The sequence below is a fragment of the Caulobacter sp. GW821-FHT09B11 genome, assembly GCF_059418205.1.
Window position 1 is genome coordinate 1 of record NZ_JBWKPK010000014.1, and the last position, 56,365, is coordinate 56,365.

Here is a 56,365-nt window from a genome sequence, read left to right on the forward strand (position 1 = left end):
CCCGTGGCGCCCGCGCCCAAACCGGCGGTCCAGCAGGCGACGCCGGCCAACGCCGCGCCGCCGCCCGAGCCTTCGCCGCCGGCCGCCCAGCCCATTCCCGCAAAGCCCGTCGCCACCGCGCCGGCCAAGCCCGCCGAACCCGCCAAGCGCGGCCGTTACGGCGTCGCCATCATCCAGGCGCTGGACAAGGTCACGACCGAGACCATGCGCTTCGAGGTCCCGGTGGGGCAGCCGATCCGCTACAAGACCCTGGTCTTCACCGTGCGGGCCTGTGAGGCCACGGCCAGCGACGAGGTCGCGCCGGACCAGATCGCCTATCTGACCATCGATACTCAGCCGAAAGCCCTGCCGGGACGCGCCGCGCCGGCCGGGCGGCAGGTGTTCAAGGGCTGGATGTACGCCAGCTCCCCGGGCCTGAACCCGCTGGAGCACCCGGTCTATGACGCCTGGCTGATCGCCTGCAAGACGTCGACGCCGGTCGCCGAAGGCCCTAGCAAGTAGAAATCCGCCTGCGCCGAAAGCGCCTTGGACAGTCGCCGCTTGTAGTCGGCGCGCGAGATCTCCTGCGTGCCGAACTGCGCCAGGTGATCGGTGATGAACTGGGTGTCGAGCAGCGTGTAGCCGCCGACCAGCAGCCGGCCGACCAGATGCACCAGCGCCACCTTGCTGGCGTCGCGGGCGGTCGAGAACATGCTTTCGCCGAAGAAGGCCGCGCCCAGCGAGACGCCGTAGAGCCCGCCGACCAGCTGTCCGTCCTGCCAGCACTCGACGCTGTGGGCGCGGCCGGCGGCGTAGAGCATGCCGTACATCTTCTGGATCGGGGCGTTGATCCAGGTCTCCAGTCGGCCAGGACGCGAGGAGGCGCAGGCCTCGACCACGGCGTCGAAGGCGGTGTCGACGCGGACCTCGAACGGCTCGCCGCGCACGGTGCGGGCCAGACGCCGGGGCACGTGCATGGCCTCGAGGGGCAGCACGCCGCGCCATTGCGGGTCGATGAGGAAGAGGCGCTCGTCATGGCGCGCGTCGGCCATGGGGAAGACGCCGCGTTCGTAGCAGGCGACGAGGTCGTCGAGGCCGAAGGCGTCGTCCATGGGCGGTCAGTCGATCCTTGAGCCTTTAGAGCGTGACGGCCGCCGAAACCGGCATCCGAGCTCTGAGCGTCATCCGCCGGCTCCCGGTGCGCGGGAGCCGGCGAAGACATTAAGGCCTCAGCCCTGCGACTTGATCCAGCGTTCCAGCCAGTGGATGTCGTAGTCGCCGGCCAGGATGTCGGGCTGCACCAGCAGGTCCTGGAACAGCGGGATCGTGGTCTCGATGCCGCCGACGACCATCTCGCCCAGGCAGCGCTTGAGGCGCGCGATGCACTCCTCGCGATCGCGGCCATGGACGATCAGCTTGCCGATCAGGCTGTCGTAGTAGGGCGGGATCGAATAGCCGGTGTAGATCGCCGAATCGAGGCGAACACCCAGGCCGCCCGGCGCGTGGAAGTCCGTCACCGTGCCCGGCGAGGGCGTGAAGGTGCGGGCGTTCTCGGCGTTGATGCGGCACTCGATGGCGTGGCCTTCGAAGACCACGTCTTCCTGAGTGAACGACAGCGGCAGGCCCGCGGCGATGCGGATCTGCTCGCGCACCAGGTCGATGCCGGTGATGGCTTCGGTGACCGGGTGTTCGACCTGCAGGCGGGTGTTCATCTCGATGAAGAAGAACTCGTCGTTCTCCCACAGGAACTCGATCGTGCCGACGCCGAGGTAGCCGATGGCCTTGACCGCATCGACGACGACCTTGCCGATCTTGGCGCGACCTTCGGCCGACAGGGCGGGCGAGGGGGCTTCTTCCAGGACCTTCTGGTGGCGGCGCTGCAGCGAGCAGTCGCGTTCGCCCAGGTGCACCACGTTGCCGTGGCTGTCGGCGATGACCTGCAGCTCGATGTGGCGCGGCTTCTGGAGGTAGCGCTCCATGTAGACCGTGTCGTCGCCGAAGGCGGCGCGGGCTTCGGCGCGGGCCGTCGAGACGGCTTCGGCGAGGTCCTCACGGGTCTGGGCGACCTTCATGCCGCGACCGCCGCCGCCGGCGGCGGCCTTGATCAGCACCGGGAAGCCGATCTTGTCGGCGGCCTCGAAGGCCTCTTCCTCTGTCGAGACGCCGCCGTCCGAGCCGGGAACGACCGGGATGCCGGCGTCCTTCACGGCCTGCTTGGCGGTGATCTTGTCGCCCATCATCCGGATGTGCTCTGGCTTCGGGCCGATGAAGGTGAAGCCGTGCGCGCCGACGATCTCGGCGAAGCGGGCGTTCTCCGACAGGAAGCCGTAGCCCGGGTGGATGCCCTGGGCGCCGGTGATCTCAGCCGCGGCGATGATCGACGGGATGTTGAGATAGCTCTTGGCGGCGGGCGCGGGGCCGATGCAGACGCTTTCGTCGGCCAGGCGCACCCACATCGAGTTGGAGTCGGCCTCGGAGTGGACCGCCACGGTGGCGATGCCCATTTCCTTGCAGGCGCGGTGAACCCGAAGCGCGATCTCGCCTCGGTTCGCGATGAGGATCTTGTCGAACATCGCGCTTACTCGATGATGACCAGCGGCTCGCCGAACTCGACCGGCTGGGCGTCGCTGATCAGGATCTCGACGACCTTGCCGCCCTTGGGCGCGGCGATCGGGTTCATGGTCTTCATGGCTTCGACGATCAGCAGGGTCTGACCGGCGTTGACGGTGTCGCCGACCTTGATGAAGGCGTCGGCGCCCGGCTGCGGCGAGAGGTAGGCGGTGCCGACCATCGGCGACTTCACGGCGTCGCCACGGGCGGCGGCCGGAGCGGCGGGGGCCTCGGCGGCGGGCGCGGCGACCGGAGCCGGGGCGGCCACCGGCGCGGCGGCGGCCGGAGCGGCCTGGACATAGGCGGCGACAGGGGCGGCGGTCAGTTCACGGGCGACGCGGATCTTCAGGCCGCCATGCTCGACCTCGATCTCGGTCAGGCCGGTGTCCTTCAGGATGTCGGCCAGCTTGCGAACCAGACGGGCGTCGATCGACGGGGTTTCGACCGTCTCGGGGGCCTTCGGATTGGACATTGAAATCGTACCTTATGGTTCTGGGCCGGGAGCGCGGACGTCAGTCGGCGCTGATCAGTCCGGCGGCGGCCTCGATGGCCAGTTCATAGCTTGCAGCGCCGAAGCCCGAGACCAGGCCCGTCGCGGCAAGCGAAACGAAGGTGTGGCGACGGAACTCTTCCCGCGCCGCAGGGTTCGACAGGTGACACTCGATGACCGGGATATTCAAGGTCTTCAGGGCGTCGAGGAGGGCGATGGAGGTGTGTCCATAACCCGCCGGATTGATCACGAGCGCGCTGGCCTCGGTGCGAGCTTCCTGCACCCAGTCGATCAGCACGCCTTCGTGATTGCTCTGCCGGAAAACGACGGAAAGCCCCTTGGCCGCCGCCCGCGCTTCGCAGCGCTTGCGCACGTCATCCAGGGTGTCCTTGCCGTATATCTCGGGCTCCCGCGTTCCCAACAGGTTGAGATTGGGCCCGCTCAGCACATGGATCGGTTTGACCATTCGGCTCCGCCGTCGATTCCGGAGGTCTTGTATAGCCGGTTCCCTCGCGTCACAAGCATGCCTCGCTTCGGAGGTGAGATGAGACTTCTACTGAACGGCGAAGACCGCCAATTCGACGGCGTCGCCAGCATCGCGGACCTGGTGGCCGCCCTCGGCCTGGACGCGCGCAAGGTGGCGGTCGAGCGCAACCTCGAGATCGCCCCGCGCTCGCTCTATGCCGACACGGCGCTGGCCGATGGGGACCGGATCGAGATCGTGACCTTCATCGGCGGGGGGTGAGTTTCCTTCTCCCCTTGCGGGAGAAGGGGGCGGCTGGTCGCGAGGAACCTCCCCCTGTGGGGGAGGCGATCGCGTAGCGATCGGAGGGGGGAGTTCGTGCGGGATCTGCCGACGCCTCGAAAGCTGAAAACGTCCCCCCACCGGCCTTCGGCCGCCTCCCCCAGAGGGGGAGGTTCCGCTGCGCGGACCCCCTCAGTCGCGGAGTTTATCCTCGGGCCGGCCTTTGGCCGGACCCGGGGGCGACAGCTCCCCCAGAGGGGGAGCATCTTTCTGGCGATGCGTCGGCCAAGATCCTCCCCCTCTGGGGGAGGTGGCCCGGAGGGCCGGAGGGGGTAGGCACGGCGGTTCGTCCTCGCGCTTTCGCTACGAGTTGATCGGAGAGGGCGCGGGGCGTCCGGGCCTCGCCCGGAGTTGATTGTGTAATACCGTTTCGACGAAGCTGGACGCCCCGCGCGATCGTTTGACCTCAGGCCGGGGCGCGCGGGCCTTTTCCGCCCTTCACCCCCTTCGGCATATGCCTTCCCCGGAACCGGGCTGTGAGCTTCGCTAGCCATCGCGTGCAGACAGAAGGCGCCGGAGCGGACCCTCGGACGGGCGGGAGCCTATTGCAGGCAAGCTCCCGATGGATGGGTTTACGTCCCCCATCCTCATTCAAGCCGTTCGGCCCTGCTCACGCAGCTCCGGCGGCCCCGCTCGATCGCATCGCCGTCGCACGCTTCGGGCCGGATCCTTGCGCCCTCTCCCTGCGACGGGACAGCTCTGATTATGCAGCGGGTTTCAGCGCGTCTGATCCAGAGCGGTGAGAAAGTTGCAGGGCGTTGATTTTGCTCGTGTCCGCAAGCGCGACACCGTGGATCGACGGCGCTCTATCCCCGTCAGCCCAACCCCAAATCGCCTTCCTGGGCCTTGTGCCCAGGATCCATCGTTCAGCTGCTCAGACCTTTGCAGGACGGCCTGGGTCTGAGCGGTCGCCGGCATGGGCCCTCGCCACAGGGGCGAGGGAGGCGGAGTGGGGCGGTGAAAAGCCTGGGTCTTCGCTCTCGTGGGGATTTTACGGAGGAGGGGAGGCTGAAGCTGGCGGAAGGCGAGGGCGATCCCGACAGCCGATCACCCGCGGGTCTCTACGGATTTGAATCCCAGGCTGCCCAGGCGTAAACCGGCCGGATGAACGCGCACGTCTCCCCCGAATCCGCCGTCCAGACCGTCGACGCCGACGAGACCTGGACCGTCGCCGGCCGCACCTTCCGCTCGCGCCTGATCGTGGGCACGGGCAAGTACAAGGACTATGCGACCAACGCCGCCGCCGCCCGCGCGGCCGGGGCCGAGATCGTCACCGTGGCCGTGCGCCGCGTGAACCTGACCGATCCGAACCAGCCGCTGCTGGTCGACTACGTCAAGCCGACCGAGTTCACCTATCTCCCCAACACGGCGGGCTGCTTCACCGGCGAGGACGCCGTGCGCACCCTGCGCCTGGCCCGCGAGGCCGGCGGCTGGGACCTGGTGAAGCTGGAGGTCCTGTCCGACCCCAAGACCCTGTTCCCCGACATGGAAGAGACCCTGCGCTCGCTGAAGCTGCTGGTCGCCGACGGTTTCCAGGTGATGGTCTACTGCTCGGACGACCCGGTCTACGCCCGGAAGCTGGAAGAGGCCGGCGCGGTGGCGATCATGCCGCTGGGCGCGCCGATCGGCTCGGGCCTGGGCATCCAGAACCGCGTCAACCTGCGGATCATCATCGAGAACGCCAAGGTGCCGGTGCTGGTCGACGCCGGCGTCGGCACGGCTTCGGACGCCGCGATCGGCATGGAGCTGGGCTGCGACGCGATCCTGATGAACACCGCCATCGCCGAGGCCAAGGACCCGATCCGCATGGCCAAGGCCATGAAGCACGCGGTGATCGCGGGGCGGGAAGCCTATCTGGCCGGGCGGATGCAGAAGCGGCTCTACGCCGATCCGAGCTCGCCGTTGGCGGGGCTGATCTAGGCTCTACGCTCGTCATCCCGGAAACGGCGAAGCCGTTATCCGGGACCCAGGGGACTGGGCGCCGCGGTCGGGTTCGCCGCCCAAGCTGTTGCTGGCGCACTGCGCCGGCCCCTGGGTCCCGGCTCTCCGCTTCGCTGCGGCCGGGATGACGATGAGTTGTTCAGCGGAAGCTGAAAACGCCCCCCCTCCGTCCGCTTCGCGGCCACCTCCCCCAGAGGGGGAGGATCTTGACGTCTAGGCCTTGAAGTCGACCAGCACGCCTTTCTTCTCCTCGGCCTGCTGGGTGACCTCGTCCTTGATCATCTGCTTGATCTGGTCCTCGACCTTCTGGCGCTCCTTGGGGTCCATCGCGGCGACGTCCTCCTCGGTGAGGCCGAGCTTGCCGAGGATGGCGGCGCGCATCTTCTCGGCCGGCGACTTGGCGGCGTAGTCGTAGAGCTCCTGCTTGGCCGAGGCGCCGCCCAGGCCCGACGGGGCGGAGGCGAACTGGGCGGTCGCGCCGTTGACGCGATCGGCGGCCGCGGTCGACAGGATCGACCAGGAACTGGAACCGGAAACAAGCATGGTGACTCCCGCCGAGGATCTGGCGGGAGAGGCAAAGCAAACGCCGTGCAAGCGGGGCTCGCACGGCGGTTTCCAAAGATTTCAAAAGGTTGCGGCGACGTGTCGCGGCGGGCCCCGGCGGGCGCGGCAAAGCTTGCCGCGCCGTTTCGACCGCCGGGCGACTCCTGCCGCCCCGTTCGCCCTGCGCGTCAGCCCTTCTTCTGGGCCAGGCGGGCTTCCTCGATGGCCAGCTTCAGGGCGTTCATGTCGGCGCCCGGGATCATCTTGTCGCCGACGACGAAGGCCGGGGTGCCTTCGATATGCAGGGCCTGGGCCAGGGCCTGCACGTCCTGCAGCTGCTGGGTGACGGTCTGGGCCTTGCCGGCGGCCTGGGCCTTCTCGACGTCGACGCCGGCGGCCTTGGCGATGCGGACCACGGCCGCCTCGTCGAGGCTCTTCTCGGCCATCATGCCCTTGTAGACGGCCAGGGTCTTGCCCTGTTCCTGCGCGCCGATGGCCATGCGGGCGGCGATCTCGGAGTCGCGGCCGAAGATCACGAACTCCTTGAAGACAAAGCGGACATCGGGGTTCTTCTGGATGATCTCGACGATCTGCGGGGCGGCCAGTTTGCAGTAGCCGCACTTGTAGTCGAAGAACTCGGTGACGGTGATCGTCCCGTTCGGATTGGCCACGAAGTCGCGCGGGTCGCGCTCGATCGCCTGGCGATGCTGGGCGATGGCGTTCTGCGACTTGGCCGAGGCCTCGGCCAGCTCCTTCTCCTGCAGCTTGGCGCTGACCTCCAGCAGGACTTCGGGATGCTCCAGCAGATAGGCGCGGACCTTCTGGCCGAAGGCTTCATCGACCTTGGGCGGGGTCTTCTGGGCGCCTTGGGGCTGGCTGCAGGCGGCCATGCCGATCGACAGGACGAGGCCGGCGGCGGCGAAGGCGAGGGGACGGCGAAGGGGCATTCAGGTCTCTATCCGGAAGTCTTGAAGCAGACGTCTTGATGCAACGTCTTGGAGGGATCAGTGGCCGGTCAGGCCCTCTTTGGCGAGCGCCTTGAGGTCCTGGTCGCTGGGTTTGGAGGCCAGCACGATGTCGGTGGCGCGCCGCCATTCGGGCGTGTCCTTCTTGAGCAGCTCGCGGGCGCGCATGGCGAACACCCGGGCCTCGCGGACGGCGCCCAGGTTGAAGTACTGCTCGGCGGTGGCCAGGCGCGCGTCGCCGTCCTTGCCCTGCTTGTCGTAGGCCTGGGCCAGCAGGCGCCAGGCCACGGCGTTGTCGCCCTCGTTGACCAGGGCGCGCTTCAGCTCGCCGACGCCTTCCTCGATCTTCTTGGGATCGTCGAGGCCGATCAGGGTCTGGCCCAGATTGATGCGCAGCAGGGCCGCGTCGGGCTTCAGCGCCACCGAGCGGCGCTGCGGCTCCTCGGCCTGGGGCACGCGGTTGAACTCGAACAGGATCTGGCCCTTGAGCTCCCAGAGATAGGGGTTCTTCTCGTTCTCCGAGATCAGGTCGTCGAGGATCTTCAGGGCCCGGTCGGGCTCCTTCATCTGATAGTAGGCGATGGCGCGGGCGTAGCGGGCCGGGAAGCTGCGGTCGCCTTCGCGGTACTTGATCAGGGCCGTCTGCGGGTTGAGGAACCCCTCCAGCTTGGCCTTCATGATCTCGTGCTCGGCCAGCTCGTCGGGGCTGTCGACGGCGTCGTAGTGCGACAGGCGCTCGACCTTGGCCCGCAGGGCCTCGATGCGGTCGGACGACAGCGGATGGCTGCGGAAGTACGCAAAGCGCCGCGACTGGTCGAAGACCTCCTGGTAGCGGAAGTTGTCGAAGAACTCGACGAGGCCGCGGCCCGACTGGCCGGTGGCTTCCAGGAAGTTGGCGCCGGCCTGGTCGGCGCGGGATTCCTGCTCGCGGCTGTAGCCCAGGGCGCCCAGGGTGCCGAAGTAGCTGGCGTTGCCGAACAGCACCGCGCCGGCGTCGGGCGCGCCGGCCAGGGCGGCCAGGACCCCAAGGCCCATCGTCAGGATCATCGGCTTGAGGCCGGCCTTCATCATCTCGCCGGAGCGCAGCGGGTGGGCGCCGGCCAGGTGTCCGGTTTCGTGGGCGATGACGCCCTTCAGCTGGTTTGGGGTCTCGGTCTGCAGGATCAGGCCGGTGTTGAGGCCCATCATCAGGCCCTGGGTGGCGAAGGCGTTCAGTTCCTTGTCGCCGACCAGCAGGATGCGGACGGTCTTCGGATCCAGGCCCGCCGCCGCGTAGATCGGGTCGGAATCGCGGTGCAGGATCTCTTCGATCTCGGTGTCGCGGATCAGCGACAGGCCGTCCTGGGCGTGGGCCGCGCTGATCGGGGCCATGACGGCGGTCAGGAGCGCCAGGGCTGAAAGGCCGGCCCCGAAGGTCTTGCCGACCGCCCTCTTGCGGGACGTCATCGATGGTCTCCTGGTCGCGCCCCCGCGCCGTCCGGCAGTCTAGCCTGCTTCAAGCGTGACTGGAAACCGCAAGGGCGGCCGAAGGGCGAGGCTTGTCTAGGAGGGGATATAGGCGCGAACCGCGGCGACGCCATGGCGCCGCCGCGGTCCTTTGCCGGTCGATCAGCCGCGGCGCCACCAACCGCGCTTGGGCGCGACGGGAGGAGCGGTGATCTCGTTCGGATCCGGCTCGGCCGGGGCCGCCGCGGGTTCCGGTTCGGCGACGACGGGCGCCGCATCGACGACGGGTTCGGCGACGGCTTCGACCACCGGTTCCGGCGCGGCCGGAGCGGCCGGTTCGGGGGCGATCTCGACATCGGCGGCGACGATCGGCGCGGTCTCGGCGACGACTTCGGCCAGGGCCTCGGCCTGAGGCTCGGACGCGGCTTCGGCGATCACGTCTTCGACGGTTTCGGTCGCTTCGACGCCTTCAGCGGCGCCCTTGCGGCCGCGGCTGCGCGAGCGGCGCGGCTTCTTGGCCGGAGCGGCTTCGGCGGCCTCGGGCAGCTCGACCCAGACGTCGGCGGGCGGACCCAGGATCACCGGCGGCTCGAGCACCAGCGGGGCGACGTCCTCGACCGCGACCGGAGCGATCGGGGTCTCGGCGGCCGGCTGGCGGTCGCGGCCGCGGCGGCGGTCACGACGCTCCGAACGCTCGGGGCGTTCAGCGCGCTCGGGGCGCTCGGCGGTTTCGGTGCGCTCCGGGCGCTCGGCGCGTTCGGGACGCTCCGCACGTTCAGGACGCTCGGCGCGCTCCGGACGGTCGCGACGGCCTTCGCCGCCACGGGCTTCCAGGGCTTCCGGATCGTGCCAGACGTACGGGTTGTCGCCGAACGGGACGCGCGGACGGGTCCAGACATAGGCGTCGGCGGCGCGATCGCCGTCCTCGCGACCACCGCGACGGCCGCCGCGGCGACCGCGACGACGGCGGCGGCGGCGCGATTCCTCGTCGTCGCCATCGACGTCGCCTTCAGCGTCGAACTCGGCCTCGGCGTCCTCGACCGGAGCGTCCTCGGCGGTCTCTTCCTCGTCGCGACGGCCGCGACGGCGGCGCTTGTTGCGGCGACCGCCGCGCTCTTCGTCCGAGCGGGCCTTGCGGGGCGATTCGTCCTCGTTTTCGTCCTCTTCGGACTCGTCGGAGACGATTTCCTCTTCGTCCTCGTCCTCGTCGTCGAACACCTCGTCGAACACCGGATCGGGCTCGTAGGCGATCGCCGGCGGCGTGATGCGCTCGCCCAGCTCGGTGCGCTCGATCTCGTGCTCGGCCTGACGCAGGCCGTCGTCGACCAGCACGGTGACGAACAGGCCGTGGTTCTGCTGCAGGCGCAGCAGGTAGGCGCGCTTTTCGTTGAGGATGTAGATGCCGACGGCGCGGCTGACCTTCAGCACCACCGAGCCGCTGCCCTTCAGGGCCTCGATCTCGACGGCGCGCAGGGCGGCCAGGGCGCTCGATTCGACCGAGCGGACGCGGCCGGTGCCTTCGCAGTGCTCGCAGACGTGGGTGGTGCCTTCCAGCACGCCGGTGCGGCGGCGCTGGCGGCTGATCTCCATCAGGCCGAAGCCCGAGATCTTGCCCATCTGGATGCGGGCGCGGTCGTCCTTGAGAGCGTCCTTGAGGACCTTCTCGACCGTGCGGTTGTTCTTGCCTTCATCCATGTCGATGAAGTCGATGACGATCAGGCCGGCCAGGTCGCGCAGGCGCAGCTGGCGGGCGGCTTCCTCGGCCGCTTCGATATTGGTCTTGAGGGCCGTGGCCTCGATGTTGCGCTCGCGCGTGGCCTTGCCCGAGTTGACGTCGATGGCGACCAGGGCCTCGGTCTGGTTGATCACCAGGTAGCCGCCCGAACGCAGCGGCACGACCGGCGAGTAGATCTGGGCCAGGTGGTCTTCGATCTTGTGCTTGACGAACAGCGGGGCTGCTTCCCGGTACGGGAACACCTTCTTGGCCTGGCTGGGCATCAGCATGCGCATGAAGTCGCGCGCTTCCTTGTAGCCGGCCTCGCCCTCGACCCAGATGCCGTCGAGGTCCTTGTCGTACATGTCGCGGATGGCGCGCTTGACGAGGTCTTCCTCCTCGTAGATCAGCGCCGGCGCGACCGAGTGCAGCGTGTTGTCGCGGATGTTCTCCCACAGACGCAGCAGGTATTCGTAGTCGCGCTTGACCTCGGCCTTGGTGCGCTTAGCGCCGGCCGTGCGGACGATCAGGCCCATGCCCTGCGGCACGTCCAGGCTCTGCACCACGCTCTTGAGGCGCTTGCGGTCGGTCACGGCCGTGATCTTGCGGCTGATGCCGCCGCCGCGGGCGGTGTTGGGCATCAGGACGCCGTAGCGGCCGGCGAGCGACAGGTAGGTGGTCAGGGCCGCGCCCTTGTTGCCGCGCTCTTCCTTGACGACCTGGACCAGCATGATCTGCCGACGGCGGATCACTTCCTGGATCTTGTACTTGCGCATCAGGCGGCGCTTGCGGCGCGCCAGTTCTTCTTCGACGTCGTCTTCCTCGTCGTCGATGGCGTGATCGTGGTCGTCCTCGTCGTCGCCGCCCGAGGCGCGACGCGACACCGGCGCGTCATCCTCGTCGTCGTGCGAGTCGTCGCGCATCAGCGCTTCGCGGTCGGCGACCGGGATCTGGTAGTAGTCCGGATGGATCTCGTTGAAGGCGAGGAAACCGTGACGGTTGCCGCCGTACTCGATGAACGCAGCCTGGAGGCTGGGTTCAACGCGGGTCACCTTGGCGAGATAGATATTTCCACGAAGTTGTTTGCGGGTCTGGCTCTCGAAATCGAATTCTTCAACCCGCGAACCGTCCACGACCACCACACGCGTCTCTTCGGCGTGGGCGGCGTCGATCAACATCTTCTTCGACATACAGGGAATCTCCACGGCGCGCGGCGGGCGCGAGGCCCGGGCGCCGATATGAATGAGGGGCGCGCGCATCGCAGACCGCGACTTCGCCGGAGCGAAGTTCGAAGGGCGGTTGCCAGAGGCGATCGGGTGCGGCGCAGCCCATGGGGTTTCGTTTGTTTCCTTTGACGCGCCGGAGTGGCGCGGTTCGGATGACGCGTCGTCGCCGGGAGCGGCGAAAGGCCCGACGCGGGCCCTTGTTGGGCTCAGGCAGCCGAGACATCGCGCCCCAGGCCGGCCGTCGCCCGCAAACTCAAAAGTCCGGCGGCTCCGGCGTGGGGGACGCGAAGGCGCGCCCGACATTTGGGAACCGCTCACGCAAGGCGCCACGTCTTGCGACGTCGCTCTGCGTACGGCGCTACTCTAGCAAGAACGCGACGCAAATGAAAAGCGCCGTGGAGCAAGCAGCGAAATTGATGAAGGCATCGGTTTCCTTAACGGTTTTGCTACCCGTCCGTGCGGATATCCCTCATTGGTTTTCTGTAAGCGCCAGCAGGCTGGGCGGTAATGCGTAACGTCGTCATCGGAGCTGCGAGAACGGGTTGGGCGAAGGCGGCGCTGATCGTCGGCGCGCTGGCGCTCGCCGGCGTGGCCGTGGCGACCGTTCAAGGCCCGGCGCCGGCCGCCGGCGTGCAGAAGGTCCGCTTCGGCGGCGACCGCGCCGAGACCCGAGTCGTCATCGACCTGGACCGCGCGGCCGTCGGCAAGCTGATCGGCGACGGCGCGGCCGCCAGCCGAGTCATCGTGGGCCTGCCCAACGTGACCGTTTCCGGCGACCTGCAGGGCGCGGGCCACGGCCTGGTCGACCGCTGGGTCATCGACGAGGCCGCCGGCGGCGCGCGCCTTTCCCTGGATCTTTCGTCCAAGGCCGTGGTCAAGCGGCGCTTCCTGCTGCCGCCGGCCGACGGCGCCACCGCCTATCGCTATGTCATCGATCTGGCCGCCAGCGATCCCGCGACGGCCAATGCCTCGGTCATGCGTCCGACCACCGTCTCGACCCCGGCCAAGCCCTCGGGCCTGAAGCTGAAGAAGACGATCGTCATCGACGCCGGCCACGGCGGCAAGGACCCTGGCTCGGCCGGCGCCAACACCAACGAGAAGGACGTCACCCTGGCCGCGGCCAAGGCGCTGAAGGCCAAGCTGGAAAAGACCGGCCGCTTCAACGTCGTCCTGACCCGCGACACCGACACCTTCATCCCGCTGGAATCGCGCGTGCAGATCGCCCGTCGCGCCGACGCGGACCTGTTCATCTCGCTGCACGCCGACTCGGGTCCCGACGTCGGCACCCGCGGCGCCAGCGTCTACACCCTGTCGGAAAAGGGCGCCGAGCGCGCCGCCCGAGTGCTGGAGAAGGACGACTGGCTGATGAAGGCCAGCCTGCCGGGCCGCGACCGCGCGGTCGGCCAGATCCTGCTGGACCTGTCGCAGCGCGCCACCAAGAACCGTTCGGCCGCCTTCGCCGAGACTCTGCTGGAGAAGGTGGGCGACGAGACCGTGCTGCTTCGCCGCAGCCACCGCGACGCCGGCTTCATCGTGCTGCTGGCCCCCGACGTTCCGGCCGTGCTGCTGGAAATGGGCTTCATGACCAATCTCGAGGACGAGAAGCTGCTGAAGAGCGCTTCGGGCCGCGAACGCCTGATGGGCGCGGTCGCCACCTCGATCGAGACCTATTTCGCCGCCCAGACCCGGATGGCGGCGCGCTGAGGCTGCTTCCTGCGAAGGGGCTATGCGCTTCTCGGGAAGTCAGCATTATCAACACCATAAAATCTTCCGTCATCCCGGAAGCCTCGTAGAGGCTATCCGTGACCCAGGGGGCTGGGCGCCGTGTTCGATCCATCCGCCGTCGCGGTCGCCAACGCAATGCGGCGGCCCCTGGGTCCCGGCTCTGCGCTTCGCTCCGGCCGGGATGACGATGTTTGGTGTCGGTCGTCAGGCGCCGACCGGGGCGTTGGGACAAGCCGGGCGATGACCTCGGGAAGAGTGGCAGGCGGGCAGGGGCGTTGGCGCCTCGCCCGATGCGGGTTACAGCCATCGCTTGAGATGATTTGAGCGCGCGACCCCCGCGCCGCTCGACGGAGGCCGCGTGGACTTGAAGCCCGCCGAAAGATGGATCGCCATAGCCGGCGTCGCGGTTCTGTCGACGATCGCGGTGGCGGGGTTCGCCATCGCCATCTACGCCGCGTGGCTTTTCCACGACATGCCCGACGCCGGCGAGCTGCAGGACTATCGTCCGCCGACGGCCACGCGCGTCTACGCCTGGGACGGCACCCTGATCGGCGAATACTCCAAGGAACGCCGGATCTTCGTGCCCTACGACCAGATCCCGCCGCAGCTGGCCCAGGCCTTCATGGCCGCCGAGGACCGCAACTTCTTCAAGCACGGCGGCGTCGACGTCGGCGGCTTCTCGCGCGCCATGCTCAAGAACGTCGGCAACGCCATGCGCGGCCGGCGCCTGGAGGGCGGCTCGACCATCACCCAGCAGGTGGCCAAGAACGTGCTGCTGACCAGCGACGCCACGGTCGGCCGCAAGTTCAAGGAAGCGATCCTGGCCCGGCGCCTGGAGCAGTCGCTCGACAAGCAGCAGATCCTCGAGCTGTACCTCAACGAAATCTGGCTGGGCTATCGCTCGTTCGGCGTCGGGGCTGCCGCCTACAACTATTTCGGCAAGTCGCTGCCCGAGCTGTCCCTGGCCGAAAGCGCCTATCTGGCCGCCCTGCCCAAGGGGCCGGACAACTACCACCCGATCCGCAACAAGGCCAAGGCGAAGGCCCGTCGCGACTGGATCCTGGGGCAGATGGCCGAGCTGGGCTGGGTCAGCCGGGCCGACGCCGAGAAGGCGATGGCCGAGGACCTAGTCGTGCAGCCGGCCCCCAAGCGCGCGGCCTATCGCGACGCCGACTACTTCGTCGAGGAAGTGCGCCAGCGCGGCATGGCCACCCTGGGCGACCGCCTGAACGAGGGCGGCTACTACATGCGCACCACGCTGGACCCGAAGCTGCAGACCGCGGCGCGGGCCTCGCTGATGGACGGGCTGGAGCACTATGACCGCCGCCACGGCTGGCGCGGGGCCTGGGGCCATGTCGAGAGCCTGGACGAGGGCTGGGAGAAGGCCGCCCAGGCCAAGCGTCCGCCGGCCGAGCGCCGGGGCTGGCGCGCGGCCGTGGTCACTTCGGCCGGCGGCGGCGTGCGCCTGATCAAGGGCGAAGGGCAGGGGACCCTGGCCGGCGAGGACATCGTCTGGGCCAAGGCCGGCAAGGGCCTGAAGACCGGCGACCTGGTGTTCGTCGAGCAGGTCGAAGGCACGTCCACCTATCGCCTGCGGCAGGTTCCGGCCGTCAACGGCGCCCTGGTGGCCATCGAGCCCTATACCGGCCGCGTTGTGGCCCTGGTGGGCGGCTATTCGTTCTCGCTGTCGAACTTCAACCGGGCCACCCAGGCGATGCGCCAGCCCGGCTCGTCGTTCAAGCCGTTCGTCTACGCCACGGCCCTGGAGAACGGCTACACGCCGGCCAGCGTCATCCTGGACAGCGCCATCACCTTCAAGGGCGCCAACGGGCAGGACTGGAGCCCGGAGAACTACGAGAAGAAGTTCTACGGCGCCCTGCCGCTGCGCAAGGGCCTGGAGCGGTCGATCAACGCCATGACCGTGCGCCTGGCCCAGGGCGTGGGCATGAAGAAGATCATCGAGATGGCCAAGAAGACCGGCGTCACGCGCGACATGTCGCCGGTGCTGGCCATGGCCCTGGGGGCGGGCGAGACCACGCCGTTCAAGATCACCTCGGCCTATGCGCCGTTCGCCAACGGCGGCCGCCGCATCGAGCCGCACCTCATCGAGCTGGTGCAGGACCGCGAGGGCAAGGTGATCTTCCGCGCCGACAAGCGCGACTGCCCGCGCTGCACCGCCGGCTTCAACGGCGACGAGAGCCCGCGCGTCACCGCGCCGGGCGATCAGGTGATGGACCCGGTCACGGCCTACCAGATCACCTCGATGCTGCAGGGCGTGGTCCAGCGCGGCACGGCCGCCTCGGTCAGCCAGCTGGGCTATCCGCTGGCCGGCAAGACCGGCACGACCAACGAGTACCGCAGCGCCTGGTTCATCGGCTATTCGCCGAACCTGATCGTCGGCGTGTTCGTGGGCTTCGACGACAACCGATCGCTGGGCGAGGGCGAGACGGGCTCGCAGGACGCCGTGCCGGTGTTCATCGACTTCATGAAGGTGGCCCTGAAGGACCAGCCCAAGACCGACTTCAAGCCGCCCAAGACCGCCAAGTTCGCCGTGGTGCGCGGCGTGCGCGAGGCTTTCCGTCCGGGCACCGAGCCCAAGGTCGCGGCGCCGACCCCGACCGGCGGCCCGATCTCCTACGGCGACGCCTGGCCCAACGGCGTGCCGACCGGCCAGCCTTCGCCCTCTGAGCCGCAGCCCAGGCAGCAGCCTAAGCAGCCGGACATCAGCGGGCTTTATTAGAGCGTCGAACCCCGGCGCGGTTGCGCCGACTCCGGGCGCGGGCTATGTCCCGCGCCCTTACTTTGTGTCACGGAGCTACGTGATGAGACCGGATGTCGAGGCCGCCGCGGCCGACATCGAGCAGTCCGTTGGACTGCTCAGGAGGCGTCTTTGACTGGGATGTCGCCCTTAGAAAACTCGATGAACTGAACGCGCGGGTCGAAGACCCGACGCTGTGGGACCGTCCGTCCGAAGCCCAGGCCGTGTCGCGCGAGCGCGCCAACCTGGCCGCCAAGGTCGAGGCCGTCCAGAGCATCGAACGCGACGTCAAGGACGCGCTCGAATATGCCGAGCTGGCCGAGATGGAGTCCGACGAGGACACCCTCAACGACGCCCGCGCCCAGCTGAAGGCCATCAAGGAACGCGCCGCCCGCGCCGAACTCGAGGCCCTGCTGTCGGGCGAGGCCGACGGCAACGACGCCTATATCGAAATCAACTCCGGGGCCGGCGGCACCGAGTCGTGCGACTGGGCGGGCATCCTGCTGCGGATGTACACCCGCTGGGCCAACGCCCACGGCATGACCACCGAGCTGGTCGAAGAGACCGACGGTGATCAGGCCGGCATCAAGTCGGCCACGCTGCTGGTCAAGGGCGCCAACGCCTACGGCTGGCTGAAGACCGAGGCCGGCGTGCACCGCTTGGTGCGCATCAGCCCCTATGACAGCAGCGCCCGGCGTCACACCTCGTTCGCCTCGGCCTGGGTCTATCCGGTCATCGACGACACGATCGAGATCGACATCAACCCGTCGGACGTGCGCACCGACACCTACCGCGCCTCCGGGGCCGGCGGGCAGCACATCAACAAGACCGACTCGGCCGTGCGCCTGACGCACATCCCGACCGGGATCGTGGTGGCCTGCCAGGCCGGCCGTTCGCAGCACCAGAACCGCGACGAGGCCTGGAAGATGCTGCGCGCCCGGATGTACGAGGCCGAACTGCAGAAGCGTGAAGCCGCCCAGCAGGCGCTGCACGACCAGAAGACCGACATCGGCTGGGGTCACCAGATCCGATCCTACGTCCTGCAGCCGTACCAGATGGTCAAGGACCTGCGGACCAACGTCGAGACCTCCGACACCGCCGGCGTGCTCGACGGCGACCTGGACGCCTTCATGGGCGCCTCGCTGGCCCAACGGGTCGGCGCGACGCGGGACGCCGAGGGCTGAGGCTCGCGGGGTTTGCCTGAAACGACGAACGCCCTGGAGTGATCCGGGGCGTTTTTTCTTTGGGGCTGGAACCGTCGCTGCCCCCTTACTCCCGTCATTCCCGCCCTTGTGGCGGGAACCCCTGGTTCCGCCCGCAGGTGAAGTGCAAGCGGCGTGCTGAGCACGCCGCCCCATCCGCATCTGCGGCTGACAGAGGGTTTCCCGCCACAAGGGCGGGAATGACGGGAGGAGAGGGAGTTGGCTTCAGCCCACCGGCCGCGCCGTCAGGGTCAGGTCCGCGACGGGCGCCGGAGCTACGGCTACCGGGGCGGCCTGCGGCGGGGCCTGGCGCTGGAACTTCAGGCTGCGGCCCTGGAAGAAGGCGCCGGTTTCCATGGCCAGCTGTTCGTGGGTGATGTCGCCGTCGACATAGGCCGTGCCGTAGAGGCGCACCTGCTTGGCGGTGACGGCGCCGACCACGCGGCCGCGGACCTCGACCACCTCGGCGTAGACGCCGCCCTCGACATGGCCGGTCTCGCCGACGGTCAGGCGGCCGACGCGGACGTCGCCGCGCACCACGCCGTCGATCTGCAGTTCGCCGTCGCCGCTGACGCCGCCCTCGATGGTGATGTCGGACGAGATCAGCGAGGCCACGCGCGGCGGGGCCTTGCGGGCCGGCTCGGCGGCGGGCGCGGCCGGGGTGAGCGGAAGGGGTTCGATCTGGGTCGGGGTCTTGGACCCCTTAGCCGGCTTGCTGAACATACTCGCCTGCCTTCAGGAAACGGTTGGGGTTCTGGGCGCGGCCGTTGACCCAGACCTCGTAGTGGAGGTGCGGGCCGGTGGAGCGGCCGGTGGAGCCCATGGCGCCGACGCGCTGGCCGATCGAGACGCGCTGGCCGACCCGGACCGCAATGGCCTGCAGGTGGGCGTAGCGGGTCTTGAAGCCGCCGCCGTGGTCGATCTCGACGGTGTTGCCGTAGCCCGAGCGCACGCCGGTGAACGAGATGACGCCGGGCGCGGTGGCCATGATCGGCGTGTAGAACGCGCCGGGGAAGTCGAGGCCCGAATGGAAGGCCGGGCGATGGGTGAACGGGTCGAAGCGGACGCCGTAGCTGCTCGACAGGGCCGGGTTCGAGGTCGGGCGGTAGAAGGGCAGGCGCTGGGCGGCGCTGGACAGCGAGCGCATGTCCGACATGTCGCTGGCGGCGCGGTGGATGCGGCTGGCGAACTCTTCGTCGACGTCGAGGACGGCGGCCAGCGCGCGGGGATCCTTGGCCTCGATCAGCGGACCGCCGAGGCCCGAGCCGCGGCCGGTGAAGCTGCCGGCGTCGAGGCCGGCCATGCGCATGGCCAGGCGCAGGCGCTCGGCCCGGCTCTTGGCGAAGCCCTCGGCGGCGTCGATCAGGCGTTCCTGGTCGATGCGGGTGGCCTGGATGCGCTCGACCGGCGAAGCGTCGGCCAGGGTGGGCTTATTGACGGCCAGGGCCTGGGCGGCGCCGGGCGCGCCCTTGAAGTCGCTGACCAGCAGGGCGAGCGCGGCGTGGCGCTTCTCGACCGAGGCCGCCAGTTCGTCGAGCGAGCCGCTGGTGGCCGACAGCTGGGCGACGGCGCTGTTGAGGCGCGCCTGGCGGTCGGCGTTGAGGCGCTCGTAATAGGCTTTCTGCTTGAGGACGACCTGGTCGGTCTGGCTGACGGCCAGGGCGTTGACCATCATCGCTGCGGTGCACACGCCCATCCACAGGGCCGCTGCGCCGACGCCGGCGGCGCAGGCCAGTTGCTTACCCGTCGACAGCACGTAGCCGCGCATCTCTCCGCCCGAGCGAACATACAGATGTCGTTCGGGAAACAGACTTTCGAGGGTCTTGAATAGGCGTTGGAAACGCGCGATCGCCATGGCCCAGGAAACCCCCCGTTTTCAAGGTCCTGGCGATATGCAACGAGAAAGCGGAAAGGCGCAAGACTCTTCGCACCTGCGAAGGCGCGGAAGGTCAAGTTTCGACCATGCGTCAGCGTCGATTAACGCCGCATGAACGACTTGGCTACACGCGACACGGGAGTCGTTGCCGAAATGCGAGGCCTTGCGGCCTCGGCGCCACACTTTAGTGGTCGGGCTTAGGAGGCCTTGAGCGCCTGGGCGGCCTTGAGCACCGCCTTGACGTGGTTGGGCACCTTCACCTTGCGCCAGACTTCGCGGACCACGCCGTCGCGGTCGATCAGGAAGGTCGAGCGGTCGATGCCCATGTACTTGCGGCCGTACATGTTTTTCTCGACCCACGAGCCGTAGGCCTCGACGGTTTCGCCCAGGGTGTCGGCGGCCAACTCGACGGTCAGGTCGTGCTTCTTGCGGAACTTGCCGTGGCTGGCGGCGCTGTCCTTGGATACGCCGATGATCACCGCGCCGGCCTTGGCGAACTCCTCGACCTCGGCCGAGAACTGCAGGGCCTGCGAGGTGCAGCCGGTCGTGTCGTCCTTCGGATAGAAGTAGAGCACGACGGCCTTGCCCTTCAGGCCGGCCAGGCTGACGCGGCCGGTGTCGGTGGGCAGGTCGAAGTCGGGGGCCTTGTCGCCGGGGCTCAGCATCGCACTCTCTCCAAGATCTTATTTCTTAAAGCACGTCATCCCGGCCCCCCGATACGCGCCAGTGCGCGTTCGAGGGTAAACTCCGCGAAGCGGAGAGCCGGGACCCAGGGGCCGTGCGCACCGCCCCTGGGTCCCGGATAAGCCCTTGGGGGCTTTCCGGGATGACGAAGCTTCTTAGCTTCGCAGCTTGGATCAGACCGGCTTGACCAGCACGATCTTCTTCTTGCCCTGACCCAGCTTGACCACGCCGTCCACCAGGTCGGCATTGGTCACCAGGCGATCGCCGTCCTTCTCCTGCGCGTCGTTCAGGCGCAGGCCGCCGCCCTGGGCGAGGCGACGGGCCTCGCCGCGCGAGGCGGTGAGGCCGATGTCGGTCGCCAGCACCGCCAGCGGCACGCCTTCGGCCAGGATCGCCGCGGCGATCTCGACCGTCGGCAGGTCGGCCGACAGCTGGCCCTGCTCGAAGGCCTTTTCGGCGGCGTCGCGGGCGGCCTTGGCGGCCTCCTCGCCGTGGGCCATGCGGGTGGCCTGGTCGGCCAGCACCTTCTTGGCGTCGTTGATCTGGGCGCCCGGCAGGGCTTCCAGCTCGGCGATCTTCTCCAGCGGCAGGTCGGTGAACAGCTTCAGGAAGCGGCCCACGTCGGCGTCCTCGGTGTTGCGCCAGAACTGCCAGTAGTCGTACGGGCTCAGCTGCTCGGCGTTCAGCCACACGGCGCCCGACATGGTCTTGCCCATCTTGGCGCCGGAGGCCGTGGCCAGCAGCGGCGTCGTCAGGCCGAAGGCGGCCTTCTGGTCGACCCGGCGGGTCAGCTCGACGCCGTTGAGGATGTTGCCCCACTGGTCCGAGCCGCCCATCTGCAGCACGCAGCCGTACTTGCGGTTCAGCTCCAGGAAGTCGGTGGCCTGCATCAGCATGTAGTTGAACTCGAGGAAGGTCATCGGCTGCTCGCGCTCGAGCCGCAGCTTCACCGAGTCGAAGGCCAGCATGCGGTTGACCGTGAAGTGCACGCCGTAGTCGCGCAGGAACTGCACGTAGCCGAACTTCGAGAGCCACTCGTCGTTGTCGACCATGATGGCGTCGGTCGGACCGTCGCCGAAGGTCAGGAACCGGGCGAAGACCTGCTTGATGCCGGCGATGTTGGCCTGGATGTCGGCGTCGCTGAGCAGCTTGCGGCTTTCGTCCTTGCCCGTCGGATCGCCGACCTTGGTCGTGCCGCCGCCCATCAGGACGATCGGCTTGTGGCCGGCCTGCTGCAGGCGGCGCAGCATCATGATCTGGATCAAGGATCCGACGTGCAGGGACGGGGCCGTCGCGTCGAAGCCGATGTAGGCGGTGACGACGCCCGAGGCGGCCGCCGTATCCAGCTCTTCCGGATGGGTGATCTGGTGGATGTAGCCGCGCGCCTGCAGGGTCTTGAGGAAATCGGACTTGAAGCTCTGCGGCGCGGACATGGCTCGACTCTCTGTATCGCTGGTCCGCGCGTCTAGCACGGGCGGGGCGGTCTGTGGCGAGGGTTTCATCGATAGTCTCCTTGAAGGCTGTGCGCCGGAGACGTCGTCGGTAGGGGGAGGGACGCATCGCCGGCCAGGTGGCGGTGCGTCGACATGACCGGTCGTTCGCCCGCTAGATCAGCGGGCGATAATAGGCGCGGGTACGGAGGGCCTTGGCGGTCATGGGGCCTAGCTACCCGACGCGGGCCGTGGCAGTCAACGGACCCATGCGCATTCTGGGATTCATGACCGGCACCTCGCTCGACGCGGTCGACATGGCGGTGCTCGAGACCGACGGCGAGACGATCCAGGCCTTCGGGCCTTCGGGCGAACGCAAGCTGCGCGAGGAGACGCGCGATCTGCTGCTGGTGGCGACCGAGATCGCCCGCGGCTGGCCGCGCGACCGGCCCGCGCCCGAGATCTTCGCCGAGGCCGCCCAGGTCGTGGCCGACGAGCATTTCCACGCCGCCGAAAGCTTCCTGGCCGAACATGGCCTTTCCTGGAGCGACTTCGACCTCCTGGGCGTGCACGGCCAGACGGTGCTGCACGAGCGGCCGACGCCCGAGCGGATCGGGCGGACGGTGCAATTGCTCGACGCAGAGCGGCTGGCGCGCCTGACCGGGCGGCCGGTGGCCTTCGACTTCCGCACAGCCGACGTGGCGGCGGGCGGGCAGGGCGCGCCGCTGGCCCCGATCTATCACGACGCCCGCGCCCGGGCCTCGGGCCTGGCCGCGCCGGTGGCGGCCCTGAACATCGGCGGGGTGGCCAACATCACCCTGGTCGATGAGGACGGCACGCTGCTGGCCTTTGACACCGGTCCCGGCAACGGCATGATCGACCTGATGCTGCAGGAGCGGGGCTTGGGCCGGTTCGACGAGAACGGCCGGCTGGCCGCGGCGGGCAGGGTGGACGAGGCGATCCTGGAGCGGTTCCTGGCCAGCGCCTATTTCGCCGGCCCGGCGCCCAAGTCGCTGGATCGCTACGACTTCCCGCTCGACCTGGTGGAGCCGCTGTCGGCCGAGGACGCGGCCGCCACCTTGGTGGCCTTCACCGCCGAGGCCGTGGTCAAGGCCTTCGAACACGGCGCCCGGCCCAGCGCCCTGATCGTCTGCGGCGGCGGGCGGCATAATCCGCAGATCATGAAGGTGCTGACCGAGCGCTGCCCCGTGCCGGTGAAGACGGCCGAGGACTACGGCTGGCGCGGCGACGCGATCGAGGCCGAGGCGTTCGCGTATCTCGCGGCCCGGACGGCGCGGGGGCTGCCGATCAGTTTCCCGGGGACTACGGGAGTGGCGCGGGCGATGACCGGGGGGCGGATCGTTCGGCCGTAGCCCGCTGCGCGGGCCCCCTCCGGCCCTTCGGGCCACCTCCCCCAGAGGGGGAGGATCTTTGCGGCGATAGATGCTCCCCCTCTGGGGGAGCTGTCGCGGAGCGACTGAGGGGGCCGCCGCAGGCGGTCAGTGCAGCTTCAGCCGCCCCGCCACGCGCTGCTGCAGCAGTCGCGCCAGGGCCAGCAGCGCCGTCTTGGTCACGCCCAGGATAGCTTTGTGGTGGGCCAGGTGGAGCGAGACGTAGAACCACTTGGCCACCAGCCCCTCGATGAAGAAGTTGGGGCCGCCGAGGCCGCCCATCAGGGCGCCGACGCCCTTGTTCTCGCCCAGCGACACCAGCGAGCCGAAGTCCTTGTAGATGTAGGGCTCTTCCACCCGCGCCTGGCGCAGGCGGGCCAGCAGGGCCTTGGCGAGATAGCTGGCCTGCTGGTGGGCGGCCTGGGCGCGGGCGGGCACCAGCTTGCCGTCCTTCCACGGGCAGGCGGCGCAGTCGCCCATGGCCCATATGTCGGGCGCGGAGCTTTCCAGCCGCTCGTTGACCACGAACTGGTTGAGGCGGTTGGTCTCCAGGCCCAAGGCCGCATTGCTGTCGGCGGCCTTCACGCCGGCGGCCCAGACGATCAGGTCGGCGGGGATGTCGCCGTGGCTGGTCTCCAGGCGGTCGGGGTGAACCGCCAGCACCTTGGCGCCGGTGCGCACCCGCACGCCCTTGCGCTCAAGGGCGACGGTGGCCTGGGCCGAGGTCTTGTCGGGCAGGCCGCCGAGGATGCGCGGCGCGGCCTCGACGATGGTGATGTCCAGGCGGAAGCGCTGCTCGGCGCCGAGGGCGTCCAGGAGGGCGCGATGGGCTTCCAGCAGTTCGGCCGACAGCTCGACCCCCGTGGCGCCGCCGCCGACGATGGCCACGCCCATGGTCCGCTCCGGCGCGAACGAGGCCTTCATGAAGGTGGCCAGCAGGCGGGTGTGGAAGGCCTCGGCGTCTTCGGTCCGCTCCAGCAGGTGGGCGGTCTCGGCGCCCGGCGTGCCGAACAGGTTGGAGCCGCTGCCGATGGCCAGCACGCCCCAGGTGAAGGTGATCGAGCGCTCGGGCACCAGCACGCCGCCGTCTGGGGAAGCGATCGGCTTCAGGGTCAGGCGCTTGGCGGTCGGATCGAGCGCGGCCAGGTCGCCCAGCAGGAAGCTGAAATGGTTGGCGCGGCCCAGGATCGAATAGGACAGGCCCTCCTGGTGCACGTCGAGCGTGCCGGCCGCCACTTCGTGCAGGGTCGGCTTCCAGATGTGGAAGCTGGAGCGGTCGATCAGCAGGATCCGTTCCTTGCCGGCCCGGCGTCCCAGCTTGCGGCCCAGCTGCGCGGCCAGTTCCAGCCCGCCCGCCCCGCCGCCGACGATCACGATGTCATAGTGCATGGGCCGGCCGCTCCGATGATAGCGATAACGACGGTTTTAGAGGGCGGTGGCGAGTCTGTCTCGCGGTTGCGAGAGGAGGGGCGGTCGGGGTGAGGATTTCTTTCCTCCGCCCCAGTTCGCCTCCCTCGCCCCTGTGGCGAGGGTCCATGTCGGCGACGGCTCAAACCTTGGCCGCATATGCAGAGGTCTGAGCGGCTGAACGATGGGTCCTCGGCGCAAGGCGAGGAAAGCGGAGTTTTGGCGTGATTGGGTGATCGGCAAACAAAAAGCCCGCCCTCGTCACCGAGAGCGGGCTTCAAATTCCAGACTTCTAAAGCTCCCAACCCCTACGGGATCGGGTTGGCTTCCAGGCGCTTGTCGAGATAGCCGCCGACGGCCTGCTCGACGCTGGACAGGTGCTCGGCCCAGAAGTGGGTGGCCTTGTCGACGACTTCATAGTCGATGACGATGCCCTTCTGGGTGCGCAGCTTGGAGACCACGCGCTCGACCTCGACGGGCGGCACGACGGTGTCGGCGCCGCCGGTCAGGATCAGGCCCGAGGCCGGGCAGGGGGCCAGGAAGCTGAAGTCGTACATGTTGGTCGGCGGCGACACCGAGATGAAGCCGTCCGTTTCGGGGCGACGCATCAGCAGTTGCATGCCGATATAGGCGCCGAAGCTGTAGCCGGCGACCCAGGTCTGGGCGGCGGCGGGGTTGTTGGACTGCAGCCAGTCCAGCGCCGTGGCCGCGTCGGCCAGTTCGCCGATGCCGCTGTCGAATTCGCCCTGGCTGCGGCCGACGCCGCGGAAGTTGAAGCGCAGGGTCGCGAAACCGCGCTTCATGAACAGGTGGTACAGCTGCACCGACACCGGGTGGTTCATGTGACCGCCGGCCTTGGGGTGCGGGTGCAGGATCAGCGCGATGGGCGCATTGTCCGTCTTGCCCGGCGAATAGCGGCCTTCGATACGGCCCGCGGCGCCGGTCAAAATCACGTCAGGCATACAGGTCCCCGTCACGAGTTGGGGCGTCGGGGCCTGTTCCATTCGCCGTTAAAGGCGCATGGAATACTTGACCGCCGCGCTTGGTCTTCCTAAATCCGCATCGCGCGCACCGCCCAGCCGGGCGCGGCGCGAAGTCGCGGCTTGTAGCATACGCAAATGCGGTTGCGCGGGGAATCTGCAAGGGAGAGCGCCTGATGCGCCTGAGCACGAAGGGACGTTACGCCGTGATGGCCATGACCGACCTCGCCCGCAAGCAGGACGAGGCAGAAGGCCGCGCGGTGGCCCTGGCCGAGATCGCCGCCCGCCAGCAGATTTCACTTTCCTATCTCGAACAGCTTTTCGCCCGCCTGCGCCGCAAGGGGCTGGTGGTCAGCGCCCGTGGGCCGGGCGGCGGCTATCGCCTTGCGGCCGACGCCCGTTCGACCCGAATCTCCGACATCGTCATGGCCGTCGACGAGCCCCTTCGCGCCACGCGCTGCGGCGTGGGCAAGAGCGGCCACAAGGGCTGCATGGCCGGCGGCGCCAAGTGCCTGACCCACGACCTGTGGGAAGAGATGGGCCGCCAGATCCACTCGTACCTCGCCTCGGTGACCGTCGCCGACGTGCTGGAAGGCCGCTTGCGGCCGGAGGCGAAGGTCGCGGCGTGACCAGCAAGCCCGCCACCTATCTGGACTACAACGCCACCGCCCCGATCCGCCCCGAGGCGAAGGAAGCGGTGCTGCGCGCCTTCGAGCTGGCCGGCAATCCAAGCTCGGTGCACGCGGCCGGCCGCGCCGCCCGCGACGTCGTCGAGACCGCCCGCAAGGCCGTGGGCGAGCTGGTCGGCGTGGTCGCAGGATCCGTCACCTTCGTCAGCGGCGGCACCGAAGCCAACGCCCTAGCCATCGACAGCGCCGTCGCCTCCGGCGTCAAGCGCATCGTGGTCAGCGCCATCGAGCATGACGCCGTGGTCGAAACCGCCGCCGCCAGCGGCGTTTCAGTCTCCGTGCTGCCGGTTGACGCGGACGGCGTCGCCGACCTTTCCAAGCTTTCCGACCTGCTGGCGGGCGAGGGCCGGACCTTGGTCTGCCTGATGCTGGCCAACAACGAGACGGGCGTCATCCAGCCCGTCGCGGAGGCTTCGGCGATCGTCCGCGCGGCCGACGGCCTGCTGCATGTCGACGCCGTGCAGGCGGCCGGCAAGATCGCCATCGACTTTTCCGCCCTGGGCGCCGACACCCTGGCGCTGTCGGCCCACAAGATCGGCGGCCCGCAAGGCGTCGGCGCGCTGGTCGCCGGCACGCGGGCCAATGTGGTGCGTCGCCAGCACGGCGGCGGCCAGGAGCGTGGTCGCCGGGCGGGCACCGAAAACGTCGCCGGGATTTCCGGGTTCGGCGCGGCTGCTGCTGCGGCCCTGCGGGACTTGCCCCGGGCGGCCGATCAGGGCATTTGGCGCGACGCCTTGGCCCAGCGGGTCAAGGACGCTGGCGGCGTGGTGCTCGGGGAGGGCGTTCCACGCTTGCCCCAAACTCTGTGTTTGGCCGCCGAGGGCTTCGCCTCGCAGGTCCAGGTCATGAACCTGGATCTCGCCGGGGTGATGGTCAGCGCCGGCAGCGCCTGCTCGTCGGGCAAGGTCAAGGCCAGTCGCGTGGTCGAGGCCATGGGCCGCTCCGATCTCGCCCCCTATGCGCTGCGCGTCAGCGGCGGGTGGGCGAGCACGGAAGCGGATTGGATTGTGTGCGGCGACGCCTGGCTCGCCGCCTGGAAGCGTATCGGCGCCCGGCGCCGGGAGGTGGCTTGATGGCCGCGGTCAAGGAAACGATCGACACCGTCGCTGCGCTCGAGAAATACGAGCACGGCTTTACGACCGACATCGACCAGGAGTTCGCCCCCAAGGGGCTCTCCGAGGACATCGTGCGCTTCATATCGGCCAAGAAGGACGAGCCGGCGTGGATGCTGGAATGGCGCCTTGAGGCCTATCGCCGCTGGCTCGAGCTTGAAGAGCCGGACTGGGCCAAGGTCAGCTATCCGAAGATCGACTACCAGGACACCTACTACTACGCCGCGCCGAAGACCAAGGAAGGGCCGAAAAGCCTGGACGAGGTCGATCCCGAGCTGCTGGCCGTCTACGAGAAGCTGGGCATCCCGCTGAAGGAGCAGGCCGTGCTGGCCGGCGTCGAGGGCGCGCCGCGCTACGCCGTGGACGCGGTGTTCGACTCTGTGTCGGTCGTCACGACCTTCAAGAAGGAGCTGGCCCAGGCCGGCGTCATCTTCTGCTCGATGAGCGAGGCGATCCGCGAGCACCCGGAACTGGTCAAGCAGTACCTGGGCAGCGTCGTGCCGACCTCGGACAACTATTTCGCCTGCCTCAACAGCGCGGTGTTCTCGGACGGCAGCTTCGTCTACGTGCCGCCGGGCGTGCGCTGCCCGATGGAGCTGTCGACCTATTTCCGGATCAACGCCAAGGATTCCGGCCAGTTCGAGCGCACCCTGATCATCGCCGACAAGGGCGCCTACGTCTCGTACCTGGAGGGCTGCACGGCCCCGATGCGCGACGAGAACCAGCTGCACGCGGCCGTGGTCGAACTCGTCCTGCTGGACGACGCCGAGATCAAGTACTCCACCGTCCAGAACTGGTATCCGGGCGATCCGGAAACCGGCAAGGGCGGCATCTACAACTTCGTCACCAAGCGCGCCGACTGCCGCGGCGACCGCTCCAAGGTGTCGTGGACCCAGGTCGAGACCGGCTCGGCCATCACCTGGAAGTATCCGTCCTGCGTGCTGCGCGGCGAGGGCTCGTCGGGCGAGTTCTACTCGATCGCCGTGACCAACGGCCATCAGCAGGCCGACACCGGCACCAAGATGATCCACCTGGGCGCCAATACGAAGTCGCGGATCGTCGCCAAGGGCATCAGCGCCGGCAAGTCGACCAGCACCTATCGCGGCCTCGTCTCGGCTCACCCCAAGGCCAAGGGCGCGCGCAATTTCACCCAGTGCGACTCCTTGCTCATCGGCAAGACCTGCGCGGCCCACACCGTGCCGTACATCGAGGCCCGCAACGGCCAGTCGGTGTTCGAGCACGAGGCCACCACCACCCGCCTGTCGGACGACCAGCTGTTCTACTGCCAGCAGCGCGGGCTTTCGCAGGAAGAGGCCGTGGCCCTGCTGGTCAACGGCTTCGTCCGCGACGTGCTGCAGCAGCTGCCGATGGAATTCGCGGTGGAGGCTCAGAAGCTGGTGGCGATCTCGCTGGAAGGCTCCGTGGGATGATACGATATGTTGCTCGCCACGCAGGAGCCATGACGTGAAAGCCTATACGGTTCAGATCGACGAGGCCTTCGAACAGACGCTCGTCGCCCACGCGGCCGAGCGCGACCTCAGCGTCGAGGACTTCCTGCTGTCCGCCAGCAAATGGCTGATCGCGGAGGACGAGATGTATGCCCGTGACCCGTTCACGGCTGAGCAGATCGCTCAGATCGAGGAAGGGCTGGCGGCGGCGGATCGCGGCGAGACCTTTTCGAGCGAAGAGGTCATGGCTGGGCTGCGCGAGAAGTTTCCGGAAGCCACTGGGCGGCAGATCATCGAACGCGCCCTGGAATCCTACAGCGAGTTCCTGAACTTGGCGGCCGACCTGCCCGCCCTGCACGAAGACGCCGACGAACGCGTCGCTGAGGGGCTCGCGGCGATGGAGCGTGGCGAGGAGACCCCTCAAGATGAGGTCTTCGCCCGCTGGCGGACGAAATACGGGTGAGGATCGTCAAATGGACCTCGCCCGCCCAGCAGTCGGCCGAACGATTTTTGGACCTGCTTCTCGATCTGAATGCTTTGGCGGCGAAACGCGCCAGCGAAGAAATCCAGGCCGCGACGCGCCGGCTGGTCTACATGCCGACGCCGGGGCGCGCCTCCCAGCGCTGGCCGGGCGCGCGCGAACTCAGCCTGGTGCGCTGGAAAAAGCTGATCGTGTTCAAGATACTGTCTGACCGCATCTCCGTAATCGCCTTTCTCGATGCCCGTCAGGATCTCGACGTCATCGACCTGAGTGAAGTTTGAACCATGCTCTCTATCCACAACCTCCACGCCCGCGTCGAAGACAAGCCGATCCTGAAGGGCGTCACGCTCGAGGTGCCGGCCGGCGAGGTGCACGCCATCATGGGTCCGAACGGCGCCGGCAAGTCGACGCTGTCCTACGTGCTGAGCGGCCGTGGCGGCTACGAGGTCACCGAAGGAACGGCCACGCTGAACGGCGAGGACCTGCTGAGCCTGGAGCCCAATGAACGGGCGGCCAAGGGCGTGTTCCTGTCGTTCCAGTATCCGCTGGAGATCCCCGGCGTGCCGGCCCTGACCTTCATCCGCACCGCCGTGAACGCCCAGCGCCGCGCCCGCGGCGAGGACGAGATCGCCGCCCCGGCCTTCCTGAAGCTGGCCAAGGAAAAGGCCGCCTCGCTGAAGATCGACTTCGAGATGCTCAAGCGCGGCCTGAACGTCGGCTTCTCGGGCGGCGAGAAGAAGCGGATGGAAATCTTCCAGATGGCGATGCTGTCGCCGAAGTTCCTGATCCTCGACGAGACGGACTCCGGCCTCGACATCGACGCCCTGAAGATCGTCTCCGAAGGCGTCAACGCCCTGCGTAGCCCTGAGCGCGGCATGCTGGTGATCACCCACTACCAGCGCCTGCTCGACTACATCAAACCCGACCGAGTGCACGTGCTGGCCGCCGGCCGCATCGTCGCCTCGGGCGGCCCGGAACTGGCCCTGCAGCTGGAAGCCGAGGGCTACGACAAGTACGTCGGGGCCGCCGCGTGAGCCTTTCCACCGCTCTGAAGACCGGCGACGTCACCGCGCTGCCCTCGCGCCGCGACGAGGACTGGCGTTGGACCGACCTGCGCGGCCTGATCCGCGTGCTGCCCGAGCCCGCGCCGAAGTTCGACGGCGAGGTCGCGGCCGGTCCGTTCGCGGGCCTGGCCGACGGCGAGATCCTGTTCGTCAACGGTCGCCATGTGGCCACCAGCGGGCAGGGCGACGTCCTGGCGCTGCGCTTCGTCGCGGCGACCGACAAGGTCTCGCAGGCCGCGTCGTATGCGGTCGTGGTCGAGCCAGGCGCCAGCCTGACCCTGCTGGAAAGCCATGAGGGCCGCGCGGCCGGCTATATCTCGGACGTGTCGCTCGACATCGCCGTGGGCGAGGGCGCGAGCCTGACGCGCATCGTGCTGGTCGAGGATGACGCCGAGGCCGTCGATGTCGTCACCGCCCGCGTCGAACTGGGCGCCGGCGCGACCTTCAGCCAGACCGTCCTGACCAGCGGCGCGCGCCGCCAGCGGATCGAGACGCATGTGGCCCACCCCGGCGCTCACGCCCAGGCCCGCCTGGACGGGATCTACCTGCTCAGCGGCCAGCGCCATGCCGACCAGACCACCGTGGTCACCCACGACGGCGTCGATGGCGTCACCAGCCAACTGACCAAGGGCATGGTCGCCGACCAGGCCCGCGGCGTGTTCCAGGGGCGGATCATCGTCCAGCCTGGCGCCGACCAGGCCGACGCGCGGATGGGCCACCACGCCCTGATCCTGTCGGACAAGGCCGAGATCGACGCCAAGCCCGAACTGCTGATCTTCGCCGACGACGTCGCCTGCGCCCACGGCAACACCATCGGCGCCCTGGACGAGGAAGCGGTGTTCTACGCCCGCCAGCGCGGCATCCCCGAGCTGGAGGCCCGCGCCATGCTGACGCAAGCCTTCGTCGGCGAGGTGGTCGAGCGCATCGAGCACGCCGGGGCGCGCGAGATCGCCGCCGCCTGGGTCGCCAAGCAGCTGGGGCGCGAAGAATGACCGCCGCTTTCGACGTCGAGGCGATCCGCGCCCAGTTCCCGATCCTGTCGCGCACGGTGCACGGCAAGCCGCTGGTCTATCTAGACAGCGCCGCCAGCGCCCAGAAGCCCGACGTGGTGCTGGACGCCATGACGGGCCTGGCCCGCACCTCCTACGCCAACGTCCATCGCGGCCTGCACACCCTGGCCAACGAAACGACCGAAGCCTATGAAAAAGCGCGGGAAACCATCGCGCGCTTCATCAACGCCGACGTAAACGAGATCGTCTACACCAAGAGCGCCACAGAAGCGGTGAACCTGGTGGCCGACACCTTTGGCCGTTCGCTGAAGGCCGGCGACGAGATCATCGCCTCGGAGATGGAGCACCACGCCAACATCGTGCCCTGGCACTTCCTGCGCGAGCGCTACGGCGTCGTGCTGAAGTTCATCCCGGTGCTCGACGACGGCCGGCTCGACATGGAGGCCTACAAGGGCCTGCTGTCTGAAAAGACCAGGATGGTCGCCGTCACCCACATGTCGAACGTGCTGGGCACGGTCAACGACGTGGCCGAGATCATCCGCCTGGCCCATGCGGCCGGCGCGCCGGTGCTGCTCGACGGCTGCCAGGGCGTGGTCCACACCAAGGTGGACGTCAAAGCCCTGGACGTCGATTTCTACGTCTTCAGCGGCCACAAGTTGTACGGCCCCACCGGCATCGGCGTGCTGTACGGCAAGGCCGAGCGCCTGGCCGCCCTGCCGCCTTACCAGGGCGGCGGCGAGATGATCGGTTCGGTCAGTCTGGACAAGATCACCTATGCCGACCCGCCGCACCGCTTCGAGGCCGGCACGCCGGCGATCCTCGAGGCCGTCGGCCTGGGGGCGGCCATTGAGTGGCTGAACGGCATCGACCGCGACGCGGCCCTGGCCCACGAGCACGCGCTCTATGAGCAGGTCGCCGCCCGCCTGGAGGGCGTCAACGGCGTGCGGATCCTCGGCACTGCGCCCGGCAAGGGCGCGGTGATGAGCTTCGTCGTCGAAGGCGCCCACGCCCACGACGTGGCCCAGGTGCTGGACCGCTACGGCGTCGCCGTGCGGGCCGGGACGCATTGCGCCGAGCCGCTGATGAAAAGGTTCGGGGTGACGTCGAGCGCCCGGGCCTCATTCGCCCTATATAATACGCCTGCCGAAGCCGACGCGTTCGTGGACGCGCTGGACAAGGCCCGCAGCTTCTTCAGTTGAGCCTATGACCGACCAAGCCGAAGTCCCGCAAGCCGCGACGGCTCTTTCCTCCGAAGAGCTGAACCGCCTGACCGACCAGCTGATCGAGAAGCTGAAGACGGTGTTCGACCCGGAAATCCCGGTCGACATCTATGAACTCGGCCTGATCTACAAGGTCGATGTCAGCGACGACAAGGACGTGGCCATCGACATGACCCTGACCGCCCCGGGCTGCCCGGTGGCCGGCGACATGCCGGGCTGGGTCAAGGACGCGATCATGGAGATCGAAGGCATCCGCTCGTGCAACGTCGACCTGACCTTCGACCCGCCGTGGGACCCGTCGCGGATGAGCGACGAGGCCAAGTTGCAGCTGAACATGTTCTAGAGGCAGGACCCGCCATGGAAGCCGCCGTCACCACCCGTCCGCGCCGCCCGCGCCCCAAGGTCGTCACGCTGACCGATGCGGCCGCCGCACGCGTGAAGGAGATCATGGATAGGGCCGACCAGCCCTATGCGGGCTTGCGCGTGGGCGTGAAGAACGGCGGCTGCGCGGGCCAGGAATACGTCTTCGAATACGCCAAGGAGAAGGGCCCGATCGACGAAGTCGTCGAGGACAAGGGCGTCACCATCCTGATCGAGCCGAAGGCGGTGCTCTTTTTGATCGGCACCGAGATCGACTACGAGGTCACAAAGCTGTCGTCGAAGTTCGTGTTCCATAACCCGAACGAGACCGACGCCTGCGGCTGCGGCGAGAGCGTGACGATCCAGCCGGCGCCCGAGGCGCTGGAGGACTAGGAGGCCCTCTCCCTCTGGGAGAAGGTGAAATAGGGCGCCGCGCGCCGCGCATAGATCGCCACCGTCAAGACCGACAGCGCCGCGCTGGCCGCCAAGGCCCAGAGCCCGATTGTCTGCGTCCCGACCGGCGCGAGCAGCAGCGACACGCCCAGGAAGTTCAGCGCGATCTTCGGATGTTCGATCGGCGGGTGGTCGAAGTCCCGCCCCGGCTGGGCCTGCTGCAGGCCGGCGACGACGAAGTTGCGGGCGATCAGCACCAGCGGCGCGGTGATCCATAAGTCCGGAAAGGCGCCCGACGCGATAAGCGCGCCCAGGCTGGCCAGCGTCAGCAGCCGGTCGGCCAGCAGGTCGAACATCGCCCCGAAACTGGAGGTTAGGCCAAAGCGCCGGGCGACCCAGCCGTCGAGTACGTCTGTCAGGCCCGCGCCCAGGAAGAGCGCCACGGCCAGCCAGCCGGCGTTCGCCGTCACCGCCCAGATAAGGAAAGGCAGGGCGAGGAGACGCAGGGCGGTCAGCAGGTTGGGCAGCACACGCGTCTCCTCGGGGGTCTTGGCTAGCGGTAGCCGGCGATCATCGCCTTGTAGGTCGTCTCCGCCCCGGCCAGGGCCTCGGGCGAGCGGGCGCTCAGCGTGAAGGTCAGGAAGAAGGTCTTGCCCTCGGCGTCGACCTCCTGGCCGTAGGCGATCAGCTTCCAGGTCGAGAGGCGGTCCGGAGTCTGGCGGAAGAGGGGCAGGCTGCGGCCGTCGGCGGCGGCCACGTCCGGTAGGCGGTCCGCCTCCATGCCGGGGTCGGTGGCGAAGGACTTGAGCTGTTCCTCCTTCGCGAAGCGCAGGGCGTCGAACCGCTTGTCGCGTTCCGTTCGGAGGGTGAGACAGGCATGGATGACCGCCTGGGACTGCCCCAGGACCTCGCCCGCCGGGATGAAGCTCTTGCAGTTGTACTTGAGGCTGGCGCCGTCGTTGGCGGTCCAGCCCGCCGGGGCGGCGACATCGGGCCACCAGTGAAGCTTGGGGCCCTTCCTGGCGGGGATCTCGGTCTTGACGATGCCGGCCAGGGCGGGGCTGGAGGCGGCGAAGAGGGCCGCCAGGGCGGCGGCGAGAACGGCGGGCGATCGAGCGGTCATCGGTTCCTCGCGACGGTCATGGCGTGACGCCGCCGGCGATGATGGCCGCAAAGAAGCCGATAGTGAAGGTGGAGTGCGCTTGAGTGAATGTGCTCAGGGTTGAGAAGCGGCCTCATGGCTTCAGGCCGACAGCGGTTCGGTTTCGGCCGCCGGCTTCTTGCGCGGCGGATCGACCAGCACCGAAGCCTTCACCGGCTGGCCGGTGGCCTGCGCGATCAGTTCATTGGTGCGGCACTCGATCGTGTTCTCCAGCAGCTTCATGAATTCGGCCTTCTGCAGGTCGCGGGGCAGGGCGGGCAGGAACTCGACGGTGGCGCGGCCGGGGGTTTTCTTCTTCTCCTGCTGCTTCCAGAAGCAGCCCAGATTGGTGGCGACGGGCACCACCGGCAGGCCGAAGTCCTGGCTCATGTGATAGACGCCGCTGCGGTAGCGATAGCGCTCGCCCGGCGCGGCCAGGTGGCCTTCCGGATAGATCAGGATGCGGCGGCCCTCGGCGGCCACCTGGGCCGCGCTCTTGGAGAGGGCGGCGCGGGCTTCCGGCCCGCCGCAGCTGTCGACGACGATCGCCCCGAACTTCCGCAGGATGCCGCCCAGCAGCGGGAACTTCTCCAGGTGGTCTCCGGTGACGAAGCTGAGGTTGTCGAGATTGGCGAACATCACGAAGCCGTCGCCCCAGCTGTGGTGCTTGGCGGCGATGATGAAGGCGCCCTTCGGCAGGTTTTCTTGGCCCTTCAGCTCGATCTCGACGCCGGCGAAGACGCGCAGGGCCCACAGCATCCGCTTGCTGTAGAGCCGCAGGGCGAAGGTCACCGGCCGGCGGCCCGGCAGCAGCGCCGAGAGGGCCGCCGACAGGCCGTAGAAGACCGACAGCACCCAGTAGTAGGCGTTGAACAGCGCGCTGCGCATCAAGTGGTCCTTTATCGGGCCTTGAGCACGGCGAGGACCGCCGCGGTCATCAGGGGAGCGTGGGCCGAGAGCAGGTCTTCGCCCAGGCGGCCGTAGGCGCGGTTCTGGGCGGTCTGGGTGATGACGCCGATGGCCATGGCGGCGATGACGCGCGGGTCGCCCGGCGGCAGCTCCATCTTCAGCATGGCGTGCTTGATGATCGTCTCGACCAGGGTGACCGGATCGCGGCCGTCTTCCTGGTAGTAGGGCAGGAAGTGGTGCAACTGCAGCAGGTGGAACGAGAACAGGGTCCAGTCCTCGTCGGCGGCCGTGCAGTAGGCGCGGACCAGGGCGCCGGCCTTGGCCTCGACGCCGTGGACGGCGCCGGCCTCGGCCTCGATCAGCTCGGACAGGCGTCGGTGGGCGGCCATGAACAGGCCGATGGCCAGCTCGTCCTTGCTTTTCCAGTGGCGGTAGATCGCGCCTTCCGAAACCTCGGCGCGGGCGGCGATCAGCTTGGTGGTGGCCGCGTCGACGCCCTGGGCGGCGAAGATCTCGAGGGCGGCGCGTTCGATGCGGGGCTTGGCGCTCATGAGATCGACGTTACATCAGATCGTACGAATTGCAAGTAAGCGCTCACATACGCTCCAACGATTGACGGGGAGGGCGGGCGCGGTCATGCACGGCCATGGTCCAGACGGTTCTGATCTATTCCATGGGCGAGGTGATCGGCGACGGCCTGATCAAGCTGCCCTTCGTGGCCGGCCTGCGCGCGGCCTTTCCTGGCGCCCGGATCATCTGGTGCGCGGCCAAGGGCGAGACGGTCTATGACGGCCCGTTGAAGCGCGTCGTGGCCGGCTATGTCGACGAAATCCTCAAGGAGGGCGTCACCGGCGCGGGCGCGCTGGACGTTCTGCCGTGGGTCAAGCCGTTCGGCGGGCGAACCTTCGACTTGGTCATCGACACCCAGGAGAACCTGCGGCGCAGCCTCGTCGCGCGCCGAGCCGCCAAAGGGCGCTTCGTCTCGGCCGCGATGGAGGCCCGCAAGAGCGATTGGCCGGCGGCCGTGGTCGACCGACTGGCGCGGCTGCTGAGCCTGGCGAGCGCCGGGCAGGGCGGCTTGCGGCCCCTGGCCCTGACCGAGACCGACGCCCTTTCGGCCGCCGAGGCCCTGCTGCCGGACGGACCCGTCTATGTGGGCCTGGCGCCCGGCGCCGGCGGGCAGGAGAAGCGCTGGCCGCTGGAGCGCTATCTCGACCTGGCCCGCGACCAGCAGGCGGCCGGGCGCGCGCCGGTGTTCTTCTTCGGACCCGACGAAGCGGCCGATGCGGCGATCGCCCGCGCCAAGGTTACGGGGGCGCTGTTCCCCGAGACCGATCGCGGCGACGGCTTCACCTCGGTGAAGGGGCCGCTGCTGGCCATCGCCCTGGCCGGACGGCTGGCCGCGGCGGTCGCCAACGACGCCGGTCCCGGGCACATGCTGGCGGCCGGCGGGGCGCCCCTGCTGTCGCTGCAACTGAACCGCCGCAAGGCGGTCAAGTTCAGGCCCGCCGCGCGCCGTCTTGAGGTGCTATGCGCCGAGGACTACGGAGAGGAGATGGCCGCGCTCCCGACCGATGTCGTGAAGGCCGCCCTCGACACCCTGATCGCCGGAGTTTCCTGATGTCCATCCTCGCCCCCATCTCCGCCGGCGAGCTCGTCGACAAGATCACCATCCTGCGCGTCAAGGCCGAACGGATCGGTGATCCGGCCAAGGAGGCCAATGTCCGCAAGGAGCTGGCCCTGCTGGAGGGAATCGCGGCCGAAAAGCTGCCGCCCAGCGCCGAGCTGGATCGGCTGACGGCCGAACTGACCGATATCAACGCGGCGCTTTGGGACATCGAGGACGGCAAGCGGGCCTGCGAGCGGCGCCAGGAATTCGGCCCAGAGTTCGTCCAGCTGGCCCGCCGCGTCTACATGGACAACGACAAGCGCGCGGCGGTGAAGCGCCAGATCAACGACCTGACGGGTTCCGACATCGTCGAGGAAAAGAGCCACAAGTCGTACTGATAGCTGATTGAAAACATGATCTTGCGCCTGACTTATCAGGCGCGTTCGAAGGGCGGTCCGCGCAGGCGGGCCGCCCTTCGTCGTTCCGGCGACCAGCGGTTTGCTGCGAGGACGACATGGAACGGCGCTCCGCGGGCAACCTGCCGACATCCGCCGCCAAAGAGGTTTCGCCGATAATGACACCGGTTACCGCTTCTGGGCGGCGACCGGAGGGCGGCGCGGAGCACACGGGCCTCCTCCGAAGGAAACGACAGGGAGGGGGAGGCATCATGCTTCAAACGACATTCGAACGTCGCGCCGCGGCGCGCCTGTGCGCGGCCGCGTCCGTGCTGGCTCTGAGCGCCGGCGCCGCTTGCGCTCAGGAGGCGCCTCAGGCTTCGGGCCAATCCGTCGAGAGCACAGCCGTCGAGGAGGTGGTGGTCACCGGCTACCGCGCGGCCTTGCAGAGCGCCATCAGCGTCAAGCGCAACGCCAACGTGATGGTCGACGCCATCAACGCCGAGGACATCGCCGACTTCCCGGACGCCAACCTGGCCGAGTCGCTGCAGCGCCTGCCGGGCGTGTCGATCGACCGCGAGAACGGGGAAGGGCGAACGATCACCGTTCGGGGCCTTGGCAGCGATTTCACTCGGGTGCGCCTGAACGGCCTGGAGGCCCTGTCGACGGCGGCGGCCACGGACTCGGGCACCAGCCCCAACCGCTCGCGCGGTTTCGACTTCAACACCTTCGCCTCGGAGCTGTTCAACTCGCTGAAGGTGCAGAAGACCGCCTCGGCCGAGACCGACGAGGGCTCGCTGGGGGCGACGGTCGACCTGCAGACCGGCCGGCCGTTCGACTTCAAGGGCCGGCGCCTGGCCCTGTCGATCCAGGACTCCTACTATGAGAACGGCGGCGCCCACGTGCCGCGCATCGCGGGCCTAGTCTCCGACCGCTGGAACGACACGAAGATCGGCGACCTGGGGGCGCTGTTCTCGCTGGCCTACAACTCGCGCAAGCAGACCATCGACAGCTATCAGCGCCAGGCCGGCCAGAGCGACCTGCTGTACCGCAACGCCACCCACACCGGCGCGACGACCACGGCCACGGGCTTCGCGACGGCGGCGGAAGGCTCCAGCGCCGCCGCCCTGGCGCAGATGAACGACCTGACGGTGATCCCGGCCCTGGCGACCCTGAACCACGCCGAGCTGCAGCAGGAGCGGATCGGCGCCACGGCGGCCTTCCAGTGGCGGCTGACGCCGAAGACCACGGTGACCACCGATCTCGTCTATTCGCACCTGTGGCAGGACCAGACGAACTACCAGCTGCAGACCGTGGGCCTGAACCGCAACAACACCAAGACGGTGACCTCGGGCGGCAAGACCTATTCGACCTACAACGCCTCGACCGCGCCGGCGAGCGTGCAGCGCCAGATCCTGCCGTACTGCACCAGCCAGACGGGCACGGCCTATCGCGACGCCATCGACTGCGGCACGGACCTCAACGGTTCCTCGCTCGTGTCGGGCACGAGCTACAGCTACAATCCCAACAACCTCGAGCCGTACGACTACTATTACAAGTACGGCTACAACGGGCAGACGGGGACGGCGGGCGTGCTGGGCGCGATCCAGGCCCTGGTCGGCCGGCCGGCGACCCAGGTGCTGGAAGCCCACGTCAACGACGCCAACCAGGCCGACTACCTGGTGATGGACAATGTCGACGTGCGCTCGGCCGCCGACGAGAGCTACTACACCACCACCTTCCAGCAGGCCTCGTTCAACCTCGCCCACGAGTTCAGCGACCGCTTCACCCTGAACGCCACCTACGGCCTGTCGCGCTCGCGCACCCAGAACACCGGCCTGCTGGTGGAGTTCAACCACATGGACGCCGACGGAGTGGTCTATGACGAGCGAGGCGGCGGCGCGATGCCGATCCTCAACTTCGGCTTCGACGTGGCCGACCCGACCCAGTGGGACACGGTCAAGGGCTTCTCGGCCCTGCGTCACTACGAGCGCTATGTCGACAACCGCTACCAGACCGCCAAGGTCGACCTGAAGTACGACATCGACGACGACCTGACCTGGAGCGGCGGCGTCAGCCGGCGGATCTACGAGTTCACGACCGCCCAGTACCAGCGCCTGTCGACAGAGACCCTGAACCCGACCCTGCTGGAGGCCGGGACCACGACGGCGGCGATGAGCAAGCTCGTCTCGTGGGGCTCGGGCTTGGACGTCTCGTCCGGCACGCCGACCAGCTTCATCGTGCCCGACATCGACAAGTTCCGCAGCCTGTTCGGCTTCGACTGCAACTGCGTGAACAAGTGGGGCGACTGGCGGCTGTCGTCGAAGTCCAACCCCGGCAACGCCTATTCGGTGACCGAGACCGACACCAGCTTCTACAACCAGTTCGACTTCCGCAGCGGCCTTTTCGATCGCACCCTGCGCGGCAATGTCGGAGTGCGCTACGCCCTGACCGAACTGGAATCGAACGGCTATTCGACCTCGGCCCGAGCCCTGACGGCGACCAACAAGTACCACGACCTCCTGCCGTCGCTGAATCTGGCCTACGAGCTGAAGGACAACATGCTGCTGCGCTTCGGCGCGGCCAAGGTGATGGCGCGGCCGCAGCTGGCCAACCTGTCGCCGGGCATCTCGTCGCTCAGCACCTCGCTGCCGTCCAGCTCGCTGCCGTCGATCACCCTGGGCAATCCGGAGTTGAAGCCGTTCCGGGCGACCAACTACGACCTGTCGTTCGAATGGTACTTCGCGCCCGGCGCGCTGTTCTCGGCGGCGATCTTCACCAAGGAGATCAGCAGCTTCCCGCAGAACGTGACGCGCTCGGGGCCGCTGAGCCAGCTGCTCGACAGCGACAGCCTGGCCTCGGTGAAGGACGCCCTGACCAATACGGCGCTGCTGGCCTATATCGCCGCCGACGGCGACTGGACCATCCGTCAGTACGTCGATGCGCCCGGCGGGCGGATCTCGGGCGTCGAGTTCAGCTACCAGCAGAACCTGAGCTTCCTGCCCGCGCCGTTCGACAAGCTGGGCGTCCAGGCCAACTACACCCACCTGGAATCCAAGCTGGGCTACATCCTCAACCCCGACAAGGCAGACGGCATCGTCGAGGGACCGTGGCTGGGCGCCTCGCCCGACGCGGTGAACTTCACGGTCTACTACGACGCCGACAAGTGGTCGGCCCGCCTGTCGAGCGCCTATCGCGCGGCCTACTACACGACCTATCCGCTGGCCTCGGGCACCTGCGCGCCGGGCGACTGCTCTTCGCCCTACGTCAACGACTTCGGCGGCTCCAACGCCACGTTCAACCTCGACGGCTCGGCGACCTACACGGTCAACAAGTTCATCACCTTGAACATGGAGGCGCTGAACCTGACCAACCAGAAGACCGAGCGCTGGGCCTACGACGCCAACCACCTGGTCACCAACTACGGCTCGACCGGGCGAAGCGTGTCGGTGGGGTTCAGGCTGAAGTACTGAGGGGAGGGGGCGAGGTCGGCTTTTGCCGCGGCGGGAGGCGCCATCTCTCTATCGCCTCCCTCGCCCTTGTGGCGAGGGCCCATGCCAGCGACCGCTCAGACCTTTGCCATGCCGCCAAGGTCTGAGCGGCGGAACGATGGATCCTGGGCACGAGGCCCAGGAAGGCGGCTTTGCGAATATCGATCCGGTCCAGGATCACCCCAACCTGAAGGCGTCGTCCGTAGGAAATTGGCGATAACCTCCAAGGTGGAGGGAGCCTCCAACGCCTTCACCGCCCCTTGAAGGCCGCCGGGCGCTTTTGCAGGAAGGCCGAGACGCCTTCGATGAAGTCCTCGGTCTTGCCGGCGGCGCGCTGGGCCTGGCGTTCGGCTTGGAGCTGGCCGATCCAGTCGCTCTCCAGGCTGTCCCAGACCAGCCGGCGGATCGCGCCCAGCGAGGCCGGCCCTTCGGCCAGGGTACGCGCCAGTTCCAGGGCGGTCGGCAACAGCTCGGCGTCGGGGACGCAGCGGTTGACCAGGCCCCAGTCCAGGGCCTTGGCGGCCGGGATCTTGTCGCCCAGCAGCATCATCTCCATCGCCCGGGCCTTGCCCACCAGGCGCGGCAGCAGCCAGGTCGAGCCGCCGTCGGGCACCAGGCCGATGCGGCGGAAGGCCTGCAGGAAATAGGCGCTCTCGGCGGCCACCACGATGTCGCCCAGCAGGGCCAGGGAGCAGCCGATGCCGGCGGCTGGGCCGTTGACGGCGGTGACGATCGGCAGCGGGAAGTCGCGCAGCAGCGTCACCAGCGGATTGTAGACGCTCTCCAGGGCCGCGCCGGCGTCGGGCTTGCCGTCGGCGTCCATCGGCCGGCCGGCGGTGGCCCCCGCCGAAAGGTTGGCGCCCGAGCAGAAGCCGCGCCCTTCGCCGGTGAGGACGACCGCGCGCGCCTCGACCTGGCCAGCGGCGATGGCGCCGAAAGCGTGGGCCAGTTCGCGAGCGACCTCGGGGCTGGCGGCGTTGAGCGTGGCGGGGTCGGAAAGGGTGACGACGGCCACGCCGCCTTCGGTTTCCAGCCGGATCTTCTCGTAGGCCATCACATCCTCCGGGCGTCTTCTCGCGCCTGGCGGCAAGCTAGGCGCGGCTGCCCCGGGGTAACGCAAGCGTTGGATGGCTCAAAAGGAAAGAGCCCGCCGATCCTGAGATCGACGGGCTCCGGACGCGGTTCTCTGGAGAAGAACGCGTGTTCGGTAGAGCGTGGCAGCCGAAAGTGTGAGCGGCTTCGGCGCCTGCCACGCTCCAAGGATGTCAGGCGGCGTTGGCCGATTCCTGCTGGGTTTCGGCGGCGGTGACGCGGTTGCGGCCGCTGCGCTTGGAGGCGTAGAGCGCGGTGTCGGCGCGTTCCATGACCGAGTGGGCGGTCTCGCCCGCGCGGCGCTCGGCGAAACCGGACGACAGGGTGATGGCGCCCAGGTCCTCGTTGGTCGAGCGACGCTTGAGCATGCGCGAGGAAACCTCGACGCGGATCTCTTCCAGCGTGGCGTTGACCACGGCGGCGGCTTCGCCCGGGAAGATCATCGCGAATTCCTCGCCGCCGTAGCGGGCGGCGAAGCGGGGCAGGGCGGCCACGCGGCCGATGACGCTGGCGACGTAGCGGATGACCTGGTCGCCGGTCTGGTGGCCCCAGGTATCGTTGAAGCCCTTGAAGTGGTCGATGTCGAGCACGGCCAGGCAGATGGCCGAACCGGCCTCGTCGGCCTCGGCGCAGGCGCGCTCCAGCTCTTCGTCGAAGGCCTTGCGGTTGGCCAGATTGGTCAGGCCGTCGGTCGTGGCGTCGCGGCGCACCTGCTCCAGGTGCTCGCGCAGACGATCGACCTCGGCGGTGGACTCGGCCAGGCGGTTTTCCAGCGCCTTGTTTTCCTTGGCGACCTGCCGGGTGGCGGCGGCCAGGCTGGTGACCACGGCCTTGATGCCTTCGACGGCGGTCGGGCCGTCGAGGTCCTTGGAGACCCCGGCCAGGGTCTTGCCGAAGGCGGCGTTGGTCTTCTGGGCGTTCTGGATGGCCTTCGAAACCGATTCCAGCTCCTTGGAGAGCAGGTCGCCGGCGTCGCGGATCTGTTCGTTGAGGCGAGCCTTGGGAAGATAGGCGGCGGCCAGCTCTTCGCTCAGCATCTCGGTGATGGGCTCGCCCATCGAGATCAGGCGGGTGATCTCGCGGGCCAGGGCGCCGTCCGGATCAGCGACATAATGGGTCCAGAGCTCGAAGTTCAGCGCGGTCGGCCAGATCTGATGGCGTTCCATCAGGTCCAGGGCCCGACGGGCGATCTTGTAGGCTTCAGGGCCGCGCAGCGTGGTCTCGACGTCCGACATCTTTCATTCCCCCGTCCGACCCCAGATTCTCCGTGGCCGATCGCTTGCGCGCCAAACATAAGCGCAAGAGTTCAAACGAGCGGTTAAGGCGCGGCGAGCGCGCTTGCGCCGGTCACAACTTCAACGCATCCTGAACATTGATAAGATGAGCCGAGAGGCCGTTTTCGGGAGAGACGCCGCATGAACGCCCCCGCCAACATCGGTCCGGAGGCCATCCGGGCCGGCCTGGAGACGGTGCTGCAGAAGCAGAAAGCCGCCCATCTGCGCGACGGCGCGCCCTCGGCCGGACGCCGCATCGACTGGCTGAACCGCTGCATCGGCCTGCTGGTCGATCACCAGGACGACATCGCCAAAGCCGTCAGCGACGATTTCGGCGTCCGCTCCAAGGACGCCACGGCCCTGACCGACGTCGCCGGCTCCATCGGCCCGCTGAAGTTCGCCCGCGACCATCTGCGCCAATGGATGAAGACCGAGAAGCGACGCACGACGCCGGCGCTGCTGGGCGTGTTCGGCGCCAAGGCCGAGGTGCGCTGGCAGCCCAAGGGCGTGGTCGGGGTGATCAGCCCGTGGAACTTCCCGATCAACCTGACCTTCGCGCCGCTGGCCGGGGTGCTGTCGGCCGGCAACCGGGCGATGATCAAGCCGTCGGAGTTCACGCCGGCGACCTCGGAGCTGATGAAGGCGATGTTCGCCAAGGTCTTCGACGAGGAGGAGATCGCGGTCGTCACCGGCGGTCCGGAGGTGGGGCAGGCGTTCTCAGGCCTGGCCTTCGACCACCTGCTGTTCACCGGGGCGACCTCGGTGGCGCGCCACGTGATGCGGGCGGCGGCCGAGAACCTGGTGCCGGTCACGCTGGAACTGGGCGGCAAGAGCCCGGTGATCCTGTCGCGCGGCGCCGACCTGGAGACCGCCGCGGCCCGGGTGATGGCCGGCAAGACGCTGAACGCCGGCCAGATCTGCCTGGCGCCCGACTACGTGCTGGCCCCGGCCGAGGACGTCGACCGCTTCGTCGAGGCGGCCAAGGCGGCCGTTGCGAAGAGCTTCCCGACCCTGAAGGACAATCCCGACTACACGGCCCTGGTCGCCCAGCGCCACTACGACCGGGTGAAGGGCTATGTCGACGACGCCCGGGCGAAGGGCGCAAGGGTGGTCGAGCTCAATCCGGCCGGCGAGGACTTCGCCCAGCAGGAGCATCGCAAGATCCCGCCGACCCTGATCCTGGATCCCACCGACGACATGACGGTGATGCAGGACGAGATCTTCGGCCCGCTGCTGCCGGTGAAGGCCTATGACCGCGTCGAGGACGCCATCGGCTACGTCAACGCCCATGCCCGTCCGCTGGCTCTCTATTGGTTCGGAACCGATGACGCCGAGCGCGAGACGGTGCTGAACGGCACTACCAGCGGCGGCGTCACCGTCAACGACGTGATCTTCCACGTCGCCCAGGAGGACCTGCCGTTCGGCGGCGTCGGCCCGGCCGGCACGGGCGCCTATCACGGCCACGACGGCTTCCGCGAGTTCAGTCACCGCAAGGCGGTGTTCCACCAGCTGAAGAAGGACATCGGCCCGATGCTGGCGCTGCGTCCGCCTTACGGGGCGGCGATCCGGAAGTATCTGGCGGGGCAGATCAAGCGGTAGCCGCCTGCGGCGACCCCCTCAGTCGGCTTTGCCGACAGCTCCCCCAGTGGGGGAGCATCTGGCGCGGTGCAGATCCTCCCCCTCTGGGGGAGGTGGCCCGAAGGGCCGGAGGGGGAGCGCCGAAGGCGCGCGTCACCGCCCCTCGGTCCACAGGTCCAGCGGCTGCTTGGCCTCGTGGCGGATTACCGCGAAATAGCCGGCGACGGCCAGCACGACGCCCGTGATCAGTCCGCCGAAGAAGCCCGCCGGGGTGGCGAACCACAGGGTCAGGGTGGTGATGGCGACCGCCAGGGCGACGACGCACCAGCGGATCAGCACGCTGAAGGCGTGGTAGGTGCGTTCGTGGGTCAGCAGGTCGGCGTCTGATTGGGACGGCGTGAAATTGGCCATGGCGGTTCCTCCGGGCTTTTTGCTCGTTCTTGGCAAACGCGCGGAACCGTCGAGGAAACAAAGAAAAGCCGGCGGCTCCGTGGAGCACGCCGGCCACTCTACGCCCGAATGGGCGGTTCGTCAGTCCTCGACCTTGGCCAGGCGGGGCGGAGCCCGCAGCAGGAAGGCGGGGATGTCGTTGCCGAAGCCGACCACGCGACGGTCGTCGTCGTCGTCGCGGGCGCGGACCGGCTGGACGCCGCGCACCGGCATCGGCGGACGCTCGCGCGAAGTGCGCGGCGACTGGGCGGCTTCCTCGACAGGGGCGGCCTCGACCACGGCGGCGGGGGCGCGCTCACGCTCACGGGTGCGTTCGCGGCGCGGCTTGCGCTCGCGTTCGGGACGCTCCGACCGTTCGGGGCGCTCGGCGACGGGCGCTTCCGGAGCGGTCTCGACGGCGACGGCCTCGACCACTTCGGTCTCGGCCGGAGCCTCGCTGCGTTCGCGACGCCCGCGGCCGCTGCGTTCACCACGCTCGGGGCGCTCGCCACGGCCCGGGCGCTCGCTGCGCCCACGGCTCCCGCGGCCGCCTTCGCGCGGAACGGTGACCGCGTTGCTGTAGTCCAGATCGAGCACTTCCTCGTCCGGGGTCGAGCCGATCAGCTTGACGACCTTGTCGAAGCCCTTGTCGTCGGACGGAGTGACCAGCATGTAGGTGATACCGGTGCGGCCGGCCCGACCGGTGCGGCCGATCCGGTGCACATAGTCGTCGGCGTGGTGCGGGACGTCGTAGTTGAAGACGTGGCTGACGGCCGGGATGTCCAGGCCGCGGGCGGCGACGTCGGAGGCCACCAGGATCTTCAGCGCGCCCGAGCGGAAGTCCGCCAGGGTCTTCATGCGCTGGCTCTGGTCGAGGTCGCCGTGGATGGCGGCGGCGTCGAAGCCGTGCACCTTCAGCGACTTGGCGACGATGTCGACCTCGGTCTTGCGGTTGCAGAAGACGATGCCGGTCTCGATGCCGGCCTTTTCGATCAGCGCCCGCAGCGCCAGGCGCTTGGCCTTGGGATCGGAGGAGGGAACCTTGACCAGCAGCTGGGTGATGTTGGCGTTGGTCGTGGCCGGCTTGGCGACCTCGATCCGCACCGGATCCTTCAGGAACTGCTTGGTGAGGCGGGTGATTTCCGGCGGCATGGTCGCCGAGAAGAACAGGGTCTGCTTCTTCGGCGGCGTCATCTTGAAGATGCGCTCGATGTCCGGGATGAAGCCCATGTCGAGCATGCGGTCGGCTTCGTCGACGACGAGGAACTGCACGCCGGTCATCAGCAGCTTGCCGCGCTCGAAATGGTCGAGCAGGCGGCCCGGAGTGGCGATCAGCACGTCGACGCCGCGATCGAGCTTCTTTTCCTGGTCGCCGAACGAGACGCCGCCGATCAGCAGCGCCCACGAGAGCTTGGTGCCCTTGGCGTACTTCTCGAAGCTGGAGGCGACCTGGTCGGCCAGCTCGCGGGTCGGGGCGATGACCAGGGCGCGCGGCATGCGGGCCTTGGCGCGGCCCGACTGCAGCTTGTCGATCAGCGGCAGGGTGAAGGCGGCGGTCTTGCCGGTGCCGGTCTGGGCGATGCCCAGGACGTCCTGACCGGCGAGGGCGACCGGGATCGCCTGGGCCTGGATCGGCGTGGCGGTCGTGTAGCCGGTGTCGGCGACCGCTTGAAGGGTCGTGGGCGAGAGCCCGAGATCGGAGAATTCTGTCATTTCACGCTGGTCTGAACTCGGAGCCGCCCGTGCTTGGGCGAGCGGGCGGCGCGGATTCGCCAGACCTGCTCCGAAGGTGGGGATAAATAGGCGCAATCGCCGCAAAGTCAATCTTCGCGGGGCCTGTGCGGCCTCAGGTGGGCCGCCGTGCGCCGAAGCGCAAGAGCAAGGGGGAAAGAGCAGGTTCGAGAGTGAGCGCCGCCCCAGTCCTTCCCCCGAAGGACGGGACCAGGACACGAGAGCCGTCCGTGAAGTCCTGGCGGGGCGGCGCTCCGATCGGCGCCGCCAAAGGGGAGGAAGACGGCGCTGAGAAATCACTACTGGATTAGTATGGATTAGAGCGCGTCAGTTTTTCTAAGGGGGCTTTCAGCCGTGCGGCTCAGTGATGCGCGTGTTGATCAGCGTTTTTCTTGCGGGTCGTCGCAGCTTTCCTGGCGGAAGCCGAACGATCGGAGCCGCCACGGCCGGCCGAGGCCTCGCCGCCTTTCTTGCTTCCCTTGGGGGCCGCCGGATGGCTCGCCTCCTGGCCGCCGCGAGGCATGGCGGCCTCCTCCTGCTCGCCGAGGAAGACCCGCGGTTCGGAAGACGGTTCGAACTTCAGCAGCAGGAAACGGGCCATGGCGGACTCCCGGGGGTGAAGGCGACGACGGATTATGAACGCTCGACGACGGTCTTGAGATTGAACAGACCCGTCTCGAAATCGCGGCCGATCAACTTGTCCATGTTGAACACCAGGCCCATCAGCCGCGAGACGAACGGCGCGGGTCCCGACATCGACCAGGTCACGCGGGTGACGTCGCCTTCCGGAACGGCGGTGAAGAGGGCGGTGTTGCTGGCCTTGAAGGGCTTTTCGAAGTCGAGCGCGATGCGGACCTGGCGGCCGGTGGCCTCGTCGATGCGCATGCGGCCGGTCCCGGCCTTTTTGCCGGCCCAGGCATAGGTCGCGCCGACGCCGCGTTCGGCGCCGCCGTAGTTGCGCGAAAGGTCGGCGTCGAGGGTCTCGTAGGGCGACCAGCCGCGCCAGGCCTTGAAGTCGGAGACCTGGGCCAGCACGGCCTCGGGCGGGGCGCTGACCAGGATCGAGCGCTCGACGCGGAAGGTCGGCGGACGCAGGGCGGCGGCGATCAGCAGGCCAACCAGACCCAGAACGACCACGGCGGCGATGATCTTCAGCATCGGAAACTCCCTTGAAGGCGAGGCCCTTTCCGGGCCGTTCGCGACGAGGACGTTCGAACCGTCAGGCTTCCGACACTCGCCCGCGATTTTTCTCGGGGTCGGCCGCAAGCAGATCGAGCTGCTGACGGATGTATACGGCCTCGGCCGCGTCGCCGGCCAGGGCGATGGCGCGACCGAAGGCCTCGCGGGCCTTGTCGGCGCGTCCCAACTGCTGGTTCAGCGCGCCGCGCAGGCCGTGGAAGTGGAAATAACCGGCAAGCCGCTCCTCCAGCGGGGCGATCATCGCCAGGGCCGCCTCCGGACCAGCGACCTTGGAGACGGCCACCGCACGGTTGAGGGTGACGACGGGCGAGGGGGTCATGCGCTCCAGCACCGCGTACAGCAGGTCGATCTGGGCCCAGTCGGTGTCCTCGGGCCGCTCGGCGCGGGCGTGCAGGGCGGCGATGGCGGCCTGGGCCTGATAGGGGCCGGGATCGCGGCGCAGCATGGCCTGGTCGAGCAGGGCCAGGCCCTCGTCGATCATCGCGCGGTTCCAGAGCGACCGGTCCTGGTTCTCGAGCAGCACCACCAGGCCGTCGGCGTCGAGCCGGGCGGGCGAGCGGGCGTGCTGCAACAGCATCAGCGCCGTCAGGCCCATGACCTCGGCCTCGTCCGGGAACAGGGCCAGCAGCAGGCGCGACAGGCGGATGGCCTCGTCGCACAGGGGGCGCCGGGCGTCGGCCTCGGCGCCGCCGGCCGAATAGCCCTCGTTGAACACCAGATAGACCATGGCCATGACCACCAACAGCCGCGCGGCGCGCTCTGTCAGGCTGGGCGCCTCGAAAGGCAGGTCGCCCTTTGCGATGCGGGCCTTGGCGCGGGTGATCCGCTGCTCCATCGCCGCCTCGCCGACCAGGAAGGCGCGGGCGATCTGGCGCACCGACAGGCCCGAGACGATACGCAAGGCCAGGGCGATCTGCTGTGTGGCCGGCAGGTCCGGATGGCAGCAGACGAACAGCAGCCGCAGGATGTCGTCGCGCCAGTCGGCGCCGTCGATCCGCTCGGCCGCGGCCGCCTCGGCGTCGTCGAGGCCCGCCTGGAGGTCTGTCAGCACCTCGTCGGAGGGCAGGGCGGTCTGGCGACCCCGGCGGCGGGCGGCGTCGACGCCGCTGTTGCGGCCGACCAGGATCAGCCAGGCGGTCGGGTCGCGTGGCGGGCCCTTCTCCGGCCAGGACTTCAGGGCGCGAAGGCAGGCGTCCTGATAGGCTTCTTCCGCCGTGTCGAGGTCGCGGAAATAGCGCAGCAGGGCGGCCATGGCCCGTGGGCGGGCCGAGACGAGGGCGGCGTCGATCCAGTCGGGATCGGTCATCATTGAACTCCACGACGCCGGCCGGACCAGCGACCCTCTGCTCCCAAAACAGATGCGCGGCCCGATGTGTCGGCGTCGTCCCGTATCTGATAGCAGAGAATGGCGTCAGGCATCCCGGTGTCTCCGGCGGCCGCGGCGCCGCTGGCCAAGGACGTGGGCCGGCCCGCCCTCCCGACATCGCCGACACGAAAAAAGCCGCCGGGGCGAACCCGGCGGCTTCTTCGACTGGATCAGGCGGGAGGCGTCCGCCTCCCTGAGATCAGTGCTTCGGATCAGAACGCGTACTTCAAGGCGACCGTGTAGTTGCGCGGCGCGCCGTAGCGGTATTGGCTGAAATAGCTGATCTGGCTGTAGTAGGTCTCGTCGAACAGGTTATCGACGTTGGCCTGCACCGATAGGTTGTCGTTGATCTCGTAGCGAGCCATCAGGTTTACCAAGGCGAAAGCCTCCTGCTCGATCCGGGCCGAGCCGGTGACCGAGTAGATGGTGTCGCGCCAGTTGACGCCGCCGCCGACGGTCAGGCCGTCAAGCGCGCCGTTGAATTCGTAGGTCGTGAACAGCGAGAAGCTCTTGCGCGGCTGGTCGGTGTTGACCTTGGCGCCGCTCGAGTCCTCGACCTCGAACTGGGCGTAGTTGGCGCTGACCTTCCAGTTGGGGGTGACGCGGCCCAGCAGTTCCAGCTCGAAGCCAGTGCTCTCGGCGCCGTCGGCCGGCGCATAGGCCTGCTCGGTCGGGTTGCCGATCACGAACTGGCCGGTCGCCTGGCCCACGCCGTCCTGCTGGATCTTGAAGACGGCGATGGTCGATTGCAGCACGTCGCCGAAGAACGCGCTCTTGAGGCCCAGCTCATAGGCCTTGCCGGTGACCGGATCGAGCACCGTGCCGTTGACGTCGCGCAGGTTCTGCGGCTGGAAGATTTCCGTGTAGCTGCCGTAGAGGCGGTGCGTCGGGGTCAGGTCGTAGAGCACGCCGACATAAGGGATGACGACGTTGTCCGACGAGTAGTTCTCTTGCGTGCCGCCGTTCAGGCCGCTGCGCTTCCAGGCCGAGATCCGCGCCCCGCCGACCACCTTCAGGGCGTCGGTGACGTTGAGGCGGGTGGCGGCGAAGAAGCCGCTCTGCTCGGTCTCATTGTCGGTGTACTGGGTGGGCGTCGTAGCGAAGGTCGGCTGCGGGAAGTTGCCGTCCCAGCTGTAGATGCTGGTCGCCGGCAGGAAGGCGTTGGCCCCGCCGGCCTGGTAGTAGACCACGTCCGACTTCTGGACACTGCGCAGGGCGCCGACGGTGAAGTCATGCTCGCGGCCGAACAGCGAGTAGTCGCCGTGCAGCTGGATGTCGAAGCTGTCCTGGGTGGTCTCGCCCTTGCTCTTGTAGGGCCAGGTGGCCAGACCGACGCCCGTAGTGCGGTCGATTGTGCCGTAGAGATAGAGCAGTTGGGAGTCCTGCTCGTTGATCATGCGGTTGTAGTTGAACGAGACCTTCCAGCCGTTCGCGAAGCTGTGCGTCAGGTTGGCGAAGTAGTTGGTGTTGGTCGTGTCCCAGTACGACCAGTTGGCGGCCGTGTTGGTCGAGATCGGCAGGTTCGTGCGCGTGCCGTCGGTGTAGAAGCTCGGCAGCGAGCCCCAGAACGCCGCGTTCGGCGTGGTGACCTGCTGGCTGGCGCCGACGCGCAGCAGGGTGGTGTCGGTCAGGTCGGCCTCGACCACGCCGTAGAGCACGTGCTTCTCGGTGGTTTGGCGGTCGAAATAGGTGTCGCCCTGCTCATACTTGGCCACGAAGCGGCCGCGGATCGCGCCGTCCTTGATCGCGCCCGAGAGGTCGGTCTCGAGACGGCGGCGGTCCCAGCTGCTGAGCGAGCCGGTGACCGAACCCTTGAACTCGCGGGAGTCGGCGTGCTTGCGCACCAGGTTGATCGAGGCCGAGGGATCGCCGGCGCCGGTCAGCAGGCCGGTGGCGCCGCGCACGATCTCGATGCGCTCGTAGATCGACACGTCGGCGACGGTCTCGCCGCTATCGCCGGCTAGGCTCCACGACAGCGGCACGCCGTCGATCTGGTAGTTCTTGATCTCGAAGCCGCGGGCGTTGAACACGTTGCGCACGTCGTCGACCTCGACCATCGAGACGCCGGCGGTGTTGCGCACGACATCGGCGATCGTCGACAGGTTCTGGTCGAGGATGCGCTGGGCGGTGATCACCGTGACCGACTGCGGCGTCTCGCGCAGGGTCAGGCCCAGGCCCGTCGCCGTGTCGACACGGCTGTTGACGGTATAGGCGCCGGTGACGACCACGCCCTCGACGTCGGTGGTGTCGATCGTCGTCTGGGCGAGCGCGGGAGCCGCGAGCGCCAGGAAAGCGCCGCTCGCCAGCAGCGTGGTCTTCAGGAACATGGGGCCACCCCTTGGTTGCGCCGCTTGCGATCACGCAAAGGGAGGCGGCGCTAAATAATCCGGACGCCGACGGTGTCGGCTTCCGGCAGGCTATAGCGAGGGGAGGCTACGATTGCAAATCACTCGCAATTGTATTTCCAAATATCTCAAGGGTAGCTGATCAGGCTGGCGTTGACGTGGTCCAGGCCGCGCCTGTCCACGAAGCGCCGGCGATGGTGGTGGTGTCGGGAGCCGGCAAGGGACGCCGTATCGTCGCCGCCTCGGTCGTGCGGCGCCCCTTGCTTTCGTGCGCCCCCCGTGGCGTCGAGGTCCGTGTTGCAGGACCCTCGGCGCCGGCGCTCGCGCCCGGCGATCAACCGGGCCGCCATTAGTTGCCGCGCACACGCTTGCGGAGCAATGTGAGCCCCGTCGCAAGATATGATGACGCCGACTCGCGCGGGCTCTGCGATTCCTTGCCGGGCTTGGACTTCATCGAGGTCGAGCCTGGATTTCACCGGGGCGGAAGAGGGGGATGGGAATGGGCGCCGAGGCGACGCCGCAGACGCCGCAGAACCCGCGGAACCCTCCGGCGCTGCAGGTGGTCCTGGTGGAGGACGACGCCGCGTTCCAGGAGGCCTTCCGCAAGGCCCTGGCCGACGCGCCGGACCTGGCGGTCTCCAGCGTGGCGACCACGGTGGCGCAGGCCCGCGCCATGCTGGCCGGATCGCCGGCCGACGTGCTGGTGGTGGATCTGGGCCTGCCGGACGGTTCGGGCATCGACGTGATCCGCGAGGCCCACGGCCGCTGGCCCGGCTGCGCGATCATGGTGGCGACCACCTTCGCCGATGAGCACCACGTCATCGCCTCGATCGAGGCCGGGGCCAGCGGCTATCTGCTCAAGGACAGCCCGCTGCCGGCCATCGCCCAGGACATCCGCGTGCTGCACGGCGGCGGCAGCCCGATCAGCCCGCGCATCGCCCGTCAGGTGCTGATGCGCTTTCGCCCCGACGAACAGCGGGGCGAACGTCCGGCCGAGCAGGAGGCGGCGGTCGACAAGGGCGCGGTCCCCAGCCTGTCGGAGCGCGAGAAGGAGACGTTGCAGCTGATCACGCGCGGCTTTTCGTTCGACGAGATCGCCGAGCTGATGGGCATATCGCGCAACACCGTCCTGACCTTTGTGCGTCGCATCTACACCAAGCTGGAGGTCCGCTCGAAGACCGAGGCGGTGTTCGAGGCCCGCGCCCATGGCCTCCTTTAGACGCGCGATCCTGTCGACGCGCTGGGCTCCGCTGATCGCATTGGCGGCTACTGTGCTGGTGGCTCTCGGTCTCGCCGTGGCCGTGCAGGCGAGGGCGGGGGGCGAGCGGATCGTCACCGCGCGGCTGAGTTCGGCCGAGACGCTCGGCTACCAGCCGCCGCCGCCCGGCAGCCAGGCTCCCAGGGGCGCGGTCGTGGTGACCCTGCCGCATGCGCCCCGGCCGACCTGGCTGCCCACCGCCGACGCCGCGCCGCAGCGCATCGCCACCCAGGTCACCTGGTACGCTCTGGCTGTTCCGCCGCTGCCCGACGACGGCCGCCAGCTCTATCTCTACATCCCGCGCTGGAAGTCCGACGGCACGCTGGCGATCTACGCCGACGGCCGGCTGGTGGAGCAGTCGCACGCCAACCTGCAATGGAACGGCTCCAACCAGCCGCTCTGGATCGCCCTGCCGCGCACCACCGCCTCGCATCCGCCGCGCACCCTCGATGTTCGCCTGCAGCACGTGCGCGGGATCGGCGGGGCGTTCTCGTCAGTCTGGATCGGGACCTATCGCGAACTGGCGCCACGCTATTACCTGCGGGCGTTCTTCCAGGTGCAGCTGCCGGCCTTCTCGGCGGCGGCGTTCCTGGCCACGGGCGTCTTCGCGCTGTTCGTCTGGTTCAGCCGGCGCGGCGAGCCGATCTACCTGCTGTTCTTTGCGATGTCGGCGGTGTGCTTCCTGCGCATGCTGCACACCTTCGTGGGCGTGCACCCGCTGGTGGTCTCCGACGCCTGGTTCGGCTGGATCACGGTCAATTCGCCCTATTGGATGATCGTGGTGCTGCACCTGTTCGCCGGCGAACTGCAGGGGACGCGCCAGCCGCGCCTGACCCTGGCGATCGTCGCCAACGGCGGCGCCTGGACGATCGCGACCCTGCCGGGCCTGCTGGACGCCACCCTGATCTCGGCGCTGATCTACATCAACATGCTGGCGCTGGGCCTCGCCGTCGCCGCCAACTGGCTGCGCCAGGTGCGGCGGGCGGGCCTCAGCTTCGCCACGCTGCTGGCGGTCTGGTGCCTGGTGACCGTGGCCTCTGGCCTCTACGACTGGTCGCTGCAGCAGAACCTGGTGGACATCGAGAGCGTGTTCCTGACCAACTTCGCCGGCGTCGGGTTCACCCTGATCTTCTGGTACGTGATGTTCAGCCGCTACACCGAGGCGCTGGAAACGGCGACCACGTCCAAGGCCGATCTGGCGCGGCGGCTGGCCCGGCGCGAGGCCGAGCTGACCGCCAGCCACGCCAGGCTGCGCGAGGTCGAGCACCGCGAACTGCTGCACCAGGAACGCCAGCGGCTGATGCAGGACATGCACGACGGCCTGGGCTCGACCCTGGTCGGGGCGCTGCGGGCTTTCGAAAGCGACCGCGCCCCCGACCTCGACACCGTCGGCATACTGCGCGGCTGCATCGACGACCTGAAGCTGACCATCGACTCCATGGAGCCGGTCGAGACCGACCTGCTGCTGCTCTTGGCCACCCTGCGGTTCCGCCTCCAGCCGCGGCTGGAGGCCAGCGGCGTCAGGTTGAGCTGGAGCGCCGGCGAGGTGCCGCCGCTGGAATGGCTGGACCAGCGCCACGCCCTGCACATCCTGCGCATCCTGCAGGAGGCCTTCGCCAACATCCTCAAGCACGCCGGGGCGGGCGAGGTGGCGGTGTCGGTGATCGCCGCCGACGGGCGCGTCGAGATCCGGGTGCGTGACGACGGCCGGGGCTTCGATCCGGCGACGCCGTCGATGGGGCGGGGTCTGGCCAACCAGCAGCGGCGCGCCGAGGCGATCGGCGGCGCGATCGTCTGGGAGCCGCATCCGCGCGGCGCGTGCCTGGTGCTGGTGGTGCCGGTCGAGAAAGCTGGTTAGCTGGGATCGGGGCCGATGTGAGGGGCGAAAACCTCGTCCTTCGACAAGCTCAGGATGAGGTTTTTCTTCCGCAGAGCTCACAATGGTCCTCATCCTGAGCCTGTCGAAGGACGAGGACCACGCGCTGAGCCGTCAGAGCAGCGCGCCGGCCTCGCGGCAGAGTTCCAGCAGCCAGCCGTTGGGCGAGTCCGGGGCGTCGCTGGCCCGCGTCACCGCGCCGAACGGCGTCGGCGGCGGCGCGTCGGGCGGCTCGATCATCACCACCTTGCCGCGCTCGGCGGCGGTCTGGGCGAGGCGCCGGGGCAGGATGCAGATCATGTCCGACCGGCTGACCATGTTCAGGGCGCTGAACGAGTCCTGCACCGAGAACGACGGATTGGGGCTTTCGCCCAGGGCGTAGCGCTCGCCCCAGGAGGTGACCCTGCGCAGGCCCAGATGGCCCGCCGAGGTGCGGTCGGGGTCGTCGTTGCCGCCGGTCACGCCCAGGCGCGGCAGGCGGGCCAGGGCCGCGTGGTTCAGTCCGTTGGCGACGGCCGGATGGCCGACCCGCGCGACCCAGACGCCGCTCTCGTCGAACAGCCGGGTGTGGGTGAAGCGGCCGGGCACGGCCTCGAAACAGCCGATGACCATGTCGAGCCGGCCGGTGTCGAGGTCCTCGGTCATGCCGGCGTAGAGGTTGCGGAAGTGGACCTGGACGTTGGGCGCTACCGCCATCACCCGCTCGGCGATCAGCGGACCCAGCACGTAGGTGATGTAGGTGCCGGCCGCGACGTTGAAGGCGTGCTGGTCGACGGACGGGTCGAAGCGCGGGGCCAGGACCGCCGTCTCCAGCAGCTTCAGGGCCGTGCGGGCGGTCTCGGCGATCTCCAGCGCGCGGGGCGTGGGGCGCAGGCCGGTCTGGCCGCGCACGAAGAGGTCGTCGCCGACCATCTCGCGCAGGCGGCGCAGGGCGTGGCTCACGGCCGACTGCGAAAGCCCCAGGCGCTCACCGGCGCGGGTGGCGTTCTTCTCCTCCAGCAGGGTGACGAACACCCGGAAGAGATTGAGGTCGGCGGTTCTGAAATTCACGGCGTTCATGGCTGTCGTGAAGAGATATCATTTCACTCATGACCGGTGGAGTCCTATTTGCCCGGCCAAGGTTCGCGATCGAACGGACCTGGCGATTCCCGAAAACTCGAAGAGACGTGGAGCAGCGCGTGAGCGACGCTGAAGGTTATGACGCCATCGCCGAAGCCGAGGCCGATGCGGCCCGCAAGCGGCAGGGCAAGGTGCAAGGCAGGACGCTGGGCCAAAAGCTTCGCCTGCCGCTGATGGTCGGCGTTCCGCTGGTCGTGCTGGCGGGGGTCGGCGTCGTCGTGCTGACCGGCGGCAAGTCCGAGACCACCGACAACGCCTATATCCAGTCCAGCCGCACGGCCATCAGCGCCAGCATCGACGGCCGGGTGATCGGCATCGAGGTCGGCGAGAACCAGCCCGTGAAGAAGGGCCAGGTCCTGTTCCGCCTCGATCCTGCCGACTACCAGGTCGCGGTGTCGGAAGCCGAGGCGGCCCTGGCCCAGGCCCGCTACGACGTCCAGGCCCGCCGCGCCGTCTACGGCCAGCGGCTGGCCGACATGGCCGCCGCCGAGGAGATCGCCGTCTACGCCAGGCGCGAGGCCGCCCGCCAGCGCGACCTGGCCGCCGCCGGCGTCGCCACCCAGGCCCAGGCCGACGAGGCCCGCCACGCCGCCGACCAGGCCC

The 56,365-nt window shown here is 68.5% G+C and carries 51 protein-coding genes (1 of these 51 cut by a window edge); 24 read left to right on the plus strand and 27 right to left on the minus strand.

The genetic code is table 11. From position 1 onward, the window contains the following. Nucleotides 1-501 (plus strand): DUF2155 domain-containing protein (locus AC07N1_RS11955; protein ID WP_494672021.1); only part of this gene is annotated, 501 nt, incomplete at its 5' end. Here AC07N1_RS11955 and aat read toward each other — a convergent pair. The 4 genes from aat to AC07N1_RS11975 form a co-directional block, all read right to left on the minus strand. Next, nucleotides 438-1,091: a leucyl/phenylalanyl-tRNA--protein transferase gene (gene aat / locus AC07N1_RS11960; protein ID WP_494672022.1), complete on the minus strand. Its 654-nt coding sequence runs from the start codon at nt 1,089-1,091 to the stop codon at nt 438-440. The genes AC07N1_RS11955 and aat overlap by 64 nt on opposite strands. A gap of 117 nt (nt 1,092-1,208) precedes the next feature. Beyond that, nucleotides 1,209-2,552, minus strand: coding sequence for an acetyl-CoA carboxylase biotin carboxylase subunit (accC, locus tag AC07N1_RS11965; RefSeq protein ID WP_494672023.1), 1,344 nt, complete (start codon nt 2,550-2,552; stop codon nt 1,209-1,211). 5 nt (nt 2,553-2,557) lie between these two features. Then, nucleotides 2,558-3,061: an acetyl-CoA carboxylase biotin carboxyl carrier protein gene (accB, locus tag AC07N1_RS11970; RefSeq protein ID WP_494672024.1), complete on the minus strand. Its 504-nt coding sequence runs from the start codon at nt 3,059-3,061 to the stop codon at nt 2,558-2,560. A gap of 40 nt (nt 3,062-3,101) precedes the next feature. Beyond that, nucleotides 3,102-3,545, minus strand: a complete 444-nt coding sequence (locus AC07N1_RS11975; protein WP_110133346.1) for a type II 3-dehydroquinate dehydratase — start codon at nt 3,543-3,545, stop codon at nt 3,102-3,104. Nucleotides 3,546-3,623: 78 nt separating this feature from the next. On the opposite strand from AC07N1_RS11975, the gene thiS reads away from it, so the two are divergent. Both thiS and AC07N1_RS11985 read left to right on the plus strand, forming a co-directional pair. Further along, nucleotides 3,624-3,824: a sulfur carrier protein ThiS gene (gene thiS, locus AC07N1_RS11980; protein WP_058346516.1), complete on the plus strand. Its 201-nt coding sequence runs from the start codon at nt 3,624-3,626 to the stop codon at nt 3,822-3,824. A 1,164-nt stretch (nt 3,825-4,988) separates the two neighbouring features. Further along, a complete protein-coding gene (locus AC07N1_RS11985) occupies nt 4,989-5,804 on the plus strand; it encodes a thiazole synthase (RefSeq protein WP_494672025.1) in 816 nt (271 codons plus the stop codon). A gap of 234 nt (nt 5,805-6,038) precedes the next feature. Here AC07N1_RS11985 and AC07N1_RS11990 read toward each other — a convergent pair whose 3' ends face one another. The 4 genes from AC07N1_RS11990 to AC07N1_RS12005 all read right to left on the minus strand — a co-directional run bounded on the left by AC07N1_RS11990 (nt 6,039) and on the right by AC07N1_RS12005 (nt 11,683). Further along, a complete protein-coding gene (locus tag AC07N1_RS11990) occupies nt 6,039-6,368 on the minus strand; it encodes a hypothetical protein (protein ID WP_494672026.1) in 330 nt (109 codons plus the stop codon). Nucleotides 6,369-6,556: 188 nt separating this feature from the next. Then, nucleotides 6,557-7,315, minus strand: a complete 759-nt coding sequence (locus AC07N1_RS11995; RefSeq protein ID WP_494672027.1) for a DsbA family protein — start codon at nt 7,313-7,315, stop codon at nt 6,557-6,559. A 57-nt stretch (nt 7,316-7,372) separates the two neighbouring features. Continuing rightward, nucleotides 7,373-8,779, minus strand: a complete 1,407-nt coding sequence (locus tag AC07N1_RS12000) for a M48 family metalloprotease (RefSeq protein ID WP_494672028.1) — start codon at nt 8,777-8,779, stop codon at nt 7,373-7,375. A gap of 162 nt (nt 8,780-8,941) precedes the next feature. Continuing rightward, on the minus strand, nt 8,942-11,683 hold the full coding sequence (locus tag AC07N1_RS12005; RefSeq protein ID WP_494672029.1) for an Rne/Rng family ribonuclease: 2,742 nt from the start codon (nt 11,681-11,683) through the stop codon (nt 8,942-8,944). 543 nt (nt 11,684-12,226) lie between these two features. On the opposite strand from AC07N1_RS12005, the gene AC07N1_RS12010 reads away from it, so the two are divergent. The 3 genes from AC07N1_RS12010 (at nt 12,227) to prfB (ending at nt 17,386) form a co-directional block, all read left to right on the plus strand. Continuing rightward, nucleotides 12,227-13,423: an N-acetylmuramoyl-L-alanine amidase family protein gene (locus AC07N1_RS12010; protein ID WP_494672030.1), complete on the plus strand. Its 1,197-nt coding sequence runs from the start codon at nt 12,227-12,229 to the stop codon at nt 13,421-13,423. Nucleotides 13,424-13,802: 379 nt separating this feature from the next. Beyond that, on the plus strand, nt 13,803-16,184 hold the full coding sequence (locus AC07N1_RS12015; protein WP_494672031.1) for a penicillin-binding protein 1A: 2,382 nt from the start codon (nt 13,803-13,805) through the stop codon (nt 16,182-16,184). 82 nt (nt 16,185-16,266) lie between these two features. Further along, nucleotides 16,267-17,386 (plus strand): peptide chain release factor 2 gene (gene prfB / locus AC07N1_RS12020; protein WP_110119818.1). Its coding sequence is split into 2 segments (ribosomal slippage): nt 16,267-16,335 and nt 16,337-17,386, totalling 1,119 coding nucleotides; the frame shifts between segments, so codons are not numbered across the junction. 243 nt (nt 17,387-17,629) lie between these two features. Here prfB and AC07N1_RS12025 read toward each other — a convergent pair. From AC07N1_RS12025 to tyrS, 4 genes are all read right to left on the minus strand, one after another. Beyond that, entirely contained in the window at nt 17,630-18,127 is a 498-nt protein-coding gene (locus AC07N1_RS12025) for a bactofilin family protein (RefSeq protein WP_494672032.1), read from the minus strand. Then, complete coding sequence (locus AC07N1_RS12030; RefSeq protein WP_494672033.1) at nt 18,108-19,259, minus strand: peptidoglycan DD-metalloendopeptidase family protein; 1,152 nt, start codon at nt 19,257-19,259, stop codon at nt 18,108-18,110. Before AC07N1_RS12030 ends, AC07N1_RS12025 begins: the two co-directional genes overlap by 20 nt. Before the next feature lie 218 nt (nt 19,260-19,477). Next, a complete protein-coding gene (locus tag AC07N1_RS12035) occupies nt 19,478-19,945 on the minus strand; it encodes a peroxiredoxin (protein WP_494672034.1) in 468 nt (155 codons plus the stop codon). 192 nt (nt 19,946-20,137) lie between these two features. Further along, nucleotides 20,138-21,466 (minus strand): tyrosine--tRNA ligase, encoded by a 1,329-nt coding sequence (gene tyrS, locus AC07N1_RS12040; RefSeq protein ID WP_494672035.1) that lies wholly within the window; start codon nt 21,464-21,466, stop codon nt 20,138-20,140. Nucleotides 21,467-21,663: 197 nt separating this feature from the next. On the opposite strand from tyrS, the gene AC07N1_RS12045 reads away from it, so the two are divergent. Beyond that, entirely contained in the window at nt 21,664-22,767 is a 1,104-nt protein-coding gene (locus AC07N1_RS12045; protein WP_494672036.1) for an anhydro-N-acetylmuramic acid kinase, read from the plus strand. A gap of 126 nt (nt 22,768-22,893) precedes the next feature. Here the strand turns inward: AC07N1_RS12045 and AC07N1_RS12050 are convergent, their stop codons facing one another. Then, entirely contained in the window at nt 22,894-24,174 is a 1,281-nt protein-coding gene (locus AC07N1_RS12050; protein ID WP_494672037.1) for an NAD(P)/FAD-dependent oxidoreductase, read from the minus strand. Between the two features lie 326 nt (nt 24,175-24,500). Continuing rightward, nucleotides 24,501-25,154 carry an alpha/beta hydrolase gene (locus AC07N1_RS12055; RefSeq protein WP_494672038.1) on the minus strand — a complete coding sequence of 218 codons (654 nt, stop codon included), beginning with the start codon at nt 25,152-25,154 and terminating at the stop codon, nt 24,501-24,503. Between the two features lie 194 nt (nt 25,155-25,348). On the opposite strand from AC07N1_RS12055, the gene AC07N1_RS12060 reads away from it, so the two are divergent. The 10 genes from AC07N1_RS12060 to AC07N1_RS12105 are packed head-to-tail and all read left to right on the plus strand — an operon-like array spanning nt 25,349 to nt 32,949. Next, a complete protein-coding gene (locus AC07N1_RS12060) occupies nt 25,349-25,801 on the plus strand; it encodes an Rrf2 family transcriptional regulator (protein ID WP_058348332.1) in 453 nt (150 codons plus the stop codon). Next, a complete protein-coding gene (locus tag AC07N1_RS12065; RefSeq protein ID WP_494672039.1) occupies nt 25,798-26,934 on the plus strand; it encodes a cysteine desulfurase family protein in 1,137 nt (378 codons plus the stop codon). The genes AC07N1_RS12060 and AC07N1_RS12065 overlap by 4 nt, the downstream gene beginning before the upstream one ends. Beyond that, a complete protein-coding gene (gene sufB / locus AC07N1_RS12070) occupies nt 26,934-28,403 on the plus strand; it encodes a Fe-S cluster assembly protein SufB (RefSeq protein ID WP_110119809.1) in 1,470 nt (489 codons plus the stop codon). Before AC07N1_RS12065 ends, sufB begins: the two co-directional genes overlap by 1 nt. 34 nt (nt 28,404-28,437) lie before the next feature. Beyond that, nucleotides 28,438-28,884 carry a hypothetical protein gene (locus AC07N1_RS12075; protein ID WP_494672040.1) on the plus strand — a complete coding sequence of 149 codons (447 nt, stop codon included), beginning with the start codon at nt 28,438-28,440 and terminating at the stop codon, nt 28,882-28,884. Continuing rightward, the gene (locus AC07N1_RS12080; RefSeq protein WP_494672041.1) at nt 28,881-29,183 is read left to right on the plus strand and encodes a type II toxin-antitoxin system RelE/ParE family toxin; all 303 of its coding nucleotides are present in this window, start codon (nt 28,881-28,883) and stop codon (nt 29,181-29,183) included. The genes AC07N1_RS12075 and AC07N1_RS12080 overlap by 4 nt, the downstream gene beginning before the upstream one ends. Before the next feature lie 3 nt (nt 29,184-29,186). After that, complete coding sequence (gene sufC, locus AC07N1_RS12085; protein ID WP_494672042.1) at nt 29,187-29,936, plus strand: Fe-S cluster assembly ATPase SufC; 750 nt, start codon at nt 29,187-29,189, stop codon at nt 29,934-29,936. Further along, complete coding sequence (gene sufD / locus AC07N1_RS12090) at nt 29,933-30,958, plus strand: Fe-S cluster assembly protein SufD (protein WP_494672043.1); 1,026 nt, start codon at nt 29,933-29,935, stop codon at nt 30,956-30,958. The genes sufC and sufD overlap by 4 nt, the downstream gene beginning before the upstream one ends. Continuing rightward, nucleotides 30,955-32,175 (plus strand): aminotransferase class V-fold PLP-dependent enzyme, encoded by a 1,221-nt coding sequence (locus AC07N1_RS12095; RefSeq protein ID WP_494672044.1) that lies wholly within the window; start codon nt 30,955-30,957, stop codon nt 32,173-32,175. Before sufD ends, AC07N1_RS12095 begins: the two co-directional genes overlap by 4 nt. Nucleotides 32,176-32,179: 4 nt before the next feature. Further along, nucleotides 32,180-32,539, plus strand: a complete 360-nt coding sequence (locus tag AC07N1_RS12100) for an SUF system Fe-S cluster assembly protein (protein WP_494672045.1) — start codon at nt 32,180-32,182, stop codon at nt 32,537-32,539. Nucleotides 32,540-32,553: 14 nt separating this feature from the next. Beyond that, nucleotides 32,554-32,949 carry a HesB/IscA family protein gene (locus tag AC07N1_RS12105; protein WP_494672046.1) on the plus strand — a complete coding sequence of 132 codons (396 nt, stop codon included), beginning with the start codon at nt 32,554-32,556 and terminating at the stop codon, nt 32,947-32,949. On the opposite strand, the gene AC07N1_RS12110 is transcribed toward AC07N1_RS12105, so the two are convergent. The 4 genes from AC07N1_RS12110 to AC07N1_RS12125 all read right to left on the minus strand — a co-directional run bounded on the left by AC07N1_RS12110 (nt 32,946) and on the right by AC07N1_RS12125 (nt 35,550). Then, nucleotides 32,946-33,479, minus strand: a complete 534-nt coding sequence (locus tag AC07N1_RS12110; protein ID WP_494672047.1) for a CDP-alcohol phosphatidyltransferase family protein — start codon at nt 33,477-33,479, stop codon at nt 32,946-32,948. The genes AC07N1_RS12105 and AC07N1_RS12110 overlap by 4 nt on opposite strands. A 23-nt stretch (nt 33,480-33,502) precedes the next feature. Next, complete coding sequence (locus AC07N1_RS12115) at nt 33,503-34,072, minus strand: hypothetical protein (RefSeq protein ID WP_494672048.1); 570 nt, start codon at nt 34,070-34,072, stop codon at nt 33,503-33,505. Between the two features lie 120 nt (nt 34,073-34,192). Next, complete coding sequence (locus AC07N1_RS12120) at nt 34,193-34,993, minus strand: lysophospholipid acyltransferase family protein (RefSeq protein WP_494672128.1); 801 nt, start codon at nt 34,991-34,993, stop codon at nt 34,193-34,195. Next, nucleotides 34,990-35,550 (minus strand): TetR/AcrR family transcriptional regulator, encoded by a 561-nt coding sequence (locus tag AC07N1_RS12125; protein ID WP_494672049.1) that lies wholly within the window; start codon nt 35,548-35,550, stop codon nt 34,990-34,992. Before AC07N1_RS12125 ends, AC07N1_RS12120 begins: the two co-directional genes overlap by 4 nt. Nucleotides 35,551-35,645: 95 nt before the next feature. Between AC07N1_RS12125 and AC07N1_RS12130 the strand changes: the two genes are divergently transcribed. The 3 genes from AC07N1_RS12130 (at nt 35,646) to AC07N1_RS12140 (ending at nt 40,476) form a co-directional block, all read left to right on the plus strand. Next, on the plus strand, nt 35,646-36,620 hold the full coding sequence (locus AC07N1_RS12130) for a glycosyltransferase family 9 protein (protein WP_494672050.1): 975 nt from the start codon (nt 35,646-35,648) through the stop codon (nt 36,618-36,620). Further along, nucleotides 36,620-37,006 (plus strand): DUF6165 family protein, encoded by a 387-nt coding sequence (locus tag AC07N1_RS12135; protein ID WP_494672051.1) that lies wholly within the window; start codon nt 36,620-36,622, stop codon nt 37,004-37,006. The genes AC07N1_RS12130 and AC07N1_RS12135 overlap by 1 nt, the downstream gene beginning before the upstream one ends. A gap of 269 nt (nt 37,007-37,275) precedes the next feature. After that, nucleotides 37,276-40,476, plus strand: a complete 3,201-nt coding sequence (locus AC07N1_RS12140; protein ID WP_494672052.1) for a TonB-dependent receptor — start codon at nt 37,276-37,278, stop codon at nt 40,474-40,476. Nucleotides 40,477-40,744: 268 nt separating this feature from the next. Here the strand turns inward: AC07N1_RS12140 and AC07N1_RS12145 are convergent, their stop codons facing one another. Together AC07N1_RS12145 and AC07N1_RS12150 are read right to left on the minus strand one after the other, a co-directional pair. After that, on the minus strand, nt 40,745-41,548 hold the full coding sequence (locus AC07N1_RS12145) for an enoyl-CoA hydratase/isomerase (protein WP_494672053.1): 804 nt from the start codon (nt 41,546-41,548) through the stop codon (nt 40,745-40,747). Nucleotides 41,549-41,759: 211 nt separating this feature from the next. Continuing rightward, nucleotides 41,760-42,821, minus strand: coding sequence for a GGDEF domain-containing protein (locus AC07N1_RS12150; RefSeq protein ID WP_494672054.1), 1,062 nt, complete (start codon nt 42,819-42,821; stop codon nt 41,760-41,762). A gap of 180 nt (nt 42,822-43,001) precedes the next feature. Between AC07N1_RS12150 and AC07N1_RS12155 the strand changes: the two genes are divergently transcribed. Further along, the gene (locus AC07N1_RS12155; protein ID WP_494672055.1) at nt 43,002-44,459 is read left to right on the plus strand and encodes a coniferyl aldehyde dehydrogenase; all 1,458 of its coding nucleotides are present in this window, start codon (nt 43,002-43,004) and stop codon (nt 44,457-44,459) included. Nucleotides 44,460-44,591: 132 nt separating this feature from the next. Here the strand turns inward: AC07N1_RS12155 and AC07N1_RS12160 are convergent, their stop codons facing one another. From AC07N1_RS12160 to AC07N1_RS12185, 6 genes are all read right to left on the minus strand, one after another. Then, complete coding sequence (locus AC07N1_RS12160) at nt 44,592-44,849, minus strand: hypothetical protein (RefSeq protein WP_487289380.1); 258 nt, start codon at nt 44,847-44,849, stop codon at nt 44,592-44,594. Nucleotides 44,850-44,969: 120 nt separating this feature from the next. Beyond that, on the minus strand, nt 44,970-46,580 hold the full coding sequence (locus AC07N1_RS12165) for a DEAD/DEAH box helicase (RefSeq protein ID WP_494672056.1): 1,611 nt from the start codon (nt 46,578-46,580) through the stop codon (nt 44,970-44,972). 379 nt (nt 46,581-46,959) lie between these two features. After that, on the minus strand, nt 46,960-47,199 hold the full coding sequence (locus AC07N1_RS12170) for a hypothetical protein (RefSeq protein ID WP_494672057.1): 240 nt from the start codon (nt 47,197-47,199) through the stop codon (nt 46,960-46,962). A 32-nt stretch (nt 47,200-47,231) separates the two neighbouring features. Then, on the minus strand, nt 47,232-47,756 hold the full coding sequence (locus tag AC07N1_RS12175; RefSeq protein ID WP_494672058.1) for an SRPBCC family protein: 525 nt from the start codon (nt 47,754-47,756) through the stop codon (nt 47,232-47,234). Between the two features lie 61 nt (nt 47,757-47,817). Next, entirely contained in the window at nt 47,818-49,104 is a 1,287-nt protein-coding gene (locus tag AC07N1_RS12180; RefSeq protein WP_494672059.1) for an RNA polymerase sigma factor, read from the minus strand. A gap of 272 nt (nt 49,105-49,376) precedes the next feature. Further along, nucleotides 49,377-51,491: a TonB-dependent siderophore receptor gene (locus AC07N1_RS12185; protein ID WP_494672060.1), complete on the minus strand. Its 2,115-nt coding sequence runs from the start codon at nt 51,489-51,491 to the stop codon at nt 49,377-49,379. Between the two features lie 511 nt (nt 51,492-52,002). On the opposite strand from AC07N1_RS12185, the gene AC07N1_RS12190 reads away from it, so the two are divergent. Then, a complete protein-coding gene (locus tag AC07N1_RS12190; RefSeq protein ID WP_494672061.1) occupies nt 52,003-52,728 on the plus strand; it encodes a response regulator in 726 nt (241 codons plus the stop codon). Further along, on the plus strand, nt 52,715-54,625 hold the full coding sequence (locus tag AC07N1_RS12195) for a sensor histidine kinase (protein ID WP_494672062.1): 1,911 nt from the start codon (nt 52,715-52,717) through the stop codon (nt 54,623-54,625). Before AC07N1_RS12190 ends, AC07N1_RS12195 begins: the two co-directional genes overlap by 14 nt. A 132-nt stretch (nt 54,626-54,757) precedes the next feature. Here the strand turns inward: AC07N1_RS12195 and AC07N1_RS12200 are convergent, their stop codons facing one another. Next, nucleotides 54,758-55,702 carry a LysR family transcriptional regulator gene (locus AC07N1_RS12200; RefSeq protein ID WP_494672063.1) on the minus strand — a complete coding sequence of 315 codons (945 nt, stop codon included), beginning with the start codon at nt 55,700-55,702 and terminating at the stop codon, nt 54,758-54,760. A gap of 119 nt (nt 55,703-55,821) precedes the next feature. On the opposite strand from AC07N1_RS12200, the gene AC07N1_RS12205 reads away from it, so the two are divergent. Continuing rightward, on the plus strand, nt 55,822-56,365 hold the 5' portion of the coding sequence (locus tag AC07N1_RS12205; protein ID WP_494672064.1) for an HlyD family secretion protein. Its footprint extends 548 nt past the window's final position; 544 of the gene's 1,092 nt are visible here — the first part of the coding sequence; the start codon lies at nt 55,822-55,824; the stop codon falls past the right edge of the window.

Bases quoted from the DNA above. Each gene is read 5' to 3' on its own strand.
- AC07N1_RS12140 (WP_494672052.1), top strand. From the start codon at position 37,276: ATGCTTCAAACGACATTCGAACGTCGCGCCGCGGCGCGCCTGTGCGCG.
- AC07N1_RS12155 (WP_494672055.1), top strand. From the start codon at position 43,002: ATGAACGCCCCCGCCAACATCGGTCCGGAGGCCATCCGGGCCGGCCTG.
- AC07N1_RS11990 (WP_494672026.1), bottom strand. From the start codon at position 6,368: ATGCTTGTTTCCGGTTCCAGTTCCTGGTCGATCCTGTCGACCGCGGCC.
- AC07N1_RS12030 (WP_494672033.1), bottom strand. From the start codon at position 19,259: ATGGCGATCGCGCGTTTCCAACGCCTATTCAAGACCCTCGAAAGTCTG.
- AC07N1_RS12010 (WP_494672030.1), top strand. From the start codon at position 12,227: ATGCGTAACGTCGTCATCGGAGCTGCGAGAACGGGTTGGGCGAAGGCG.
- AC07N1_RS12005 (WP_494672029.1), bottom strand. From the start codon at position 11,683: ATGTCGAAGAAGATGTTGATCGACGCCGCCCACGCCGAAGAGACGCGT.
- AC07N1_RS12095 (WP_494672044.1), top strand. From the start codon at position 30,955: ATGACCGCCGCTTTCGACGTCGAGGCGATCCGCGCCCAGTTCCCGATC.
- AC07N1_RS11985 (WP_494672025.1), top strand. From the start codon at position 4,989: ATGAACGCGCACGTCTCCCCCGAATCCGCCGTCCAGACCGTCGACGCC.
- sufC (WP_494672042.1), top strand. From the start codon at position 29,187: ATGCTCTCTATCCACAACCTCCACGCCCGCGTCGAAGACAAGCCGATC.
- AC07N1_RS12060 (WP_058348332.1), top strand. From the start codon at position 25,349: ATGCGCCTGAGCACGAAGGGACGTTACGCCGTGATGGCCATGACCGAC.
- sufB (WP_110119809.1), top strand. From the start codon at position 26,934: ATGGCCGCGGTCAAGGAAACGATCGACACCGTCGCTGCGCTCGAGAAA.
- AC07N1_RS12100 (WP_494672045.1), top strand. From the start codon at position 32,180: ATGACCGACCAAGCCGAAGTCCCGCAAGCCGCGACGGCTCTTTCCTCC.
- AC07N1_RS12170 (WP_494672057.1), bottom strand. From the start codon at position 47,199: ATGGCCCGTTTCCTGCTGCTGAAGTTCGAACCGTCTTCCGAACCGCGG.
- AC07N1_RS12200 (WP_494672063.1), bottom strand. From the start codon at position 55,702: ATGAACGCCGTGAATTTCAGAACCGCCGACCTCAATCTCTTCCGGGTG.
- AC07N1_RS12150 (WP_494672054.1), bottom strand. From the start codon at position 42,821: ATGTCGGACGTCGAGACCACGCTGCGCGGCCCTGAAGCCTACAAGATC.
- AC07N1_RS12035 (WP_494672034.1), bottom strand. From the start codon at position 19,945: ATGCTGAGCCCCGGCGACAAGGCCCCCGACTTCGACCTGCCCACCGAC.
- AC07N1_RS12175 (WP_494672058.1), bottom strand. From the start codon at position 47,756: ATGCTGAAGATCATCGCCGCCGTGGTCGTTCTGGGTCTGGTTGGCCTG.
- AC07N1_RS12190 (WP_494672061.1), top strand. From the start codon at position 52,003: ATGGGAATGGGCGCCGAGGCGACGCCGCAGACGCCGCAGAACCCGCGG.
- AC07N1_RS12055 (WP_494672038.1), bottom strand. From the start codon at position 25,154: ATGCCTGACGTGATTTTGACCGGCGCCGCGGGCCGTATCGAAGGCCGC.
- AC07N1_RS11975 (WP_110133346.1), bottom strand. From the start codon at position 3,545: ATGGTCAAACCGATCCATGTGCTGAGCGGGCCCAATCTCAACCTGTTG.
- AC07N1_RS12135 (WP_494672051.1), top strand. From the start codon at position 36,620: ATGTCCATCCTCGCCCCCATCTCCGCCGGCGAGCTCGTCGACAAGATC.
- AC07N1_RS12000 (WP_494672028.1), bottom strand. From the start codon at position 8,779: ATGACGTCCCGCAAGAGGGCGGTCGGCAAGACCTTCGGGGCCGGCCTT.
- AC07N1_RS12185 (WP_494672060.1), bottom strand. From the start codon at position 51,491: ATGTTCCTGAAGACCACGCTGCTGGCGAGCGGCGCTTTCCTGGCGCTC.
- AC07N1_RS12025 (WP_494672032.1), bottom strand. From the start codon at position 18,127: ATGTTCAGCAAGCCGGCTAAGGGGTCCAAGACCCCGACCCAGATCGAA.
- AC07N1_RS12160 (WP_487289380.1), bottom strand. From the start codon at position 44,849: ATGGCCAATTTCACGCCGTCCCAATCAGACGCCGACCTGCTGACCCAC.
- AC07N1_RS11995 (WP_494672027.1), bottom strand. From the start codon at position 7,315: ATGCCCCTTCGCCGTCCCCTCGCCTTCGCCGCCGCCGGCCTCGTCCTG.
- accB (WP_494672024.1), bottom strand. From the start codon at position 3,061: ATGTCCAATCCGAAGGCCCCCGAGACGGTCGAAACCCCGTCGATCGAC.
- AC07N1_RS12195 (WP_494672062.1), top strand. From the start codon at position 52,715: ATGGCCTCCTTTAGACGCGCGATCCTGTCGACGCGCTGGGCTCCGCTG.
- tyrS (WP_494672035.1), bottom strand. From the start codon at position 21,466: ATGAAACCCTCGCCACAGACCGCCCCGCCCGTGCTAGACGCGCGGACC.
- AC07N1_RS12165 (WP_494672056.1), bottom strand. From the start codon at position 46,580: ATGACAGAATTCTCCGATCTCGGGCTCTCGCCCACGACCCTTCAAGCG.
- accC (WP_494672023.1), bottom strand. From the start codon at position 2,552: ATGTTCGACAAGATCCTCATCGCGAACCGAGGCGAGATCGCGCTTCGG.
- AC07N1_RS12180 (WP_494672059.1), bottom strand. From the start codon at position 49,104: ATGACCGATCCCGACTGGATCGACGCCGCCCTCGTCTCGGCCCGCCCA.
- AC07N1_RS12105 (WP_494672046.1), top strand. From the start codon at position 32,554: ATGGAAGCCGCCGTCACCACCCGTCCGCGCCGCCCGCGCCCCAAGGTC.
- AC07N1_RS12115 (WP_494672048.1), bottom strand. From the start codon at position 34,072: ATGACCGCTCGATCGCCCGCCGTTCTCGCCGCCGCCCTGGCGGCCCTC.
- AC07N1_RS12145 (WP_494672053.1), bottom strand. From the start codon at position 41,548: ATGGCCTACGAGAAGATCCGGCTGGAAACCGAAGGCGGCGTGGCCGTC.
- thiS (WP_058346516.1), top strand. From the start codon at position 3,624: ATGAGACTTCTACTGAACGGCGAAGACCGCCAATTCGACGGCGTCGCC.
- AC07N1_RS12125 (WP_494672049.1), bottom strand. From the start codon at position 35,550: ATGAGCGCCAAGCCCCGCATCGAACGCGCCGCCCTCGAGATCTTCGCC.
- AC07N1_RS12050 (WP_494672037.1), bottom strand. From the start codon at position 24,174: ATGCACTATGACATCGTGATCGTCGGCGGCGGGGCGGGCGGGCTGGAA.
- aat (WP_494672022.1), bottom strand. From the start codon at position 1,091: ATGGACGACGCCTTCGGCCTCGACGACCTCGTCGCCTGCTACGAACGC.
- AC07N1_RS12130 (WP_494672050.1), top strand. From the start codon at position 35,646: ATGGTCCAGACGGTTCTGATCTATTCCATGGGCGAGGTGATCGGCGAC.
- AC07N1_RS12045 (WP_494672036.1), top strand. From the start codon at position 21,664: ATGCGCATTCTGGGATTCATGACCGGCACCTCGCTCGACGCGGTCGAC.